The organism is Paraburkholderia sp. CNPSo 3274, assembly GCF_024206475.1.
Taxonomy (GTDB): Bacteria; Pseudomonadota; Gammaproteobacteria; order Burkholderiales; family Burkholderiaceae; genus Paraburkholderia.
This window is the reverse complement of the sequence record NZ_JAMBPR010000028.1, coordinates 57,672-100,526: the sequence shown is the minus strand read 5'-3', so window position 1 is coordinate 100,526 and position 42,855 is coordinate 57,672. Positions and strand designations below refer to the sequence as shown.

The 42,855-nt window shown below is 60.9% G+C and carries 39 protein-coding genes (1 of these 39 cut by a window edge); 28 read left to right on the top strand and 11 right to left on the bottom strand.

What is annotated here, in order from left to right; translation table 11 throughout:
* Nucleotides 1-135 precede the first annotated feature (135 nt).
* The 3 genes from M3I54_RS20340 to M3I54_RS20330 are packed head-to-tail and all read left to right on the top strand — an operon-like array spanning nt 136 to nt 4,033.
* Nucleotides 136-1,779, top strand: coding sequence for a fatty acid--CoA ligase (locus tag M3I54_RS20340; RefSeq protein WP_254339122.1), 1,644 nt, complete (start codon nt 136-138; stop codon nt 1,777-1,779).
* 36 nt (nt 1,780-1,815) lie between these two features.
* Nucleotides 1,816-2,280, top strand: coding sequence for a MaoC family dehydratase (locus M3I54_RS20335; protein ID WP_254339120.1), 465 nt, complete (start codon nt 1,816-1,818; stop codon nt 2,278-2,280).
* A 46-nt stretch (nt 2,281-2,326) separates the two neighbouring features.
* Nucleotides 2,327-4,033 (top strand): alpha/beta fold hydrolase, encoded by a 1,707-nt coding sequence (locus M3I54_RS20330; RefSeq protein ID WP_254339118.1) that lies wholly within the window; start codon nt 2,327-2,329, stop codon nt 4,031-4,033.
* A 67-nt stretch (nt 4,034-4,100) separates the two neighbouring features.
* On the opposite strand, the gene M3I54_RS20325 is transcribed toward M3I54_RS20330, so the two are convergent.
* Entirely contained in the window at nt 4,101-6,857 is a 2,757-nt protein-coding gene (locus tag M3I54_RS20325; RefSeq protein ID WP_254339116.1) for a LuxR C-terminal-related transcriptional regulator, read from the bottom strand.
* A 486-nt stretch (nt 6,858-7,343) separates the two neighbouring features.
* On the opposite strand from M3I54_RS20325, the gene M3I54_RS20320 reads away from it, so the two are divergent.
* The gene (locus M3I54_RS20320) at nt 7,344-7,868 is read left to right on the top strand and encodes a DsbA family protein (RefSeq protein WP_254339114.1); all 525 of its coding nucleotides are present in this window, start codon (nt 7,344-7,346) and stop codon (nt 7,866-7,868) included.
* A gap of 98 nt (nt 7,869-7,966) precedes the next feature.
* Here M3I54_RS20320 and M3I54_RS20315 read toward each other — a convergent pair whose 3' ends face one another.
* On the bottom strand, nt 7,967-10,579 hold the full coding sequence (locus tag M3I54_RS20315) for an MMPL family transporter (RefSeq protein WP_254339112.1): 2,613 nt from the start codon (nt 10,577-10,579) through the stop codon (nt 7,967-7,969).
* Between the two features lie 203 nt (nt 10,580-10,782).
* Here M3I54_RS20315 and M3I54_RS20310 point away from each other — a divergent pair, with 203 nt between their 5' ends.
* Complete coding sequence (locus tag M3I54_RS20310; RefSeq protein WP_254339110.1) at nt 10,783-11,208, top strand: OsmC family protein; 426 nt, start codon at nt 10,783-10,785, stop codon at nt 11,206-11,208.
* Between the two features lie 134 nt (nt 11,209-11,342).
* On the top strand, nt 11,343-11,756 hold the full coding sequence (locus M3I54_RS20305; RefSeq protein WP_254339108.1) for a GFA family protein: 414 nt from the start codon (nt 11,343-11,345) through the stop codon (nt 11,754-11,756).
* Between the two features lie 16 nt (nt 11,757-11,772).
* On the opposite strand, the gene M3I54_RS20300 is transcribed toward M3I54_RS20305, so the two are convergent.
* Nucleotides 11,773-12,312, bottom strand: coding sequence for a hypothetical protein (locus M3I54_RS20300; protein WP_254339107.1), 540 nt, complete (start codon nt 12,310-12,312; stop codon nt 11,773-11,775).
* Nucleotides 12,273-14,639: a winged helix-turn-helix domain-containing protein gene (locus tag M3I54_RS20295; protein ID WP_254339105.1), complete on the bottom strand. Its 2,367-nt coding sequence runs from the start codon at nt 14,637-14,639 to the stop codon at nt 12,273-12,275. Before M3I54_RS20295 ends, M3I54_RS20300 begins: the two co-directional genes overlap by 40 nt.
* Nucleotides 14,640-14,895: 256 nt before the next feature.
* On the opposite strand from M3I54_RS20295, the gene M3I54_RS20290 reads away from it, so the two are divergent.
* The 9 genes from M3I54_RS20290 to M3I54_RS20250 all read left to right on the top strand — a co-directional run bounded on the left by M3I54_RS20290 (nt 14,896) and on the right by M3I54_RS20250 (nt 23,341).
* Nucleotides 14,896-16,002: a DJ-1/PfpI family protein gene (locus M3I54_RS20290; protein ID WP_254339103.1), complete on the top strand. Its 1,107-nt coding sequence runs from the start codon at nt 14,896-14,898 to the stop codon at nt 16,000-16,002.
* Nucleotides 15,999-16,439, top strand: coding sequence for an ester cyclase (locus M3I54_RS20285; RefSeq protein WP_254339101.1), 441 nt, complete (start codon nt 15,999-16,001; stop codon nt 16,437-16,439). Before M3I54_RS20290 ends, M3I54_RS20285 begins: the two co-directional genes overlap by 4 nt.
* A 37-nt stretch (nt 16,440-16,476) precedes the next feature.
* Nucleotides 16,477-16,959, top strand: coding sequence for a nuclear transport factor 2 family protein (locus tag M3I54_RS20280; protein ID WP_254339098.1), 483 nt, complete (start codon nt 16,477-16,479; stop codon nt 16,957-16,959).
* 47 nt (nt 16,960-17,006) lie between these two features.
* Nucleotides 17,007-18,512, top strand: coding sequence for a toluene monooxygenase (locus tag M3I54_RS20275; RefSeq protein ID WP_254339096.1), 1,506 nt, complete (start codon nt 17,007-17,009; stop codon nt 18,510-18,512).
* Nucleotide 18,513: 1 nt separating this feature from the next.
* Entirely contained in the window at nt 18,514-18,786 is a 273-nt protein-coding gene (locus M3I54_RS20270) for a toluene-4-monooxygenase system B family protein (protein ID WP_254339094.1), read from the top strand.
* Between the two features lie 12 nt (nt 18,787-18,798).
* Nucleotides 18,799-19,086, top strand: a complete 288-nt coding sequence (locus M3I54_RS20265) for an MmoB/DmpM family protein (RefSeq protein WP_254339092.1) — start codon at nt 18,799-18,801, stop codon at nt 19,084-19,086.
* A 45-nt stretch (nt 19,087-19,131) separates the two neighbouring features.
* Nucleotides 19,132-21,159: an AraC family transcriptional regulator N-terminal domain-containing protein gene (locus M3I54_RS20260; RefSeq protein ID WP_254339091.1), complete on the top strand. Its 2,028-nt coding sequence runs from the start codon at nt 19,132-19,134 to the stop codon at nt 21,157-21,159.
* The gene (locus M3I54_RS20255; RefSeq protein ID WP_254339083.1) at nt 21,159-21,482 is read left to right on the top strand and encodes a Rieske 2Fe-2S domain-containing protein; all 324 of its coding nucleotides are present in this window, start codon (nt 21,159-21,161) and stop codon (nt 21,480-21,482) included. Before M3I54_RS20260 ends, M3I54_RS20255 begins: the two co-directional genes overlap by 1 nt.
* Nucleotides 21,483-21,793: 311 nt before the next feature.
* Nucleotides 21,794-23,341: a winged helix-turn-helix domain-containing protein gene (locus M3I54_RS20250; RefSeq protein ID WP_254339081.1), complete on the top strand. Its 1,548-nt coding sequence runs from the start codon at nt 21,794-21,796 to the stop codon at nt 23,339-23,341.
* Here the strand turns inward: M3I54_RS20250 and M3I54_RS20245 are convergent.
* A complete protein-coding gene (locus M3I54_RS20245) occupies nt 23,326-23,610 on the bottom strand; it encodes a hypothetical protein (RefSeq protein WP_254339079.1) in 285 nt (94 codons plus the stop codon). The two genes, M3I54_RS20250 and M3I54_RS20245, sit on opposite strands and share 16 nt — an antisense overlap.
* 53 nt (nt 23,611-23,663) lie before the next feature.
* Nucleotides 23,664-23,858 carry a hypothetical protein gene (locus M3I54_RS20240; protein WP_254339077.1) on the bottom strand — a complete coding sequence of 65 codons (195 nt, stop codon included), beginning with the start codon at nt 23,856-23,858 and terminating at the stop codon, nt 23,664-23,666.
* A 211-nt stretch (nt 23,859-24,069) separates the two neighbouring features.
* Between M3I54_RS20240 and M3I54_RS20235 the strand changes: the two genes are divergently transcribed.
* Nucleotides 24,070-24,864, top strand: a complete 795-nt coding sequence (locus tag M3I54_RS20235; protein ID WP_254339075.1) for an SDR family NAD(P)-dependent oxidoreductase — start codon at nt 24,070-24,072, stop codon at nt 24,862-24,864.
* Between the two features lie 26 nt (nt 24,865-24,890).
* Here the strand turns inward: M3I54_RS20235 and M3I54_RS20230 are convergent, their stop codons facing one another.
* The gene (locus M3I54_RS20230) at nt 24,891-25,364 is read right to left on the bottom strand and encodes a hypothetical protein (protein ID WP_254339073.1); all 474 of its coding nucleotides are present in this window, start codon (nt 25,362-25,364) and stop codon (nt 24,891-24,893) included.
* Between the two features lie 269 nt (nt 25,365-25,633).
* Between M3I54_RS20230 and M3I54_RS20225 the strand changes: the two genes are divergently transcribed.
* Nucleotides 25,634-26,854, top strand: a complete 1,221-nt coding sequence (locus tag M3I54_RS20225; protein WP_254339071.1) for an MFS transporter — start codon at nt 25,634-25,636, stop codon at nt 26,852-26,854.
* Nucleotides 26,855-26,884: 30 nt separating this feature from the next.
* Here M3I54_RS20225 and M3I54_RS20220 read toward each other — a convergent pair whose 3' ends face one another.
* Nucleotides 26,885-27,274 (bottom strand): response regulator transcription factor, encoded by a 390-nt coding sequence (locus M3I54_RS20220; RefSeq protein WP_254339069.1) that lies wholly within the window; start codon nt 27,272-27,274, stop codon nt 26,885-26,887.
* Nucleotides 27,275-27,519: 245 nt separating this feature from the next.
* Between M3I54_RS20220 and M3I54_RS20215 the strand changes: the two genes are divergently transcribed.
* From M3I54_RS20215 to M3I54_RS20200, 4 genes are all read left to right on the top strand, one after another.
* Nucleotides 27,520-28,200: a response regulator transcription factor gene (locus tag M3I54_RS20215; RefSeq protein WP_254339067.1), complete on the top strand. Its 681-nt coding sequence runs from the start codon at nt 27,520-27,522 to the stop codon at nt 28,198-28,200.
* 192 nt (nt 28,201-28,392) lie between these two features.
* Nucleotides 28,393-29,409 carry an aldo/keto reductase gene (locus M3I54_RS20210; RefSeq protein WP_254339132.1) on the top strand — a complete coding sequence of 339 codons (1,017 nt, stop codon included), beginning with the start codon at nt 28,393-28,395 and terminating at the stop codon, nt 29,407-29,409.
* Nucleotides 29,410-29,418: 9 nt separating this feature from the next.
* Nucleotides 29,419-29,838 carry an SRPBCC family protein gene (locus tag M3I54_RS20205; RefSeq protein ID WP_254339065.1) on the top strand — a complete coding sequence of 140 codons (420 nt, stop codon included), beginning with the start codon at nt 29,419-29,421 and terminating at the stop codon, nt 29,836-29,838.
* A 156-nt stretch (nt 29,839-29,994) separates the two neighbouring features.
* Complete coding sequence (locus M3I54_RS20200; protein WP_254339063.1) at nt 29,995-30,675, top strand: response regulator transcription factor; 681 nt, start codon at nt 29,995-29,997, stop codon at nt 30,673-30,675.
* Nucleotides 30,676-30,994: 319 nt separating this feature from the next.
* Here the strand turns inward: M3I54_RS20200 and M3I54_RS20195 are convergent, their stop codons facing one another.
* Nucleotides 30,995-31,345, bottom strand: a complete 351-nt coding sequence (locus M3I54_RS20195) for a BON domain-containing protein (protein ID WP_254339061.1) — start codon at nt 31,343-31,345, stop codon at nt 30,995-30,997.
* Between the two features lie 326 nt (nt 31,346-31,671).
* On the opposite strand from M3I54_RS20195, the gene M3I54_RS20190 reads away from it, so the two are divergent.
* Nucleotides 31,672-32,454, top strand: a complete 783-nt coding sequence (locus M3I54_RS20190) for an enoyl-CoA hydratase/isomerase family protein (RefSeq protein WP_254339059.1) — start codon at nt 31,672-31,674, stop codon at nt 32,452-32,454.
* 44 nt (nt 32,455-32,498) lie between these two features.
* Nucleotides 32,499-32,798 carry a putative quinol monooxygenase gene (locus M3I54_RS20185; protein WP_254339057.1) on the top strand — a complete coding sequence of 100 codons (300 nt, stop codon included), beginning with the start codon at nt 32,499-32,501 and terminating at the stop codon, nt 32,796-32,798.
* Nucleotides 32,799-32,813: 15 nt separating this feature from the next.
* Here the strand turns inward: M3I54_RS20185 and M3I54_RS20180 are convergent, their stop codons facing one another.
* A complete protein-coding gene (locus M3I54_RS20180) occupies nt 32,814-33,920 on the bottom strand; it encodes an NADH:flavin oxidoreductase/NADH oxidase (protein ID WP_254339055.1) in 1,107 nt (368 codons plus the stop codon).
* A gap of 554 nt (nt 33,921-34,474) precedes the next feature.
* Here M3I54_RS20180 and M3I54_RS20175 point away from each other — a divergent pair.
* From M3I54_RS20175 to M3I54_RS20155, 5 genes are all read left to right on the top strand, one after another.
* On the top strand, nt 34,475-35,380 hold the full coding sequence (locus tag M3I54_RS20175; RefSeq protein ID WP_254339053.1) for a LysR family transcriptional regulator: 906 nt from the start codon (nt 34,475-34,477) through the stop codon (nt 35,378-35,380).
* A 14-nt stretch (nt 35,381-35,394) separates the two neighbouring features.
* Nucleotides 35,395-36,858, top strand: coding sequence for a mechanosensitive ion channel family protein (locus M3I54_RS20170; protein WP_254339051.1), 1,464 nt, complete (start codon nt 35,395-35,397; stop codon nt 36,856-36,858).
* 135 nt (nt 36,859-36,993) lie between these two features.
* Nucleotides 36,994-37,413 (top strand): heme-binding protein, encoded by a 420-nt coding sequence (locus M3I54_RS20165; protein WP_254339049.1) that lies wholly within the window; start codon nt 36,994-36,996, stop codon nt 37,411-37,413.
* 25 nt (nt 37,414-37,438) lie between these two features.
* On the top strand, nt 37,439-39,160 hold the full coding sequence (locus M3I54_RS20160; RefSeq protein ID WP_309249625.1) for an FAD-dependent oxidoreductase: 1,722 nt from the start codon (nt 37,439-37,441) through the stop codon (nt 39,158-39,160).
* 48 nt (nt 39,161-39,208) lie between these two features.
* The gene (locus M3I54_RS20155) at nt 39,209-42,094 is read left to right on the top strand and encodes a winged helix-turn-helix domain-containing protein (protein WP_254339047.1); all 2,886 of its coding nucleotides are present in this window, start codon (nt 39,209-39,211) and stop codon (nt 42,092-42,094) included.
* A gap of 26 nt (nt 42,095-42,120) precedes the next feature.
* On the opposite strand, the gene M3I54_RS20150 is transcribed toward M3I54_RS20155, so the two are convergent.
* Nucleotides 42,121-42,855, bottom strand: partial view of a helix-turn-helix domain-containing protein gene (locus M3I54_RS20150; RefSeq protein WP_254339045.1) — the 3' portion only. 198 nt of this gene lie beyond the right edge of the window; 735 of the gene's 933 nt are visible here — the last part of the coding sequence; the start codon falls outside the window, past its right edge — the gene reads right to left on this strand; its stop codon occupies nt 42,121-42,123.

Sequence of the window (42,855 nt, the reverse complement as noted above, 5' to 3'; positions counted from 1 at the left end):
TCGCTCCCCCGTTCAGGGGATGTTCCGCCCCCTTGGCCGGGCCCAAGATGACGTCATTCGGGATGTCACTGTCCACCAGCAGTACGACGAATCTGTGCCAGCCCGCCATCCACTTTCAGACTCAAGGAGAGATTGATGCAGGACGACGTGCAGAATGCGGCGCCTTCGGCCCAAGCCTATCCGCTGTTGATCAAGCAACTGCTGCATACGCCATGCGTTCAGGCGCCGGACCAGGAGATCGTCTACCGCGGGCAGCTGCGGATGACGTATTCGAAGCTGCGCGAGCGCATCGCGCGCCTCGCCAATGGCCTGAAGGGGCTCGGCGTACAGCATGGCACCACGGTCGCGGTGATGGACTGGGACAGCCATCGCTATCTGGAGTGCTACTTTGCCGTGCCGATGATGGGCGCCGTGCTGCAGACGGTCAATGTGCGTCTTTCGCCAGACGAAATCGCGTACACGATCGACCATGCCGGCGCCGAGGTGCTGCTCGTGCACACCGATTTTCTGCCGGTCGTCGAATCGATCAAGGACAAGCTCAAGAACGTGCGCACCTTCGTCTATATCGATGAGCCGGACAGTGTCGCTGCAGCGCATTCCATCGACTTCGCGGCGCAATACGAAGCGATGCTGGCGCAGAGCGAAGCGCACTACGACTTTCCCGATTTTGACGAGAACACCCGCGCCACGACCTTCTACACGACGGGCACCACCGGCTTGCCGAAAGGCGTCTACTTTTCGCACCGTCAACTCGTGCTGCATACGCTCACGCTGATGGCGGCGTTGGCGAGTCCCGTTTCCGGGCAGCGCTTCCATCGCGGCGACGTGTACATGCCGCTCACGCCGATGTTCCATGTGCACGCATGGGGCATGCCCTACATCGCGACGGTCATGGGCGTGAAGCAGGTTTATCCAGGCCGCTATGTGCCGGACCGCCTGGTGCAACTGGTGCGCGACGAAGGCGTCACGTTCTCGCACTGCGTGAGCACGATTCTCCACATGCTGCTCAACAGCGCCGAGTCCGAGTCAGTCGACTTCAGCAAGTGGAAGATCGTGATTGGCGGCGGAGCGTTGCCGCAGGGCCTTGCACGCAGTGCGCTCGAACGCGGCATCGACATCTTCGCTGGCTACGGCATGTCCGAGACGGGCCCCGTGCTGAGTCTCGCACAAGTGCCAACGGGCGGCGAGCCGCTCGATCTCGACGAGCAGGTGCGCTTGCGCTGCAAGACGGGCTTCCCGGTTCCGCTCGTCGATCTGCGCATCGTCGACGAGCAGATGGACGACCTCCCACGCGATGGCAAGGCCAATGGCGAGATCGTTGTGCGCGCCCCCTGGCTCACGCAGGGCTACCTGAAGAATCCCGAGGCCTCGGAACAGCTCTGGGCGGGCGGCTATCTGCATACGCAGGACATTGCCAATATCGACCCGACCGGCAATCTGCAGATTACCGATCGCATCAAGGACGTGATCAAGTCGGGCGGCGAGTGGGTGTCGTCGCTCGAAATTGAAAGCCTGATTTCCCTGCATTCTGGCGCGGCCGAAGTGGCGGTCATCGGCATCAAGGACGAGAAGTGGGGCGAGCGCCCCGTGGCGCTCGTCGTGCTCAAGTCCGGCGCCAAAGCGAGTGAGGACGACATCAAGGAGCACGTCATGACGTTCGCCAGGTCAGGCCGGATCTCGAAGTACGCAGTGCCGCAGATCGTCAAGTTTGTCGATGCACTGAAAAAGACAAGCGTCGGGAAGATCGACAAGAAGTGGCTGCGCGAGCAGTTCGCCTGATCGGTCATTCACAAGGTTCAAAGAGGAGTACTCGCAATGAGCATCAAGGGATACAGCATCGCCACGATCGACGATTTTGTGGGCCGCGAGCTGGGCGTATCGGACTGGGTCGTCGTCGATCAGGCACGCATTGACGCATTCGCACACTGCACCGGCGACCGGCAATGGATCCACGTGGACGTCGAGCGCGCCAGACGCGAGAGCCCGTTTGGCGGCACGATCGCGCACGGCTATCTGACGCTTTCGCTGCTGGCCGCGCTCGCCATGGAGATCGGCCTGATTCCGGAGGACGCGTCGGCAGGCCTGAACTATGGGCTGGACAAGGTGCGCTTCATGACGCCGGTGAAGGCGGGCGCCCGGGTGCGCAACCGCGTGACCCTGGTGTCGGTGGAGAAGAAGGGCGGCGGGCGAATCATCGTCAAGACGATGAACGAACTGCAGATCGAAGGCGAAGAGAAGCCCGCGCTGGTCGCCGAGACCCTCGCGATGCTCGTGGCGTAATTCGGGCGTTCAAGGACGCGAAATGCGTCGTATAAGGAGCAGGAAAATGGCGGCAACGGCGAAAGACAATTCGCATAACGAACAGATTGACGATGTCTCGGCGTCTGCAACGGAAGGCATGCTCGGCCCAAATCCGTTTGTGGGACTGCGGCCATGCGATATCCTGGCCACCGCGCAGCAGATCGGCGCGCAGGCCGTGCGGCAGCCCGCGCTGCTGGTCGAACAGGAAGCGGCGCTCGTGCGTAATCTGCTGGCCGTGCTGGGCGGCAATGCGAAAAGCGCGCCGCCCGCAGGCGACAAACGTTTCGCAGACCCCGCGTGGCAGGACAACACGTGGTATCGCATGGCACTGCAGGGCTATCTGGCTTGGCGCGACGCGCTGAACGGTTTTGTCGACCGCTCGGCGCTGGATTCGAAGAGCAAGGAGCGCGCGCAATTCGTGATGTCGCTCTTCACCGATGCGCTTTCGCCCACGAACACGCTGCTCGGTAACCCTGCGGCGCTCAAGAAGGTCGTCGATTCGGGCGGCGCGAGCCTGATCGGCGGCCTCAAAAACGCCATGTTCGACATGCTGAAAAATCAGGGCATGCCCGCGCAAGTGGACAAGAGCGCCTTCGAAGTGGGCAAGAATCTCGGCACCTCGCCGGGCGCGGTGGTGTTTCGCAACGAGGTGCTGGAGCTGATTCAGTACAAGCCGGCCACGGAGCAGGTCTATGGCCGGCCGCAATTGATCGTGCCGCCGCAGATCAACAAGTTCTACGTGTTCGACCTCTCCGAAGGCAAGAGCATGGTCGACTACCTCGTGAAAAACGAGTTCCAGGTGTTCGCGGTGAGCTGGCGCAATCCCACGGCGGCACAAAGCCACTGGGACATGGATACCTACGTCTCTGCGTTGCTGGAGGCCATCGACGCGGTGCGCGACATCACCGGCAGCGACGACGTGAACCTGCACGGTGCATGCTCCGGCGCGATGACGATATCGGCACTGCTCGGACACCTGGCGAGCCGCGGCAAAAAGATGGTCAACGCCACCACGCTGATGGTTGCCGTGCTCGACAGCACCGCCGACTCGCAGCTTGGCCTCTTCTGCACGCCCGAAGCGATTGCGGCGGCCAAGCAGAACAGCCTCGCTCGCGGCGTGCTCGCGGGCGAAGAGATGGGGCGCGTGTTCGCGTGGATGCGGCCCAACGATCTGGTGTGGAATTACTGGGTCAACAATTACCTGCTGGGCAAGGCGCCGCCCGCGTTCGACATCCTCTACTGGAACAACGATACGACCCGCTTGCCCGCGCGCTTTCATGGCCAGCTGCTCGACATTTTCACGGGTAACCTGTTCAGCAAGCGCCACGCGCTCACGGTGCTCGACACGCCTATCGATCTCTCCGAGGTCACGTGCGACACCTACGTGGTGGCAGGCATGACGGATCACATCACGCCGTGGAAGGGTGTTTACAACACGGCGCGCACGTTCGGCGGCAAGACGCGCTTCGTGCTCAGCTCGAGCGGCCACATCCAGAGCCTGATCAATCCGCCGGGCAATCCGAAGGCAAAGTACTTCATGAACCCGGAGCTGCCTGCTGATGCGGACGCGTGGCTCGCCAGCGCCACGCCCGAAAAGGACTCGTGGTGGGGCAACTGGCGCGAGTGGCTTGCAGGCCGTTCGGGCGAGCGCCGCAGCGCGCCGGCTTCGCTCGGCAATGAGCGTCACGCTGCGCTTGCCGACGCACCGGGAACATACGTTATCGAAGCCTGATGCAGCTTGTTTTACCGAGTCGTTGTGACGCCGTTCATTGTTTTTTCAACGCAGTACGAATCACGATTCAGACGCTTCCCACCAGCCCCAACGATTGCGCCCGCGCCACCGCCTGCGCGCGCTTGTCCACCGCGAGCTTCACGAAGATGCTCTTCACGTGCGACTTGACGGTCTCCGGCGCGATGCCGAGCGTGCGTGCGATTTCCTTGTTCGACTGGCCGTGCGCGATCAGCCCGATGATGTCGCGCTCGCGCGCGCTGAGCGGCTCGCGCTCCGCGTTGCGCGCGCGGGTGTCGCCTGGCTGATACAGAGCGCGGCTACCGTCCAGCAGACGATCGACGTAGGCCAGCAGGGCCTTCGCTTGCGCCTCGCCACGCAGCGCTTCGCGCACGGCCTGTAGCAATGGTACGATCTGCGGCCCCTGATCGACGATGGACTGGTAGAGTCCCGCAGGCGCTGCGGCCATCAAGACTTCGCGAAAGATCTCGACGGCTCGCGCGCTTTCGCTTGCCGCCATCCAGGCGAGCGCGAGCACCGTGCGCAGGCGCAGCGCGAGATAGTGGCCATGCCGGCCCTGGATGGTTTGCAGCTCGGCATTCAGGGTGTCGGCGGCGTCCTGCGTGCGGCCCTGCGCCATCGCGAGATACGCGCGCGCGAGTCCACGGTATGTGCCGATCTCCGCGGCAGCGGACGTTGCGGCGGCGCGGGCCGAATCCGCAAGCCGATCAAGCTGTGCGACGCTGGCGGCGGCTTCCACGATGCGGCCCTCGGCGAGATTGAGCCGCGTGCGTTCGACGAGGGCGCCGGCGCTCAGGCGGTCCCATTTGCGCGCGTAGGCCAATGCCTGCGCCCGATCGATCAACGCATAGGCCTGCACAGTATCCGAACGCGCCCCGGCGGTGCGGATCAGCATCCGGTAGGCCATCAGTGCGCTGTCGAGCAACACGGCGGCGTCGATAACGGGCATCAGGTCGCTCACCAGCGCTTCGGCTTCATCCAGCCGCCCTTGCTCGTAGCGCAACTGCCCGATCATCGGCGCGACCTGCGCGACGGCGATGGATTTCGGGCCGGCGTGTTGCTCCGCGAGCCGCATGGATTCCTGGAAATAACGCTCGGCGAGCGGGAAGTGCAGTTGCTGCATCTCCACGTGGCCCAGCAGCGTGAGTCGGTAGACCGACGCGAACACATTGCGCGAGTCTTCCTCGATCGAATACGGAACCCACGGCACCGCGTAGAGCGCTTCCAGATTTCCCATTTTCCAGTGCGCGAAGCGCACGACGTTGGAGGCCACGTTGGTGGTCCAGATGTCGGTCGATGGCCGCTTGAGGCAGCTTTCCGCAAGCGCGAGGCAGGCGTGCGCGTCGTCCTGAAGGGCAGCCACGACAGAGCGGATTGCCTGGCATTCCCAATGAACAGGGTCGGGATCGGAGCTGGACGCGGCGGCATCCTGCTCGATCGTGTCGAGCATGGCGAGCGCTTCATCAAAGCGCATGGCGAGCGCCATTCCCCAGGCGATGGCGAGCGTGACCTTGATCTGTGAGCGCATCAGGTGCGCCGGGAACTGCCGCTGCCAGCCGAGCAGCGTGAGCAGGTCGCCTTTCGTGACCAGCGCCATTGCGCAGCGGCCGATAAGCGAGACCGCCTCTTCCGTATCTCCCGCAGCGATGGCATGTCTGACCGCGTCGGTCCACAGCGCCTCCTGCGCGTACCATTGGCATGCGCGGCGATGCAGGTCGGCGACCTCGTCGCGGTGCTGCGTTTGCAGGCGCCGGTGCAAGTATTCGCCCATCAGATGATGGAAGCGAAACCAGGTGCCGTCGAGATCCAGCGGTTCGAGCAGCAACTGGCGCGCGGCGATCGACTCCAGCATGGCCTGGCTCGTCCTGACGCCGGTGATCGCCTCGCACAGCGGCGCGCTCAGCCGCTCGAGTATCGAGGTGCGCAGCATGAACTCGACCATCCCGCCAGGCAGGCGCCTGACCATGTCCTCCAGATAGGCAGCAAATGGGTGCGACGCGCCCGAGGCCGGCGCGATCTCCGTATCCGGCTTGTGTGCGGCGCGCGCGAGCACCGACGCGGAAATGCGCAATGCGGCGGCCCATCCCTCCGTGCGGGTAAAGAGCGACTTGATGCTGGACGCATGCAGCTTGCCGGGCCACTCGTGCTCGACAAAGCTGCGCGTTTCGTCGAAGTCGAAGCGCAGCGTGGAGGCGTCGAGTTCCAGCAGGCTGTTGCGGGCTCGCAGGCGGCCGAGCGGCAACGGCGGGTCTGTGCGCGTGCAGATCACCACGTGCACGTGCGAAGGCGCGTTTTCGACCAGAAACGACACCGCGTCGTGGATGGCCGGCAGGCTGATCAGATGGAAGTCGTCGAGGAAGATGCACACCTCGTCGTCGACCTCGAAGAGCTCGTTGATGAGCGTCGAGACGATCGACTGCGCGGGCACGAGCGACGCCGCTGTCGTGAGCCCGATGGCCGACGCGCCGACGTTGTCGCTAGCCTGCTGCAGGGCCTGCGCGAGGTGATAGAGGAAGCGCGCGGGCTCGTCGTCTTCGCTGTCGAGCGACAGCCACGCTACCAGTATGCCTTTCATGCGCAAGCGCTCGAGCCAGGTCAGCGCAAGCGAGGTCTTGCCAAAGCCGGCTGGGGCCTTGATGACGGTGAGACGTTTGTTCTCGGCCTGCCCGGCGAGACAGACAAGGCGCGGACGGTCGATCAGGCCCGCGGGCAGCCGGGGCGGAAAGATCTTCGTCGCGAGCAAAACGGGAGGTCTGGCCGTGACCGCCCCTCCAGTCACCGCTCCTGACGCTTCGGTCACGTGCATGGGCTGCTCCGTGTCTGCGGGTTCGCCCCGGCTGCGTCCCCTTTTTTCGCGATCGGTCATCCCTGTATCGGGGATATTGGACCGCGCCAGCCTGAGAGACCATGGCATCTAACGAGCGGTCGGGAAAATGATAGCCCAACCGCTACGAAGCTGGCGCCGTTGAGTGCGGCGAATTACGTTGCAGTGCACAAGAACAAAGCGTGGGCAATCACGGAGAATAGTTCGTTATCCAGACCATTAGGATGATTTAAAGGAGAGGAGCAGGCAATGAAAGTCCTTGTGACAGTCAAACGCGTCGGAAGATTGAAGAGGCTCTAGCGATGGTCTCACTATACAAAGGTTTAGTCCGCGGCGTCTCGTGAGCGCTTCGATTACCCGATCAGATAGCTGTTCGGGTAATGTGAATCGACCTAAGCTACCTGAACGAGATGCCGCCAGGACATACTGGCGCGAAGCAGCCGATTGCAGCCTGCAACAGGACATTCCATGAGCAAACTTTCGCCATCCGTTGGACCGCTCGACCACTCGCACGGTGCGATCGATGCGCCCGTAACACTCGTCGAGTACGGTGATTTCGAATGCCCGTATTGCGGGGCAATGCACGGCGTCATCACGGCAGTACAGCACGTGATGGGAGAGAAATTGCGATTTGTCTTCCGGCACTTCCCATTGACCGAAATGCACGCCCACGCCCTCCATGCGGCGGAATTTTCGGAAGCCGCTGCTGCCCTCGGCAAGTTTTGGGATGCACACAATATGTTGTACGAGAATCAGCGCTCCTTGGGGGATCAGAACATCGCGCAGTACGCCGCCGAGCTGGGTCTCCCTCCTCACAGTTTGACCGCTGCGTTCAGTGGCCGTTACGACGAGCGCATCCAGAGCGACTTCGCGAGCGGGATACGCAGTGGAGTGCAGGGGACACCCACACTGTTTATCAATGGCCATCTCTACGGCGGAGAGCACAACGCCCAAAGCTTGCTCGAAGCTTTGCGGGATGCAGCGAAACGCTAGCGATCGTAGCGGTGTCCGGTTTCACACATTCCTCGCGAGTCGCTGCGTCGAGTCATATCGACGCCCGCCGCCGCCGCCACTTTTACAGAGGAGCGATATCAGTCAGCTGACGCCATCGTTTTGAACTGAGCGGCGCGAGGCCGTCCCATCAACACCGGCTGAAATACCACTGCGCCAATAAGCGTAGACACAAGCGACAGCGCGAGCAAAGCACCCAGACTCGATGTTCCGGGATGATGTGAAAACCACAGGCTTCCGAACGCTGCGCCCGTTGTCGCTGCGCTGAACACAACTGCATAAGTCAGACTGGATTCCAGCAGCCGTGTTGCGCCACCTCGCCAGGCTATCACATAGTAGATCTTGAACGCGACGCCAATGCCAAGCATGAGCGGCAACGCAATGAGGTTCGCGAAGTTCAGTTGCAGGCCCATGGCTACGGATAATTCGAGTGTCAAAAGCGCAGAAACGAGCAACGGCACAACGGTTCGAAGGATGTCGCCGACCCGGCGCAGCGCAATCCATAGGATGACGACGATCGCTACCAGTGCGTATGCGCTCGCCTGGAGGAATGCCTTGATGACGAGGTCAGCCGCGTACAAAATCGAGATCGGACCTCCGATCGCATTCGGCTCCGCAGCGCTCACGGCGTTAGCGAAGCGTCTCAGCATCGCGTCATCATTTGGGTCGATACCGCTTGGGACGTTCGGGGAAATTTCCACGACCGCCTTGCCGTCGGCGGCAACCCAATCTCTCGTTAGCCCGGTCGGCAAATTGGCGCGGGTTATCTCAGCAGGATCGAGAAGAGCGGTCAACTGCGCGAGTGCGATCTTTAACGGTGCCGTCATCGCATGGTCGGCGCGGTCGCGTGTCGTGCTCGAAGCGTCGGCGAGACGGGTCAGCACTTGCGAGAGTCGCTTCGCCTCTGCGGCGCCAGGCCCGGGATGATCCTCTGCCGCAAGCGACAATTGGTTCGCCGCCCGACGCAAAGCGTCGACGCGAACGGCGTCGCTTGCCGGCGGCGCGGGCGGCTGCGCCAGGACGGGCTCCAATACCCGGGCAGCGTTTGCGATTACGGTGAGTTTCTCTGGCTGGTCTGTCGGGATGAAAGTGGTTAGCGTGACCGTTCTGCCCACCTGCGGCAGCTTTGACAAGCGAGCGGCGATCTCATCGGCTTCGGTCAGGGAATTCGCCATGACGCGTACATTGTTAATGCCTATTTCGGGCGAGTCTTTCAGAGCGAGCAGTGTTGCCATCGATTCCGTGTGTGGATCCTTGAGATGCAATGGATTGAAATCGAAGCGCAGGTGCAGCAACAATGGTGACGCGCCGAGAATGGCAACTGCTGCCACCGCCAACATGGCTTTGCGATGCCTGTCGAGGAATTCGTCGACTCCTGCAAGCTGCCGGAAGCCCGGCGATGCTCTTTCCTCTCCTGGCTGTAGCACGCTGATGAGCGCGGGCAAGAGCGTCACGCTGGTGACATAGGCGACGATCATTCCTACTCCCGCGATCTTGCCCAGTTCCGACACTCCGCGATAAGCAGTCGGAATGAACGAAAAGAAGCTAATGGCCACTGCAATGGCGGCGAGGGTCAAGCGGCCGCCTAGCGTATTTGCCGTATTCATCAATGAGGCGAAGATACGATCGTCTTTGTAGCGCTCTTCCCGATACCGCACAGTGAACTGCACACCGAAGTCGACGCCCAAGCCGACGAAGAGCACCATGAATGCGACCGAGATCATGTTGAACGCGCCCACCATCACCAGACCCAGAGCTGCAGTGATAAGCAACCCGACGACGAGGCAGATGGACACGGCAAGTACCAGTTTGGCGGACCGAAGCGCAACCCAGAGAATGCCAAGTACGACGAGAAGTGTCACGGCGCCGTTGAATGCCGCACCGTCCTGAACCGATGCGAATTCGTCATCGGCGAGCGGTTGTTCGCCGGTAAGGCGCACGTGTGCGCCAAATCGCGTATCGAGATGCAGCGAGGTCGCCGTGTCGCGTATCAATGCCGTTGCGTCGCCGCCGGCCCTCAGCGATGCGTAATTCAGCACGGGCTGCACGAGTACGAATGCGCGCGCAGGTGACTTCGTATGGGGATCGGTCAACGAACGCCATGAGAAGGCGGCGGATTGGTTCACTAGCACGCGATCTATGACATCCGCGCTTTGATCGAGAAGGGGAGCCATCTGACTCAGCTTGATCCGACCGATTTGCAGCGGCAATAGCAAGGTCGTCGTCAACAAGTTGGAGAGACCGGTCAGACTTGGGTCATGGGCGAGCGCGTTGAGCAATGAGCGCGCTTGCGTCAACTGCGACGTCGTTGACTGTACGTCGCGCAAAGACAGAAAAAGCAACCCATTGTGTTCGAAGAATGGACCGGCACCCAGTTGCGTCACTGTAACGAACCGGTGCGTGTCCTTTCGCAGCGCATTGGCAAGCTCGCTGGCGGCGGTGTCGGCGAATTCCGGCGCATTCGATTCGACCACGACGAGAACGGAGCCCCCTCGTTGCGGAAAGGCGCGATCGAACGACCTGGACAAGGCGTCCCACCGCTTGTCGACAGTCAATAGCCGGTCCGTAGCAGTGTTGATCTTGAAGTGATGGGAGACGTAATAACCGCTCAGCAGCGCAAGGACGAGCGATAACGCGATCACGCTAATCCGGTGACGGATGGACCACGAAACGATACGGAAGACCGACGACATGATGGCGAAGGTTCAAGCGCGACGGATACCGCAGTGTAGCGTAGTTATCCAGAACGTGCCGGCTCGTAGTCGAGGCGGTGCTGAACCGACGATATCGCAATCGGATGGCTTGCGTACACGCACGAGTAGCGGCGCGGATCAGCCGAATTGAATTAACGTTAGCTGGCGAAATGGTTTCGAGTCCGACAAGACAGGAGGGCAGAATGAAGCGCAAGGCATCTGCGGTCTGGGAGGGGGGGCTGAGAGACGGAAATGGCTCGATATCCACGGATAGCGGCGTACTCAAGGACACACAGTATTCGTTCTCGACCCGCTTTGAAAACGGTATCGGCACCAATCCCGAAGAGCTGATCGCGGCAGCGCATGCCGGATGTTTTTCGATGGCGCTGTCGGCTGAACTGGGTAAAGCAAACGTCAAGCCAGAACGAATCTCCACGACAGCGACGGTCACGCTCGACATGATAAATGGCGGCTTTGCGGTGACCGCTTCGCACCTGGACGTGGTGGTGAAAATCCCCGGCGGAGACAAGGCAGTGTTCGACAAGGCCGCCGCAGATGCGAAAGCCGGTTGCCCAGTGTCGAAGGTCTTGAACGCGGCCATCACGATGGACGCGAAGCTCGAGCGTTGATCGGCTCCAGGCGGGTGTGCTTTGCACGTTTTCAGATTTCGTTTCCACGAATTCATTAGCGAAGAAATTCTCCGGATGAAATGTGCTGCTGCAGTATGAAATCTCTGTTTCCCTGACTGATGAGGTAACAGGCCATGCCGAAGAAATACGCAGGTCGATGTGCATGCGGAGCTGTCAAGTTCGAGTTCGATGCCGATCCCACGTTTATTGCTGATTGCTATTGCCTGGATTGCCAGAAGGCTAGTGGTGGGGTCATGGCGACGTTTTTCGGCATTCCCGCAGATGATTTCAAGCTGCTGACCGGACAACCGCGCTCGTTCTCCTACATAGCCGACTCCGGTAAGAGGATAGATCGCAATTTTTGTCCTGAGTGTGGATCTCGACTCTTTTCAAACAATTCAGGCGCGTTTCCGGATACGGTGTTCGTCATGATCGGCAGCCTGAACAATCCCGATGGGATTCAGCCGGTGCTGGAGATGTACACGAAGCGCCGGTACAAATGGCTCAACCATCTGGATGTTCCGCAATTCACGAATATGCCGACGTGACAAGCGGGGGCTCTTGTCAGTCGAATTTTCGGGACGCTATGCGAACACTGGCGAGCAACTCCCGCGATTCCTTTAAATCTACGATTTCGAATCCTTCGGTGAATTTGTCGTAGATCGGCGAAAGCACGGACTCCACCAGCGCGGTTTTGCCTTGCCTGAGCTTGAGGCGGGCGAGGCTCTTCGCCGCTCGTAGTTCCAGGAACAGCGCGCCTTGCTGCTGCGCGACTTCGATGGCGTGGAGATAAAGCGCTTCGGATACGCCGCGCGGATCGAGTTCGTCGGACGTGGCGAGTATTTCGCCCTTGATCCTTACCAACTCCGATATGCACCACAGTTCATCGTGCGCCTTTGACCACACCAATGCATCCTCGATCGCCGTTAGCGCTCGTACGTGATCTCCAAAGCGCAGAAGGCCCCGGGCATACATCCCCGCAAACATCGGATAACGCATTCCGATATGTTCGCGCTCGAGTTGCGCTAACGCTTCGGAGAGGATCGGGAGCCCGGCAGGGTTCTCTATCTCGACCAGAAGCGCGCCATGAAGACCACGCGCCATTGCGTCGAAGAGGGCCAGCCGTGCTTTGCTACGGTGTCTTGCAATGTGCTCAGGGCACCCTCAGCCGAGACGAGATCTCCTGCGTAGAGCGCGAGCGGAATGAACGCAAACACGAGAACGTACCCAATCGGCAAAGTATGGTCGCTTTCTTGTGCATCGATGAGAGCCCGGCGCGCCTCCTTGAGCGCTCGCTCTGGGCATCCCAGCGTCCACAAGACGCTGGCTATCAACGAACGGGTTCCCTCGCGTCCCTTTACGTGGTTGTCGGAGAGTTGAGATCGATGGTTGGGTGAGTCGTACCACTCGAGCACGCGCTCGAGCAACCGCCGAGCCTCGGCTTGCTTGCCCATGTGGTGCCACGCGAACGCTGTGAGCCGGTTGCCTTCCGACATCGCGGTCTCATTCTGTATCGTGAATGCAATGGAGCGGAACTTCTGCAGCCGTTCCTCAGCGGCGCGGTGTCTTCCTGAATACACCAGGCCACAACAGGCGGCGAATAATGAACGTAACTGGTATTCCTCATCGTCAAGCTGTTCCGCAATGGCCAGTGCAGCGGTGCATGCAGCGTCGACCTGCGAGACCATGCCGCGCGTATACAGTGCCGAGGCGGCAAGTGCCGTGTAGAGTTTCATCCGCTGCCTGTCGAGCGTGGGCGAGCGGGCATCCGCCCGATAAAGTGCGTGCTCGATGCGACTGCGGCATTCGTCTAGCGAGGAAAGTCGGATCCACGCAGGAATCGCGGCAACGGTGAGCGCAATGCCAAGCGATGTATCTCCCTGCGCAGAGAACGCCCAGTTCAGTGCGGCGCGAACGTCGTCGATCGTGGGTATGTGATTTGCCAGCCATCGTGTATCGGGCGGCCTGTTCCAGCAGTCTGTGACACGCGCGTACAAATCATGGAAATGCTCGGCGTGGCGACGGGAGACCATGTTCAGCTCATTCGCATCTGCAAGCTTACGTCGCGCGTAATCACGAGTCGTGTCGAGAAGACGATATCGCAACGCATCGTCGGCGACGTTTGCCGACAGCATCGACTTCGACACGAGGCTTGCAACCGCATCGATCACACTGGAGTAAGGCAGGTTTTCGTCGCCTGCAACAGCAGCCGCAGACCCGAGCGAAAAGACGCCTGGAAATATTCCCAATCTGCGCAGCACGAGCCGTTCGACCGCGGGCAACAACTGATGACTCCAGTCGAGTGTGGCCAGCAAAGTTCTCTGCCGCTCTGGAGCCGTGCGTCGCCCCTGCGCGAGCGCGGAAAAGCGGTCGTCGAGCAAGTTGAGCAATTCACGAACGCCGAAGGCATCCAGACGCGTTGCCGCAAGCTCGATTGCCAAGGCAATGCCGTCCAGGCGCCGGCAGATTTGCGTGACAACGGGCGCATCTTCGTCTGACGGCAGGAAGTCGCCGCGTGCGGCAATGGCTCGCTCGATAAAAAGCTCGACAGCGGGGTATTGAAGCGCGGCGTCGATCGTCAGGTGTGCCGAGTCGGGGGGACTTTCGAGCGGCTCGAGCCGGTACACGTATTCGCCAACTGCCTGCAGCGGCTCGCGGCTGGTCGCAAGAACATGGATTTGCGGGGCCGCCGCGATCATATGCTCGGCGATGATGGCTGCTGCCTCGACGATCTGTTCGCAGCTGTCGAGCACGATGAGCTGTGGACGATTCCGAAGCCGGAGGTAATTCGTCAGCGCTCGCAGGATGTCGTCCGAGTGAACGACCAGACCGATCGTGCTGGCGACGGCATGGGGCACGAAGCTCGGGTCGGACAGCCGGGAAAGGTTGACGAACCATACGTCGTGTTCGTCCAGCGCGACCATTTCGCGGGCAACCGCCAGCGCGACCGTTGTTTTGCCTATCCCTCCGGGGCCTGCCACCGTCAGAAGCCGCAAGCGCGAGAGCCGCCTCAGCAGGTCGTGGATCGTCTTCGCGCGTCCGATCGGGCGAACCCATGCGGCGGGAATGTTGTGCGAAACCTGGGGACGCGATTGCGGCGGTGTTACGGCGCCCGACATCGTTTCGCGTTCGACGGGCGCGACGAATTGATAGCCGCGGCCGACCACCGTCGCGATAAAACGCTGGCCCTGGGGCTCGTCTCCCAAGACTTTGCGCAAGGCCGCGATATTCACCTTGAGATTGCCTTCCTCCACGACATTTTTCGGCCAGACGCGAGCCATGAGCTCCTTTTTGCTGATGAGCTCCCCCCGACGTTCGACGAGCGCGGTCAGCAAGTCGAGCGCTCGACCGCCAATCAGCACGCGCGTGTCGCCATCGAGCAATGTCTTCTGTGACGGAATCAGGCGGAATGAACCGAACCGGTAAGCCACTCCAGTTTCGGCGGTTGGGTGTGCCTCATCGCTCAGCCCGTGGCTGATTGGCAATCTATGCATGATTGAGCCCCGAACTGGCATCAGGATCGTCGCCGGGAACCGCTTGCGCAGATGCCCGTGTTTGCAATTCCGCAGTCAACTCCCCTTGCGAGCGTCATTCCATAGCCTGGCGAAGGCCTCGCTCGCAAGTTTCGATTTTTCATACGTTTCGAGCAGGCGCGCCGCACGGTTTCGAGGCCCGGGCGTTGCAGGAATGGGCATTTGGCGCGCCGTATTGCAGGATATTTCCCCGGAGACTATAAATCAGTCGAGGAGGAGGCCCAATATGCGGCGCATCCTGATGATCGTTTCCAGCGCACGCGAGCTTCCGCTCGAGGGCGGCGACTCGTTGCTCACCGGCTACTGGGCCGATGAAGTCTACACGCCGCTTAGGCGTTTTCGCGCTGCCGGCGTGGACGTGCGAATTCACACGGTGGACGGGCGGCCCGGAATTGCGGACCCCTTCAGCCTGGAGCCCCGATTTCACTATCCCGACACGGACAGGGACTTTCTCGCCGCAATCGTAAGATCCTTCGCCGATGATCCGGAAGGGATTCGCTTTACGCTGCATCACTTTACGGAACTCGACTTGATCGCATCGCGTCGCGTGTACGAGGCATTGACGTTTGCGAATGTCGAGCACGGACTGGCCCGCGCCAATGTAGAAGCGGCGGCAAAGGAAAGCTGGAAACACGATATCGGCTTTCTCGAAGCGCTCGCTGCGCGGCCGAAAATCAGCGCGATCGTACCGCCCGCGCGGGCGCAAGTTCTGGCCGATTCAGTGAAGCACGATAGCGAACGTTTAGCGCAAACCTGCGCCCATTCGCTGGAAAATGATCGTGCGCTAAACGCGCCATACGACCTCCGCAGCTTGTCGGACGAGGAGATTCATTCGTTCGACGCAGTGTTCATTCCGGGCGGTCACGGCGCGATCGTCGATCTGCCGGACAACCGCGATGTCGAACGCGTGCTGCGCCTCGCGCATTCCCGGCGGCGCCTGATCGCTCTGCTCTGCCACGGACCCGCCGCGCTGCTTTCGGTTGGCAACGGTCCCGACGGCGGGTGGCTATTCGACGGATATCGGGTGGCGGCATTCAGCAATGAGGAAGAAGACCAGGCGATTGTCGGACTGCAGCGGCATCCGTGGTTTCTCGAAAGCGAGTTGAAGAATCGTGGCGTTGTCTATGATGAAGCGCCTCCGTGGGTGTCTCATGTGGTGGTAGACCGTCATTTGCTGACGGCGCAGAATCAGATGTCCGATGAAGCCTGTGCGGAAGCGGTGTTGCGCAAACTCGGTGCCCTGCAAGGGAGTGCGGCATGAACATTGCCCTCGAAGTCGCCCATGCATTCATTGGCTGTCTTGCTCGACATGATGTCGACGGCGCCCTCACATCCTGTTCCCCCCATTGCTCCATTCACATCGTTCCACTTGCGCTCGATGGCCCTATTCACGCCGAAGGGCGCAGATTCTTCGAGAACTGGTTTTCCGCGTTTCCAGACTTGACGTTGAGCACGCGGCGCATGTTCGCAACGCATGAAGATGTCGTGGCCGTGGAGACGACTTTCGATGGCACGCAGGCTGGCGAATTTCTAGGCGTGATCAATCAGGAAAAACATATCGATCTCGACGAAGTGTGGCTGCTGCATACACGTAGCGATCGCATCGAGGCGGTCAAGCTATTCTGGTGCCAAAACCAGCTATACCGGCGACTTGCCGTACGGCGTCTGGACCGCGTAACGATCACCACGTCATTCTGATTCGTCGCGCTTTGTCGAATCGGACAAGGAGACATCCATGCCTGAAGTCCCGGAACGTCGCGCGATTACCACCGGGCAGCGCGCTAACGGCGCGGTGCTCCGTTTTTTCGACGCATATCGACGCCAGGACGTCGAGGGCATGGTCGACGCGTGTGTGGACAACGCGAACTTTCGCTATGTGCCGGCCGAGGTCATGCGCAAGCAGCGCGTGATTCGTGGCGACGGTAAGGTGCGCGGAGTCGGGAAAACATGGTGGTCGTCGTTGATCGACGCCTTTCCCGACCTGACCAACGACGTGCAATGGATTGGCAACGACGACGAGGGCAACGTGGCGGTCGAGGTCACGATCTCCGGAACCCAGGCCAAGGCGTTCGGCACGCTCGCGAACAGCGGCATGCATTACGATCTGGCCCACCTCTTTCTCTTCCATGTCAATCGCGAAGGGCTGATCGACGACATCGTCGCCTATTGGGACACCGCGGACTGGTATCGACAACTCGGACGGCTCGAATGTGACTGATGCCCCGCGACAAGCAGGTTCAGCGAGGTAGGGCGCAGGAGATATTGATGACTTCACTCAGGCGTGAAGATTGGTACGACGTTTATCGCGACGTCGAATGGACGCTCTCGTACGTCGACCAGGATGCAGTTTTTCCCGAATGGTTGTCCGGCACCGGAAAGGTGCCGATCGACGCATGGAAGCAGTGGGACGAACCGTACAAGATCACCTATCCGGAATACGTTGCAACGCAGCGTGAGAAGGAAGCCTCGGCCTATGCCGTGAAGTCGGCATTGCGGCGGTCGTCGATCTTCGAGCAGCTCGACGAGGGCTGGAAGTCGGTTTCGAAGATTCACTACGGTGCGGTCTCGCTGATCGAATACCTGGCTGTGCTCGCGGAATTGCGTATGGCGCGCTTTGGTTTGGCTCCTGCGTGGCGGCAGATGGCGATGTTCGGTGCGCTCGATGAAATTCGTCACGCTCAGCTTGACTTGCTGTTCGCCCATGAATTCATCAGCAGGGACCAGCAATACGATTGGGCGCTCAAGGCCTATCACACCGACGAATGGGTGGCCGTAGCCGGGCGGGCTGCATTCGACGGCATGATGGTGAATCCGAGCGCGGTTGATATTGCCATTCAATTGCCGTTTACGTTCGAAACCGCATTTACCAACGTTCAGTTCATCGGGCTGGCGGCAGATGCGCTCAGTTCCGCCGACATCAATTTTGCAAACATGATTTCGTCCGTGCAGACGGACGAGGCGCGCCACGCGCAACAGGGCCATCCGACGATAGAAATACTGATGCGGCACGATCCAAAACGGGCGCAGTGGCTGATTGACAAGACGTTCTGGATCAGCGCGCGGCTTTTCGCGGTGATCAGCGGGATTTGCATGGATTACTACACGCCGCTCGAGCACCGGAAACTGTCATACAAAGAGTTCATGGAAGAGTGGGTCGTCGATCAGTACCAGCGCACCTTGCAGGAGTACGGTCTGAAGCGGCCCTGGTTCTGGCAGGAATTCATCGATGGACTCGACATCTGGCACCATTCGCTCCAGATGGGAATCTGGTTCTGGCGTCCCACAGTCTGGTGGAAGCCACAGGGCGGTGTGAGCGAAGACGAACGGGCCTGGCTGCGGGAAAAGTACCCGCGTTGGGAAAAGGAATTCGGCCCGGGCTGGGACACGATCATTGCGAACATCAATAGCGGGCAGGAAGAGAAAACGCTGCCAAAAACGCTTCCCTGGTTATGCAACTGCTGTCATCTGCCTATCGGGACCGCGGGCGCGCCCAATAACGACCGGTATCCGGTGCGCAGCTATCCGCTCGAACACAATGGCTACACCTACCATTTCTGCTCGAAACCGTGCCGGCAGATCTGGTGGGAAGACAAGGACACTATTCACCAGAAGACCGTGGTCGAACGGCTCCTGGGTGGAGAAGTGCAGCCGCAAACGCTCCAGGGCGTTCTCGACTACATGGGCCTCACGCCCGAGGTAATGGGGAAAGATGCAAAGAATTACGCGTGGGCGTACTCGTATCGTGACGATAAAACCGCGGAGCAGGCTTGATATGAATGCAACCCGAAATACGCAGCCCACTACCCTGGCGATCAACGCGCTGTTCATTGGCGATATCGTTACCCAGCTCGTTTTCGTGCGTGACACCGACACGATCGCGGAGGTCGCCGAGAAGGTCGCCGCACAATCGGTCGGTATCCGGGTTCCGCGAAGAGACGCGCCGATGGTTGTCTATTTCAACGGCGTCGCGTTGCCAATGAGCGAGACGGTCACAGGTGCCGGTATCGATGCACTGCAATGTCTGACTGTGCGCTACGCGGAGTGAGCGGAGCGGAACATGACGCGTTCAGCGAACCTCGTGGGACCCGTGCTGCGCATGGTCGATGACGTCGATGCCGTGGTGCGCGCAATCGTGGAGGACAACCCGAATCGGGAAATCGAACTGGTCGATCGCGGCGCGTACATACGGGTGCAGGCGGAAGGGTTTCTTCGCGTGAGCCGGGATTCGATCGAGCGGCAGGTCGGAAGGCCGTACCAGATGCGGGAACTGGAGCAGATGCTCGCTTCGTTTGCCGGGCGCATCGAGACGACGTCGGACGAGGTGACATGGCGGTACACGGTCTGATGTCGAAGGCGTAATGCATGGGCGCTGAACATAAGGACGCAGATAATGGACGACTCCGCCTCGAATGCTAAAGCGAGACCGTTGCACACATGGAGCGTGTTCGGCGAGATTCGCCGCATGCCAAGCGAATATGAAATCGTCACGCACGAAGTGAATTACACGCTGCGCAAGCGCCGTACGGCGGCCTTCGAGTTGAATCCAACAACGCCCGCCAACATGTGGTACTTGACGTATCGCGACAAGTCGCCGGTGCAGGTCGCAGAGTGGAACGAATTCCGCGACCCGGACGAAATGACGTACCGCAAGTACGTAACGACCCAGGACGAACAGGAAAGCGTCATGAAAGGTGTGCTCGACCAATACGAGCGCACTGCGCATGACAGTGACATCTCGGCCCGTTGGCTGGACACGCTGGCACGCGTGCTCATACCGACTCGCTATCCGGTTCACGGGTTGCAGATGACGCAAGCCTATCTGGGCACGATCGCGCCTTCGTCGTACATCACGAATTGCGCTGCGTTTGCGGCCGGCGACCTGTTGCGGCGTGGCTCGCTGATTGCGTACCGGACGCGCCAGTTGCAACTCGCCCGTCCCGACGTGCATGTACTGGTCGAAGCGCGGCGTATCTGGGAGGCAGATCTGGGTTGGCAGCCCGCGAGGAAAGCATTGGAGACCGCGCTGATAACCTACGATTGGGCCGAGTGCCTGACCGCGGTGAATCTCGTGTTGCGCCCGGCGCTCGACGAAGTTCTGCTTGCACAACTCGCGAACGTTGCTCGCAAGAATCGCGACGACTTGACCTGGCTACTGCTCACAAATCTGGCGATGGACTCTGCTCGCGCCGCTCGCTGGAGTTGCGCGCTTGCGCGCTTTGCGATCGCGCGCAACCCGGATAACGTCGGCAGTTTTGCGCGTTGGGTCAAAAAGTGGCGCGCCCGCGCCGAGGATGCCGCCGGCGGCCTCGCGACGTTGCTCACCAGCGTATCGTCGCCGGGGCAGGAAGAATTGAAGACGCTCGAGGCGGCACGCAATGCAATTGCCGCGTCCCTCGAAGCAGCCGGCATTTCCGCAGACCTGGATAAAACCGTTGTTGCAGCGAATCGCCCCACGAAATCGTCGGCCGCGCCGCAATACATGGCCCCGCTGCTCAGCGACCCGCTGATCGCATTGTTCGACAAATACGCCGTGGCGCCTGGCGCCAATCCGTGCCGATGGACCGGACTCACTTTCTACCGCTTCGAAAGCCCGGTGGCGCCGCACTGGGACCAAACGGCCTCGCTGGCATTCTGCATAGTCGTGCAGGGACGCAAACGCGTGACGATCAACGGACGCAAGTACTTCTTCGACCCCGCAAACTATTTTCTGATCAATCGAGCGACGCGCTTGCAGGCCGAGATTCTCGAAGGCTCTCCCGCGCAACCGTTTCTTTCGATGATCTTGCAGATTCCGGCGGCGGCAGTCGCCGAAGTGCTGATCGAAAGCCTGCCTGGGCTGCAGGCGCAGGCAGGCGCGGACGACGAGGAAGAAGAAGCCTATGTGTCGAAATTCGACGGCGACCTGCGCGACGCAGTCCTGCGCTTTCTGAAAACGCTCGACGACGATAGCGAACGCCGCCTGCTCGGACCGCTGTTTCTGCGGGAGATCGTGTTCCGGTTGCTGCGTCACGACCAGGCGCCACGCCTCGTTACCGCAGCGCTGTACGGGAAAACGTCGCGCAAGGTGTTCGCTGCGATTCGCTATATGCAGTCCGAATTCGACAAGTCGATCACTATCGACGATATCGCCCGCGCGGTGGGGGCGAGCACGTCGACGCTCGCGCATTCGTTCAAGGAGATCATCGGTGTCTCGCCGTATCATTTCCTCAAGCAGTTAAGGCTGGAGCGCGCACGCGTGTTGATGATTCGCGAGGGCTGGGGTGTGAGCGAAGCCGCTGCTCGCACGGGCTATGCGAGTCCGTCGCATTTCGTGAAGGCTTTTACCAGTTATTTTGGCGAGGCCCCGAGCCAATACGCGAATCAGTTTCGCGGCAAGCCGACGCTCAATGTGATGGAGACTACCGAAACGAGGACGTGATGACGGAGGACTTGTCGTGGATCGACGTCATGGACTCGAACGACCTCTGGATCGGCGAGATGGTCGCTGTGGAGTCCGTGTTCGGGCCGCTCCTGATGATCAATATCGACGGTGCGGTTCGCGCGTATGAGAACCGGTGCCCGCATATGGGCGCCCGGCTTAGCGACGGCGAATTCGCCAATGGCGTTATTGTGTGCCCGAATCACCGGTGGGAGTTTTGCGCACATAGCGGCCGCGGGATCAACCCCGCCGGCAAGCAATTGAACCCGCATCGGGTGCGGATCGTGGGCGGCCGCATCCTGGTCGCATCGGGCCAATCGTAAATTCTTCAGTTCAATTGCCCTAACGCAGCGGCGGCTTCTGCGCACCACGCCTTAGCCGTTCCTCCCGAATCCAGCGTTGTCCAGATAGGCCTTGATCGGCATCCAGCCGCCATGGCGTCGAATCCTGCGAGATTCGCGTCAATTCCTGCAAATGGATGCCCGCGCGCTGTACGCGCCAGCAACCCGCGCCTTCAATGAAGGATAAGCCAGTCCGGCCGCGAGACGTCATTGATCCGCTCCGCTGGCGCGTGCTTTTTTGCCAATCAGGAGGGCGTTATGCGATGCCGGTCAATCCCTCGCGGTGTGCAACCATGAAACCGCGCCCGCCCGCCTCAACCCCATCGCCGGGCGTCGCGGGGGCCTTCTCGTTCGGACCGTTTCGCTTGCTTCCCGGGCAGCAATTGCTGCTCGAAGATGGAGCGCCCGTGCATATCGGCAGCCGCGCGTTGCTTCTTCTCACAGCGCTTGTCGAGAATGCGGGCGAGTTGGTCAGCAAGAGCGACCTGATTGCGCGCGCATGGCCGGACGCCGTGGTCGACGAAGGCAATCTCAAGGTCCATATCGCAGCGCTTCGCAGGGCGCTTGGAGACGGCCTGCGCGGAAATCGGTATCTCGCCACGATCAGTGGGCGCGGTTACATCTTCGTGGCGCCGGTCGAGTACGTGGAGCAAAAGGTGTCGGCGCGGCGAAACGGAGCGGCTCAGGCTTCTTGCCGTCTTCCGGCGATGCCGACGAACACGATTGGCCGCGCAGATGCGATCGAGAGGCTTGGCGATGCCTTGTCGCGCCAACGCCTCGTGACGGTCGTCGGCCCCGGCGGCATCGGCAAGACGGCAGTGGCGCTGTGCACGGCGCAAGGCGCGCAGGACAACTATGCGCACGGCGTGAGCTTCGTCGATCTCGGGCCGGTAGCGGAACCGGGCGCCTTCTTTGCCGCCGTTGCCAGCGCGCTCGGTCTGATCATTCGCAGTGCAGATAAACGCTCGGCGATCATGGCGCATCTTCGCGAGCGGCAGATGCTGATCGTGCTCGATACCTGCGAACACGTGATCGACGAGGCTGCGTTGTTCGTGGAACAGGTGATGCGCGGCGCACCGAATGTCGTCATCATGGCGACAAGCCGTCAATCGCTTCGCGCCAGTGGCGAATATTTGCACCGGCTGCTGCCGTTGCCAAGTCCGCCGGACGCCGTCGGGCTCACGGCGTCGGAGGCGCTGACGTTCTCCGCTGTCCAGCTGTTCGCCGAACGCGCCGCTGCGGGCCAGCAGGGATTCGCGCTCAGCGACGAAAATGCGCCGATCGTTGGAGAAATCTGCCGGAATCTGGACGGCCTGCCTCTCGCGATCGAGCTGGTCGCGACGCGCTTCGATGCATTCGGTCTCCGCGGGTTGTCGTTGCTACTCGATGACAGCAGACGGCTATTGAATCAGGGCCGGCGTACGACGCTGTTGCGTCATCGGACGCTCGCAGCCGCGCTCGAATGGAGTTACGAGCTGTTGCCGAGAGTGGAGCGTACGATACTGCGACGCATTTCGTTGTTCGCCAGCCCGTTTACGCTCGAAGCTGCGAGCGCTCTCGCAGAAGATGGAGACATCACCGCGAGCGATGTCATTGGCGGCGTGGCCCAGCTCGTCGAAAAATCGCTTCTATCAGCCGACGTGAGCGGGTCGATCACACGATATCGTTTGCTCAATACCACGCGCGCCTATGCACTGCAGAAACTTGCTGACGGCGGTGAGTTGGAGTCGATTACACGGCGCTACGCGGAACGGCTTCCCGGTTTGTTCGCGCCGCCCGAGGCAAAAACCGACATGCAGCCACGCAAGAAGTCGCGCGCGAATGTTCAGCGAAAGCAATGAGTCGGGTTCGCGGGGGATTGCGCTGGCGAATCGCCGCTCTCTTGCGTCTGTGCCGCTTGCCGGGCTGCGAGCCGCGCCTCGGCCGCCTCGATGTTGAGGGGGAAGCGAAGATTCGACGCCTGGGTGGGCCAAAAGCCTTCGCTTTCCAGGTCATAGAGATGCTGCAGCACCTCGGCTCGCGTGCATGGTCCTGATGCCGCTTGTGCGAGGCAAACGGCGGGCGATAGTCCCAGCTCGACGACGATCATCGTGAGAATACGTAAATCCATATCGCTGAACCCGCCCTGTAGACGAAGCCGTCATACGGCAATGTCTGAAGCCGCTAACTTCCAGTGAAGAGATTGCAGTAGCTGTGCGGACCCACACATTCGCTGTTGCCTTGTGTATTCCCGTTCTGCATTTGTTGCATACCCGGAGACCCGCTTTGGGTTGAGTCATTTGTCGGCATGCTGGATTGCGCCTGAGAAAGCGCAGGCACCAGCACGGCAAAAAGAATGATTGCTTTCACGAGCTTCATGTTCGCCTCCTCGACTGGCTTGAATCACGGTGAGGTCATATTCGCACCGCCTGCCAATCGCGGCTTTTCAGAATGCGCTGGGAATTGCGGCTTTGCCCGAATCGGCGCGTACCCCTCTCTGACAAATCGAATGGCGCGTCTTAATATCGAGCACACGGTTCGCGTATGCAGTCAACGCGCGTATCGCGCCAATGTTTTCGTGGAGATCGAGATGAATATCGATTTGAGTGGAAAGAGAGCGGTGGTCAGTGGATCCAGCTCCGGCATCGGCCTCGCAATTGCAACGGGGCTCGCTTCATGTGGCGCACTGACGATCGTGAATGGACGCAAACAGGACGCAGTTGACAGCGCTATCGCGCGCATCAAGGCCAGCGTGCCTGACGCGAACGTGCGCGGAGTGGCGTGCGATCTCGGCACGCCTGAAGGCGTCACTGCGTTCGTCGAGGACGTGCCCGAAGCGGACATCCTCGTGAACAACCTTGGTTTCTTCGGGCCCGGCGATATCCTGAGCACGGCGGACGCGCAATGGGAGCGATACTTTCAGGTCAATGTGATGTCTGGCGTGCGCATGACGCGTGCCTATCTCGATGGCATGATGCGCCGGCACTGGGGGAGAATCGTGTTTATTTCCTCCGAATCGGGACTGGCGATTCCCCCCGATATGCTCGCATATGGCTTCACGAAAACAGCCCAATTGAGCATTTCACGCGGCGTCGCAAAGTTCGCCGCAAATAGCGGCGTGACCGTGAACGCGGTGTTGCCCGGGCCGACGCTCTCGGAAGGCGCGCTCGATATGGTCGCCGCGACCGCGAAAGCGCAAGGCAAGACGCCGGACCAGGTGCTCAACGAATTTGTCATCAGTACGCGCGGTTCGTCGATTATCCGGCGCGCCGCGACGACCGAAGAAGTGGCCAATATGGTGATTTACGTCTGCTCGCAGCAGGCTTCGGCCACGACGGGTGCCGCACTGAAAGTGGAGGGCGGCATCGTCGATTCGATAGCTTGACGTACTGCCATGAGCGATAGCCGGGTCTACCTCATCCGCCAGGGTGGCTCGGCTTCTTCAACCATGCTGTCAGGACCGAAGTAGTCGAACGCGAGCGAGGCCAGCGCCGCCGTCTTGAGGACGGTTTCAACCAGCGAGAGGCAAAAGAACCACGGCGAGAGCGAATACATGCGCGGCAGCGCCATGGAGATGACGATGATACTCACGGCACAGCAGAACGAAAACACGGCGAGCGCGAGATGCGCGCGGCGCAGTGTCCAGATCACGATGACGGTGAGGATCACCTTGGCGACGAGCACAGCCACGACGGGAAGGATTTCCGTCTCGCCTGCGAGTTCCCAGCGGGTTTCGAAAAGCGCCCACAGCCAGACCATGACAATCGACGCCTTTGACATCGTTCCAAGCGCAACTCGCGCCGGCACGGCGGTTTCGCTCGTATCAATGTCGGCAAAGGAGTGCGGGAATTCCGCCTGTGCAAAGTAACTGTCTTCGGCTTTCATGACAACCTCAACGACTTCGGGTAGAACACGATCGACAACGCGAAACCAGTATGGCGGCGGTGCGGCAAGTGTTCTTTCTCGATGAACGCGCAAATTGCGCAGAAAAACGGGCGACGCGCGGCCCGGAAGGGGACGCGGAGCCCAACGCAGCGGAGCTACCTTTTTTAACCGAAATTTACTGTCATTTCACCGGCGCGGTTTCTAAGCTTTTGAGGAACTGCGGCGCGGCGATAGAGGCCGCATGCCTGTGATCGGCCGTGGGATTTGCCATGCATGAAAAAGCGTACGCGGCGGAGTGCGAAGCCGTTGAAATCCATTGCACGAAGGAGTCGGAGGCAGAGAAGCGTGGCCGCACGTTGTTCGCGCTTGCGCTCGGGAGCTTTTGCATTGGCACCTCAGAGTTCGCGAGCATGGGCATACTGCAACTCTTCGCGTCCGACCTCGATATTGGAATTCCGCGCGCAACACATGCAGTCACGGCCTATGCGTTTGGCGTGGTCATTGGCGCACCGGTGTTGACGTTGGCGGCGGCAAGGCTGAACCGGCGCACGCTCTTGTTGATCCTGATGGCGGTGTTCGCCGCGGGCAATTTGCTTTCTGCCGCGGCGACCCAGATCGGCATGCTCGCAGTCGCGCGGTTCATCAGCGGTTTGCCACAAGGCGCGTATTTCGGCGCCGGCGCGTTTGTGGCGTCTTATATCGTTGGGCCCGGCGCGTCGGGCAAGGCGTTTGCATTCGTGATGACCGGGCTTACGATAGCGACGATTTTCGGCGCGCCGCTCGCGACATTCCTCGGGCAGACACTCGGCTGGCGCGAAACTTATATTGCCGTAGGCGCGCTGGCGCTGCTGGCGCTTGCCGCGTTGTGGGCCTGGGTGCCGGTGAACGAGGCGTTGAACGGCGGCCCGTTGAAGCAGGAACTCGGCGCGCTGCGCAAGCCGTCGGTCTGGGTCATGATGAGCGTCGCCGCGTTGGGCGTCGGCAGTATTTTCGCGGTCTACACGTTTATTGGCCCCTTCGTTACCGACGTTGCCGGGCTGAACGCGTCGGCGATTCCGGTTGCGCTGGCGCTCTTCGGTGTCGGCATGACGCTCGGCAATGCCGCAGGAGGACACGTTGCCGACAAGCACGACGCATTGGGGCTGTTATTGGGCTTCGGTTCCGCGCTCGCCGTATTGGTGCTGCTAGCGCTGTTCGGCCACTCGGTGTGGGTGTTGATGCTGTCGCTGTTTGGTGTCGGCGCGACCATGATGGGCGCCATTCCGACCATTCAGGTTCGTCTCACGCGGCTCGCGCCTGAAGCATCGACGCTGATGGGGGCAATGAATCTCGCGTCGCTGAACGTCGCGAATGCGCTTGGTGCCTGGGCCGGGGCGCTAGCGATCGGAGCCGGCTGGGGCCTGCTGTCCGCGGTTTGGGCGGGGTTTGCGTTGACGCTCGCGGGCTTGCTGGTTTTTGCTGTCACGTTTCGCGCTCGCAACCTGGGTTGAACGAAGGTGAACTAAAGAAGGCGCGGCGCTTCAATCTGCGCGCGGAGACCTCGCTTTATCAAGCGCACATTTGACGTTGCTTGCGACGATATTGAAATCCGTGGGTTTGGTGAGATAGGCCAGCGCGCCCTTGGCGAGGACGACCGCTTCGTCGCGTGCGGTGGGATAGCCCGTGAGGAAGATAGTCGGAGGGGCGTAGCCGTTGGCCAGCAGGCATGCATGCATTTCGATGCCCGACATGCCCGGCATGGTGACGTCGCTGATGAGGCAGTGTGTTTGTCCAACGGCGCCCGAATCCAGAAATGCGGCCGCAGATTCGAATGTCAGGACTTCCCAACCCATCGACCGGATGGCGCTGGCCGTTGCCATCCGCATGGATTCGTCGTCTTCGACTATTGAAACAAGGGCGACAGGAGTCACGGTGTGCCCCCAAATGGGAAACAGAAGATCTGCCTCGCAGACTAGTCCGACAAACGACTTTCGATAACCATACGTTCGTATAATGTCGACTGTCTTCGGGCAAGTTTGTGGCTTTGGCGCGCTGCTACAATGGAATCGGGGTAGAGTCGTCAGTCCTTAATCGTTTTCTTACGAATGCAGCGTGTGGCGAGCGGTGCAAGCGCCTGCCGTGACACGCGAGCGCCGTGACGCCTGAGGAAAGCCGGATGACTATCATGGCCAGGTCGACCACAGCGGATACCAGCGGCACGCCAGGGCCGTCGGTTGTCTACGTGATCGACGACGACGAGGAAATGAGACTCGCGCTAGGCGGCCTGCTTCGCTCGGTTGGACATCGCGTAGAGCTTTTCGATTCGCCGCACGCGTTCGTGAATTTTGCGCGCGATGAGGTTCCGAGCTGCCTCATTCTCGATGTGAGGCTGAAGGGAGAAAACGGGCTCGCGTTCCAGCGGTCGATAGCGAAAATCGCGCCGCATATTCCCATCCTTTTCATTTCCGGTTATGCCGACGTCGAGATGTCGGTCAAGGCGATGAAAGCAGGAGCGGTGGACTTCTTCACGAAGCCGTTTCGTGAGCAGGACATGCTCGACGCGGTGGCGCAAGCGCTCACGCGCGACGCGGCACGCCTCTCTTCGGATTCAGCCCTGGCCGAACTGCGCCAACGTTTCGAAGCGCTGACGCCGAAAGAGCACGAAGTGCTGGAGTTCGTGCTGGCCGGTCTGCTGAACAAGCAAATCGCCGAGGAAATGCATGTCAGCGAGATCACGGTGAAATTGCATCGCGGACAGGTCATGCGCAAGATGGGCATTCATTCGGTGGTCGATCTTGTCCGCCAGGCGCAAATGCTGGGTGTGGTGCCTCGCACGCCAACACGCCGCCGCTCATAGCGCACGATCGGCTTGCCCATTGCGCCGACTCACGCGCACGCGAGTCATGAATTTTCGGCCTTAAACCAAAGTATTAGGCAGCAGCGCTTTCCACGTCACGGCGCAGCCGGTCGTATGGCTGGTATTGCGGGCGATGCGGCGGTATCGTTCGGTCAACTACAAGGGAGACTCATACCAGACTGGGAGTCAGACATGAGTATTCGAAGCAGTTTGTTGAACGGTCCGCTGGGATTTGGCGCCGCCCCGCTCGGAAACATGTTCCGCAATATTCCCGAGGAAGAAGCGCTGGAAACGGTCGAGTCGGCGTGGCAGCAAGGTGTACGCTATTTTGATACCGCGCCGTTTTACGGCGCGGGGCTCTCCGAGTTGCGCATCGGCAAAGCGCTGTCGAAACACAAACGCGACGACTATATTCTCAGCACCAAAGTCGGCCGCCTGATTCTCGATGAAGTTGAAACCGGTAAGCGGGATTTTGGCGAAAAGGGCGGACTGTTCGAGTTCGCGCTGCCGAATAAAATTCTCTACGACTACTCCGAGCGCGGCACCATGCAATCGCTTGAAGACAGCATGAAACGGCTTCAGGTCGATCGCATCGATTTCGTTTGGGTCCACGACATCGCACAGGACTTTCATGGCGACGCGTGGCTCAAGGAATTCGAAATCGCTCGTACCGGTGCATTTCGCGCTTTGTCGAAGCTGCTCGACGAGGGCGTCATCAAAGGCTGGGGCCTCGGTGTGAATCGCGTCGAACCGATCGAGCTGACGCTCGGGCTCGCGGATGCGAAGCCCAATGGCATGCTGGTAGCGGGGCGCTATACGCTTCTGGATCACGAAGTCGCGCTGCAGCGGTTGATGCCCGCTGCGCTCGAGAAAGGGGTCGATATTGTTGTTGGCGGCCCATATAGCTCGGGCGTGCTGGCCGGCGGCGCGCATTTCGAATATCAGAAGGCTTCGCCGGAAATCCTCGCAAAGGTAGCGCGAATCCAGGCGCTCGCGGAGCGCTACGCGATTCCGGTCAAGGCGGCGGCCTTGCAGTTCGTGCTCGCGCATCCAGCCACGGCCGCGGTCATACCGGGCGCGAGCAGGCCCGAGCGTATCGCGGAAGACGTCGCCGCGCTGAAGGTGCCGATTCCCGATGACTTCTGGCGCGAAATGCGGGAGCAGGGCTTGGTATCGCCGCTGGCGCCGTTACCCATCGACAGCAAGTAGGGGGAGATCATGGCTGAAGCTTTCGCAGCGCTCGACGTCACGTTGCCGGCGGCAAAGGTCTGGCAGTTGATAGGCGGGTTCGGTTCCTTACCTGACTGGTTGCCCTATATTCCGAAGAGCGAATTGACCGATGGCGGCCGTGTGCGTCATCTCTCCAATCCAGACGGTGATCCGATTGTCGAGCGCATGCTTTCGTACAGCGAAGCTTCGCGCAGCTACAGCTATGCAATCCTGAAAGCGCCCTTTCCTGTGACCGATTATGTTTCGACGTTGAGCGTGGTAGACAAGGGCGCAACGGCGTGCCGCGTCGAGTGGTCGGGCAAGTTTGTGCCGGTTGGCGTGACGGAGCAGGAAGCGTCGCGCCTTTTCGCGCAAATCTATGAAGACGGACTTGACGCGCTCAAAGCGCAGTTGGCAAAGAAGACATGATTGCGGCACGTATGGTCTAAATAACTATCATCATACCGATGCGCCGTATTCCAGGTCGTTTGGCGCCTCGCTGATTTGACCGCGCTAATGGGTTTGCATGGCGGTGGCGATAACGCCGGTATATATTAGCTCTGTCGAATCCTTTGGGGCACTTCAGTGAGCGATAAGCATGCTGTCACCCACAGCGGTGAGGCGCCAACTGTCTTCCTGGTCGACGACGACGACGATGTCAGGGAGTCGCTAGAGCAACTGCTAAGGTCGGTGGGAATGAAAGCAAGCGCGTTCTCACGCGGCGAGGCATTGATCGATGCGTTCGAAAGCGGCGCCATTCGCAGTCCCGCGTGTATCGTGCTGGATGTCCGCCTGCGCGGCGCGAGCGGACTGATGGTGCAGCAGGCACTTTCGCAGCGCGGCATTGCGCATCCCGTCATTTTCATCACCGGTCATGGCGACATCGTGATGACGGTGAAAGCAATGAAGGCGGGCGCGGTTAATTTCCTGACTAAACCCTTTCGCGACCAGGATCTGCTCGAAGCGATAGCGGAGGCCGTCGACCTCGATCGGCGACGGATCGAGGATGTCGCGGCGGCACAGGACATCAAAAGCCGCTGGCTCGAATTGACGCCGCGTCAGAGGCAGGTCATGCATTGCGTTGCATGTGGCGCATCGAATCGCGAGATCGCCGACGAGTTGGGCATCACTGAAATCACGGTGAAGATCTATCGCGGCGAGGGAATGCGACGCCTCGGAACAAAAACCCTCAGCGAGTTCCTCTCCAAGGCCGAGATGCTGGGAATCATCGACGGGACGTCGCACGACCTGCTCGGCGCTAATTGACGGATGTGGCCGGGGCGCTGGGTGCCGGATCGCTTTCCGGTTGCCCGACGGAGTCTGTCGCCTTGTCGTCCTTGCGGGGCGCGCTATCGCTTTGTGTCTGCCGGGCATGCCGCCAATGCGGCGTGTAGCTGCTCACATCGGGCCGATAAAACGGCGCTGGACCGTATCCACTTGCGAAAGCGGGTGCGGCGCTAACCGATAGCGTCACGAGAGAAGCCGATATAACGAACGCGATTTTCATGATGCAATTCCGAAAGGCGCCGCGTCGTGCGAACCGGGCGGCGCATACAGCCGTCGCCCAGCCCCCGTACGATGCACATCAGTGACCGGCTTCGCGCATGCGCACGTTGTTGGTCACATTCGATACGCCGGCAACACCAGCGGCGGCAGTGCCGGCGAGCTGAATCTGGTCCTCGTCCGGTACCGTTCCGTCGAGCGTGATCTTTCCGCTGCGCGCGACGACGGTGATGCCGCCCGCGTCGAGATCCTTGGTCTTCGTGAGCGTGCGCCTCACCTGGGTTTCGAGTTGGCGATTCTGGGCCCGAATGGTTTTTTTGCTAACCGTTGTCGATGTGGGTGCCGACGCGTCGGTTTGAGCCAATGACGGGGCGATAGCAAGAGCGGAAGTGACCGTCAAAGCCACGATGGGCAAAAGCTTGCGTAAGAACATCGCTGTGCTCCTTGGAAGAAGGAGGGGTCACGCCTCGTGAGAATGGCGTCTGAATGTCGCCCTCCAGGAGCATTTTCAGCTGCTTCGTTTCCCGAAGTCTTTCCCAATCGCACCGCATTTTAAGCGGCGTATCACTTTCGATCGCACCGGCGCCAGCCGAGCGCGATACTACGACGCTTTACCACTTTTAACTTCCTGTCCCGGTGCGCGGGTGGCATATTGGGCTCAACACCCGGCCCTCAGTTGATCATTCGGCTTGCCCCATCCATTCGCGATGGATGCAGTCTATTCAAAATATTCGACATGCAGACGCGAGAGGCAGATTCATGATCCAGATCGTTCACCCGGCGCAAACCTTGCTCAGCAAGCTCGATGGTTTTCTCCTGGAATTCACGGAATCGAATGCTCGTGCCGATATTGTGTTGCACCGGCCGCCGCTCAATATCGTGAACCTGGAACAGCGCGAACAATTGCGAGTGGTTTTCGAGGCGCTGGACGAAGACCCCCGTGTTCGCGTGATCGTGCTTCGCTCGGCGGGCGAGCATTTTTCGGGGGGCGGTGATCTCAGCGGACTCGCCGAAGCCTCTGCGGAGCGCATTTCGCGGCTGGCGTGGAGCGTATCTGCGCCCGCGCGCTGCGGCAAGCCCGTGATCGCCGCGAATCGCGGCTACTGCTTTGGGGTGGGATTCGAGCTGTCGCTGGCCTGCGATTTTCGTCTTGCAACGGAAACGACGCTCTATGCGTTGTCGGAACAGCGGCTTGGCGAGTTGCCGGGATCGGGAGGCTCGGCGCGGCTTCAGAAGATGGTGGGAACGAGCCGTACCAAGGATATCGTGATGCGTTCGCGCCAGATTCCCGGACCGCAGGCTTATGACTGGGGCATTGCGACCGAGTTCGTGCCCGATAGCGATCTGGAGAGCGCAACCGACGAGATGGTGTCCGAATTGCTCGCGTGCTCGCCGTCGGCGCAGCGCGCGGCGAAGCGCCTTCTGAACGCCATCGACGCCACGTCGCTATCGATGGGGATCGTGCTGGATGGCCATCTCAACGGAAGGCTGCACGATCCTGGCGAGTACCGGGAAAGAATGGAAGCGTTCGGCGAGAAATGATGGCCGGTTGCAGCATTTGCTCAGTGATTTTCGAGGTCTAGTTTATGAATATCAGCGTTTTCGCGAGCATCGTCCCCAAGCCGGAGCATGTTAAGGACGTGGAGGAAGAATTGCTCAGGATGGTGAGCGCGTCGCGCAACGAGCCCGGCAATTTGCGCTACGACCTCTATCGTATTTCGGAAGGGCCAACGAGCTTCCATTTATTCGAGACCTACGATGGTCCTGCCGCAATGGATGCGCACAGGGCGAGCGCGCACTATCAGAACTATCGCGCCAAGGTCGTGAACTGGCTGCTTTCGGCACCCGACGTCAAGGTGCTGACCGCGCTCGAAGCCGCCAGTTAGCGATATTCTCTGCGCTCACTCGCTTTCAAAGAGGTCTCTGAAGCGGCGAGGCTGCGAGCGCAAATAGGGCTTCGGCGCGCGCACATGCGCACCGAGGTCCGCTGCGGCGTGCCAGGGCCAGCGCGGGTCGTAGAGTATCGCTCGGGCCAGCGCGATGAAATCGGCGTCTCCCGTCGACACGATGGCGTCGGCTTGCTCGAAGCCCGTGATTAATCCAACCGCGACCACCGGCATCGAAACGGTTTCTTTGACGGCACGCGCGAGCGGCACCTGGTAATTGGGCCCCACTGGAATCTTTTGGTCGGGGTGCAAGCCGCCGCTCGTAACGTGGACGGCGTCACACCCGCGCGCTTCGAGCGCCGCGGCAAATGAGATGGTCTGCTCGATATCCCAGCCGCCTTCAACCCAATCGGTGCCCGATACGCGCACAGTGACCGGCTTGTTGCGGGGAAAGGCTTCGCGGACCTCGTCGAAGACTTCGAGCGGAAATCGCATGCGGTTTTCGAGCGAGCCGCCGTATTCGTCGCTGCGCCGATTGGAGAGCGGCGAAAGAAATTGATGCAGAAGATAGCCGTGGCCGATATGCAGCTGAATCAGGTCGATGCCGATGCGATGTGCGCGATGCGTCGCGGCGACAAAGGCGTTACGCACACGGCGAAGCCCTTCATGATCGAGTTCGACAGGCGGAACGTAGTTCTCTGCATACGCCACGGGCGAGGGCGCTTCGGTTTGCCAGCCGAGTGCGCGGTCGGGCGGAAATTGACCGGGCTTTTTCCATGGCACCTCCGTTGAGGCTTTACGCCCGGCATGACTCAGTTGAATGCCGACAGGGACATCCGAGCAGTGACGGACCGCCTCCAGCGTGCGCCGCATCGCGGCTTCCGTCTGGTCGTCGTAGAGCCCCACGTCTGCGTAGGTGATACGGCCTTCGGGCACAACGGCCGTCGCTTCGATGGTGAGCAGCGCCGCGCCGGAGATGGCCAGGTGGCCCAGATGCACGACATGCCAGTCGTTCATGCACCCGTGCTTTGCGGAGTACTGGCACATCGGCGCGATGATGATGCGGTTTGCCAACTCGAGATTGCCAACTCTCAGCGGCATAAACAAGGAAGGTTTCGCCAAGATGGCCTCCATACGCGTAGACGTGAATCAGGCAGGGACCAGGATAATGCGGCGCATGGCAGTCGCATAGCCCTACGATGGGTTCGATGCGCGCGGGCAAACCGTATAAGGCTTATACCAAGGTTTAGGATGTTGCCGGATTCGCGATTTTCGAGGCTGGGGCGACGTTGGTTGTTTCGTTCGCCGCTCACGACCACGCTTACCATACGAACGTATAGTGCCTGCACGCAGGGCGGCGATTGACGTATGCCATGGTAGCGTGGACTTGCCTGCAGCGGACGAGTACTCTGAAATCGTCGTGGAGAGCGCCGACATGTGGCTCACGCGGCGGGTCTTCTGGAGTCAGTGAACATGTATCAGTCTGAGCAAGTGACTTTACACAACTGGATCATCGTTTGCAGCGATGCGTATATGGAATTTACCTTCGTCCCGTGGCTCGGTAGAAATGTCTACCGGCGCACCGTCGACTACCGGGACGTCTGTCTGCAATAGCCGACGTATTCACCGTGTGAAAAAGGTTGGACAGGTCATGGCGCAGCCTGCATGTCATTGCAATGAAAGCCACCTCTGAGGATCTCACCATCTTCGTCAGCGTTGTCGAATCGGGTTCGATTACAGCGGCGTCGCAAAGCCTTGGCCTTGCCCCCTCGGCGGTCAGCCGGTCGCTGTCGAAGCTCGAAGAGAAGGTCGGCGCGACCCTGCTCAACCGCACGACGCGTCGCATGCATCTCACCGAGGAAGGCGCGTTCTACCTCGGCCATGCAAGGGAAATTCTGCACCGCATGGAAGATCTCGAAGAGCGTCTCACATGGCGCCTGCAAGCGCCGGTGGGAAGGTTGCGCATCAATGCTGCGTCCGCTTTCATGCTGCATGCGATCGTGCCGCACGTCGGGGAATTCCGCCGCATTTATCCCGACATCGAACTCCAACTCAATACGAGCGAATTCAATATCGACTTGTTGGCCGAGAGCACCGATATCGCGATTCGCGTTGGCGCTTTGAGCGATTCGACGCTGCGCGCGCGGCCGTTGGGCGGGGTGCAAATGCAGGTGGTGGCTAGCCCCGAATACATCGTTCGCCACGGCAACCCAGCGAGTGTTGAGGGCCTGGCTGGTCACTTGCTGATCGGCTTCACGGAACGCGAGCGCCGCTACGTCTGGCCCATGCGCAACGCCGAAGGGAAATGCCTTCAGGTGCGTCCTGCCTTGAGTGCATCGAGCGGCGAGACGATACGCCAACTGGCGCTAGCGGGGCAGGGTATCGCCTGTCTTGCCAACTTCATGACCGCGCAGGATATCGCTGCTGGCCGCCTCGTGAAACTGACGTTCGATGCCCTGAACAATGAACTGCAACCGGTGCACGCGGTGTTCTACCGCAATTTGACGCTTTCCATCCGCATTCAGTGCTTTCTCGACTTCATTCAGTCACGCTTGAAAAACACGCTCGTTGCGCTCGACTGACCCCTGGAGCCCGTGTGGACAATCCGCTGATCTTCGGCTTTGCGCTGGTGGCCATCGACGTCGCGGTGTGGCGCAGCGCCGTGCCGCGCAACGAAGTGGCGAGACTGCTCACGCGGCTGTGCATCTACGGGGCGTTGAGCGCGCTGCTGTTCAATTCGGGGCTGAGTCCTTTCTCCGAGCCGCCGCTCGAAGGCTCGCGCGCGCTGCATGTGGCTGGCGCAGTGCTCGAGATCATCTGGTGGCTGACCGGCGCACGCCTTTTGAGCATCGTGCTCGATACCCTGTTCCTGCCGAAGACGTGGCGCCGTCAACGGCTTTTCGAAGACATATTCGGCGCGGTTGCCTTTCTTGCCGCCGTGGTCGCCTCGCTGGCTTTCGTTCTCGAACTGCCGGTGCGTGGTCTCGTTGCCACGTCTGGCGCGCTCGCGATCGTTGTGGGCCTCGCGATCCAGAGTACGCTCAGCGACGTCTTTGCGGGCATCGTGATCAATACCACCGAGCCATACGAAGTCGGCAACTGGGTTTCCATTGACGGCGTCGAAGGCAAGGTGCTGGAGATGAACTGGCGCGCGACGCATCTGCTGACCGGGCAGGGCGACGTCATCATCGTGCCGAACGCGGTGGCCGCGAAGGCGAAGATCACCAACAGCAGCCGCCCCGCCGCGCTGCACGGTCTGACCATCACGCTCGAAATCACCCCCGAGGCGCGACCCGGTGTCGTGCTCGATGCGCTTCGTCTCGCGCTCGAGGGCGTGCGCGCGGTGCTCGCCGACCCCGCGCCGTCCGTGCTCGTGAAGGGGGCGAGCGTCCAGTCGCTCTCGTACGAAGTGACCGCCTTTGTCGACGACATGGGCAAGAAAGCCGCGGTGGCCAACGAGCTTTACGATCTTTGCTATCGCCACCTCGCAGCGGCGGGGGTCGATCTCAGAGGCCCTGGCGATCCCCGCCCGCACGACCCGGTTGCGGCCTCAGGCGATGGGCGCATCGCCGTACTGCGCCGCGCTCAACTATTCGCCGCGTTGCCACTCGACGAACTCGCGCGACTCGCACAAGGGCTGTCCTGCCACGCATACGAAGCCGGCGAGGTTCTGATCACATCGGGCAGCGTGTCCGACGCGCTCACGATCATCGATTCCGGGGTGCTCTCCGCGGTTGCCAGCAAGGGCGCTGAACAGATCGAGGTTGCGCGGTTCGGGCCGGGCGAAACGTGCGGCGAGGATGGCTTGCTTGCGGGCTTGCCGGCACGCGTGACGGTCACGGCCCTCACGAATGGCGTGATCTATCGCGCGAATAAGGACGCGCTGACACCCGTCTTCAAGAACTACCCGCATATCGTCCAGTCGATGTGCGGACTGCTTTCACGTCGTCAACAGTCGCTCGACAAGCTGGGTACATCAAAGCCTGCCGCCCAGTCGGAAGAGTCGTTCCTCCAGTGGTTGATCGACAGAGTCCGCGAATTGCATGATCTGACGTTTTGAGTCGCGCGAAGCGGCATCGACGTTTCCCGTTGCAAGGTTTTTTTGCGAACTTGCATGGGGTTCGGCGTGAAATAGCCTGTTTGATTATCGTTAGCAGAGCGGCACATGACACGGTACGGATAGCCGAGGGGTGACATGCCACGATCCTACGATAGTCTCACGCTGGAAGATGCGAAGAAGATGGTTTGCGCGGCGGAGGCGCGAGCCTCGAGCCTCGGCATTGCGTACAACATCGCGGTGGTCGACGCGGGTGGACATCTGATCGCGTTTCTTCGCCAGGACGGTGCGCTGATCGGCAGCATCGATCTTGCGATCGACAAGGCGGCGACCGCCCGAATCTTCGACACGGCGACCTCCCATCTGGCGACGCTCGCTCAGTCGGGAAAGCCGCTCTACGGCATACAGGAGTCCAACGCTGGAAAGGTGGTGATCTTTGGCGGTGGTATTCCGGTCGTTTTCAAAGGGAGCGTCATTGGCGCGGTGGGCACGAGTGCGGGAACCGTCGAGCAGGACATCGAGGTTGCCGAGGCGGCGCTCGCCGCGCTCGAATTCTGAAGGCTAATGTCGAAAAGAGGCATCCATGGAAAACGACCGACCGGAAATGACCCGTTGGACTGAACCGGATGCGCCGATATCGGTGCTTTCGAGCCCGCAGGAACAGATGTTTCCGCTGCTGCCGGAGCGCGAAATCGAAAGGGCACGCGCGTTCGGAACGGTGATGAAGTGGCAAGCCGGCGAACTGATGTTCTCGATGGGACACACCGCGCCCGGCCTCGTCGTCATGCTCGAAGGGCATGTGCGCGTGATCCGGCGCGATGCAATGGGGCGCGTCCATCGCACCTTCGAGTATCGTGCGCGGCAGTTCATGGGAGAGATCGCCCAATTGTTCGACCACCCGTGCCTTGGCGACGGCGTCGTCATCGAAGACACGACCGCCATCGTGATTCAATCCGCGGACCTACGCAGGCTGCTGGTCATGGAGGCAGAATTGGGCGAGAAGATCATGCGCGCGCTGATTCTGAGGCGCGTCGGCTTGATCGAGCGCGGCAGCGGCCCCGTGCTGATCGGTGATTCGACCGACGCCCGCCTGATCGCGCTACAGGATCTGCTCAGACGAAATTCGTATCCGTATTCTCTGATCGACGCGCGCGAAGATCCCGAAACGGTGGCGCTGCTGCAACGCCTCTCGGCAACCGAGGCCGATTTCCCGGTCGTCGTCTGTCCGGACGGGACGGTGCTGCGCGCACCGGATGAGAACGAGCTTGCAACGCGTCTTGGCTGGTTGCCCGATTTCGACCCCGCGCATGTCTACGATGTGCTGATCGTCGGCGCCGGGCCCGCCGGGCTTGCGGCGGCAGTGTACGCGGCTTCCGAAGGTTTGTCGGTGGCGATGTTCGACAGCTGGGGCCCCGGAGGGCAGGCCGGCACGAGCGCCCGGATCGAAAACTATCTGGGCTTTCCGGCCGGTATTTCCGGAGAAGCATTGACCGGCCGGGCCTTCATGCAGGCACAGAAGTTCGGGGTCCATATTTCGATTCCGACGCGCGTCAATTCGCTTTGTTGCGATTGCGTCCCGCTCGCGGTGGAGCTCGATGGTGGCAAGCGAATTGATTCGCATACCATAGTGATTGCCTGCGGAGCAGTCTACGCAAGACCGGACATAGAAGGTCTCGGGCGCTTGACTGGCCGGGGCGTGTTCTTTGGATCGTCGCCGGTCGAGGCGAAATTGTGCGAGGGGCTGGAGGTCGTGGTCGTGGGCGGCGGTAACTCTTCCGGACAAGGCGTGGTGTACCTTGCGTCTTATGCGCGCCACGTGCACCTCATCGTGCGTGATCACAGTCTCGCGGAGCATATGTCGCAGTACTTGATCGACCGGATAGCCCGCCTACCCAACGTGACGCTCTATACGGACACGCAAGTGACGTTACTCACCGAAGAAGACGGCGGGCTCGCCGGGGTCAGGTGCGAAGGCGTTCAGGGTGAACTTTCGTTCAGCGTTCGGCATCTCTTTCTCTTTACCGGCGCACAGCCGAATACCCAATGGCTTGACGAGTGCAGCATCAAGACCGACGCCAAAGGCTTCGTATTGACGGGAACAGAGGCGCATGGCGCGCGCGACGAAGGCGGCCACACATTGGAGACGAGCGTAAGCGGCGTGTTTGCGATCGGCGACGTGCGCGCGGGATCGATCAAGCGCGTGTCTGCCGCGGTTGGCGAGGGAGCGGGGGTGGTGTCGCAAATCCACAGCGTCCTTCCCGATCGGCAATTGCGGGCGCAGGAGGCGGTCCGGCGGCCAGGGTGACCATGCTGGTATATTGGCGGGTCTCAGCCAGATATCAGGTGAAGCGTGGTGGCCAGTTATCCGGATGCCGCAGGCGAAGCCTTTCTATTCGGCTCTTTTGAGCTCATACCCGCGCAGCGGATGCTGTTCAATGGCGGCTGTGCGGTGCGTGTGGGCAACCGCGCGCTGGAGATCCTCGTTGCGCTCGTGGAGCGTTGCGGCGAACTCGTCACGAAGCAGGAATTGATCGCGCGGGCCTGGCCGAACACTGTGGTCGAGGAAAGCAACCTCAAGGTGCAAATCGCCGCGTTGCGAAAGGCCCTTGGAGAAGGTCCGCACGATCAGCATTATCTGGCCACGGTGGTGGGCCGCGGCTATCGCTTCGTCGCACCGGTAAAACGGGTATTGCCGGCGCGGGATGAGACGCATGGCGGCGAATGGCCTCGCAGCAGCAACAATATCCCACTGGCGCTGGTGCGGCCACTCGGGCGCGCAGCCGACATTCAATCGTTGCTTAAACCACTGCTTAACTCGCGGCTCGTGACAGTTGCGGGCCCGGGCGGAATCGGCAAGACGACGGTGGCGCTGGCCGTCGCGCGGCAAATGTTCGAAGCAGGCGAGCACGAGGTCTGGTTCGTCGATCTCTCCACGATTGCCGACGCGCATCTCGTGCCCAATGTCGTCGCGGCGGCGCTGGGGCTGGCCGTGCATTCGAACGATGTCGCCTCGGCGCTGGCGAGCTATTTCGCGCTGCGCGAGCGCCCGCAACTCGTCGTGTTCGACAGTTGCGAGCACGTTATCGAAGCCGCCTGCGCCATCGTTGAGCGTATCGTTTGCGCCTCGCCGCGGGTGCTGGTGCTCGCCACCAGCCGCGAGCCTCTGGCGGCTGCCGGCGAGCACGTGTATCGCCTTGAGCCGCTAGCCAGCCCACTGGCCACTGAGGGGCTGACCGCAGACGTTGCGCTGCGCTATCCGGCGGTGCAACTGTTCATGGAGCGTGCGAGCGCGAGGCGCGGAGACTTCGAGCTCAACGACGACGATGCGCCCGTGGTCGCCGAGATTTGCCGGCGGCTCGACGGTATTGCGCTGGCGATCGAACTCGCGGCCACGCGTCTCGATGCATTCGGCCTGCGCGAACTGCTGGGCCTGCTCAGCGACCGCTTTTTCGCGCTCGGGCAGGGACGGCGCACGGCCCCCGAGCGGCACCGGACACTGGCGGCGATGCTGGACTGGAGTCATCAATTGCTGCCCGAGGTCGAGCGGGTCGTCTTGCGCCGCGTGGGGATGTTCGCGGGCAGCTTCGTGCTGCGCTCGGCCGAAGCGGTGGCGACCGGAGGCGGTATTTCCAGCCGCAACGCGATCGACGCGATGGCGAGCCTCGTGGCGAAGTCGATGGTTGCGGCGGACGTGCGTGGCGAAACAGTGCACTACCGGCTGCTCGACTCGACGCGCGACTATGCGCGCCGCAAGCTTGCCGATGCGGGCGAACTGGACACAGTCGCGCGCCGTCACGCCGGACATTTCCTCGACATGTACGCACGCGCCGAGGATCAGTGGAGCACGCCGCCGGAGCGCCGCTGGGCGCAGGAGCATTTGCGTGCGATCGACGACGTGCGCGCGGCGCTCGACTGGGCGTTTGCGGCGCGCGCAGAGGCAGAGCTTGGCGTGGCGCTCACGGTAGCGGCCATTCCGGCGTGGCTGCGCTTGTCGTCGCTCGAGGAGTGCCGCAACCGCGTTCAGCAAGCGTTGTCGAGCATCGACGGCGGCTCGCCCGCATTCGACCGGTACCGCATGAAGCTTCATGCCGCGCTGGCCGCAGCGGCCATGTACACGTGCGGCATGATTCCCGAGGTCGACGTTGCATGGAGAATGGCATTGGCCATTGCGAAAGCGCTCGACGACAAGGAATATCAGTTACGCGCATTATTTGCCGGCTGTTGCGCGCTGGTTTATGAAGGCAAGAACCGCGCAGCCGACGAACTGCTCGAAAATTTCCACTCTGTGGCGGAGGCATCGGGCAACGCCGTCGCGCTTTCGGATGGCGACAGGCTCACCGCGTTCACGTGGCATCACATGGGCAAGCAGGCTGAAACGCGCGAACATCTCGAGCGTGTGCTCAGCCGCCACCTCGCGCCGCTTCAGCGGCCGCAACTCTCGCCGATTCACGTCGACTGGCGTAACGGCTCCAGAACCATCCTGTCGAACGTGTTGTGGCTTCAAGGCTTGGCCGATCAGGCGCTGCGAACGGAACACGAAGCAAGAAGCGACGCGCTGGCCAGCGGCCATTCGTTGACGCTCGGCTATGTGCTCGCGCTTGCATCGGTGCCGATCGCACTACAGGTGGGTGATCTGGTCGCGGCGCAAGCTCATCTCAAGCTTTTGCAGGACCATCTGGCAAAGCACGGGCTCGTCATTTTCGAAGCGATGGCATGTTGCCTGCACGGCGCCGTGCTGATCGAGTGCGGCGAGCCGTCCGGCCTCCCGATACTGCGCGCCGGGCTGGAGCAGTTCAAGCGCGAGCATATCGGTCTGCGCTATGCGATGTACGCGGGAATCTACGCACGCGGGCTGCGAGCGTTTGGGCGCAATGAGGAGGCGCACACGGCAGTCGATGAAGCACTGAGCTGGGCGAACGCGCACGACGAGTTGTGGTGCATGCCGGAACTGTTGCGCATCAAGGGTGAAATACTCGAAGAGACCGACGCACTCGATATGCTGGGCATGTCGGAAAGCCTTTATCAGCAGGCAATTGAACTGTCCTGTCAGCAAGGCGCACCGTCCTGGGCGCTGCGCGCGGCGACGAGCCTCGCTCGACTGAGTCACAGGCTTGGCAAGACGAATCACGCACAAACCGTGCTGGTTTCAGTCTATGAGCAATTCACCGAAGGTTTCGAGACGGCGGACCTCAAGGCGGCGAAAGCGAAGCTCGATGGCCTGCGCAGAACGCGCGTGTAGCGCTTCTGCGTGACGAGCGTGGCCCCTCACGCGACGTTTGCAAGGTTATGCGCTCCCAGCCGCACGGTTGCCCCGTGCTTGCCGCGCCAGCGATGCGGCGTATCGTCAACGTGGCGTCGAAACACGGTCGTGAAGTGCGCTTGCGTACGGAAACCCACGCTAAAGGCAATATCGGCAACGGTCGACTTCGTGGTGGCGAGCAGCGTTTGGGCGTGCTCGATGCGTCTGCGAAGAATGAACGTATGTGGCGAGGTGCCCGTTGCGGCGCGAAAGCGCGCCGCAAAGTGCATGGGCGACAGACCGACCGCCGCGCCCAGTTCGGCCGACGTCATGCTCTGATCGATACGCTGATCGATGAAGTCGATTGCCATCTTCACGCGCCACGCCTCGAGCGGCGAGACAGTGGGCGCGCGAGCCGGTTTGATCGTGGCGCGCAGCACCATGATTTCGAGCAGGCGCGCGAGAATGGATAACGTGATGCCGTCCGCGTAAATCGTGCTCGTGGAGGATTTGCCGTGAATCGCGCGCAAAAGCGTGCCGGTCAGCTTGAATACCAGCGGGTCGCGAAGATGTTGCGGCTCCGACAAAATGGAATCGATATCCGCTATGTCGTCGTTGTCGAGCCATTCGGTGAGCCAGTATGGGGGCACATGGACATGCAGGAAGTCGCTCGGCGTGGCGAAACGCGCATCGATCCGGGAGCCGGCGGGTATCACGAGCGCCGCGCCTCGATCGACGACGCCGTCATGAAATGATACGCC

Coding starts and splice junctions, on each gene's coding strand:
- M3I54_RS20260 (WP_254339091.1), top strand. CDS start 19,132: ATGGACGACTCCGCCTCGAATGCTAAAGCGAGACCGTTGCACACATGG.
- M3I54_RS20190 (WP_254339059.1), top strand. CDS start 31,672: ATGATCCAGATCGTTCACCCGGCGCAAACCTTGCTCAGCAAGCTCGAT.
- M3I54_RS20290 (WP_254339103.1), top strand. CDS start 14,896: ATGGGCATTTGGCGCGCCGTATTGCAGGATATTTCCCCGGAGACTATA.
- M3I54_RS20195 (WP_254339061.1), bottom strand. CDS start 31,345: ATGTTCTTACGCAAGCTTTTGCCCATCGTGGCTTTGACGGTCACTTCC.
- M3I54_RS20240 (WP_254339077.1), bottom strand. CDS start 23,858: ATGAAGCTCGTGAAAGCAATCATTCTTTTTGCCGTGCTGGTGCCTGCG.
- M3I54_RS20285 (WP_254339101.1), top strand. CDS start 15,999: ATGAACATTGCCCTCGAAGTCGCCCATGCATTCATTGGCTGTCTTGCT.
- M3I54_RS20160 (WP_309249625.1), top strand. CDS start 37,439: ATGGAAAACGACCGACCGGAAATGACCCGTTGGACTGAACCGGATGCG.
- M3I54_RS20330 (WP_254339118.1), top strand. CDS start 2,327: ATGGCGGCAACGGCGAAAGACAATTCGCATAACGAACAGATTGACGAT.
- M3I54_RS20320 (WP_254339114.1), top strand. CDS start 7,344: ATGAGCAAACTTTCGCCATCCGTTGGACCGCTCGACCACTCGCACGGT.
- M3I54_RS20235 (WP_254339075.1), top strand. CDS start 24,070: ATGAATATCGATTTGAGTGGAAAGAGAGCGGTGGTCAGTGGATCCAGC.
- M3I54_RS20300 (WP_254339107.1), bottom strand. CDS start 12,312: ATGGCGCGTGGTCTTCATGGCGCGCTTCTGGTCGAGATAGAGAACCCT.
- M3I54_RS20270 (WP_254339094.1), top strand. CDS start 18,514: ATGAATGCAACCCGAAATACGCAGCCCACTACCCTGGCGATCAACGCG.
- M3I54_RS20265 (WP_254339092.1), top strand. CDS start 18,799: ATGACGCGTTCAGCGAACCTCGTGGGACCCGTGCTGCGCATGGTCGAT.
- M3I54_RS20310 (WP_254339110.1), top strand. CDS start 10,783: ATGAAGCGCAAGGCATCTGCGGTCTGGGAGGGGGGGCTGAGAGACGGA.
- M3I54_RS20185 (WP_254339057.1), top strand. CDS start 32,499: ATGAATATCAGCGTTTTCGCGAGCATCGTCCCCAAGCCGGAGCATGTT.
- M3I54_RS20315 (WP_254339112.1), bottom strand. CDS start 10,579: ATGTCGTCGGTCTTCCGTATCGTTTCGTGGTCCATCCGTCACCGGATT.
- M3I54_RS20305 (WP_254339108.1), top strand. CDS start 11,343: ATGCCGAAGAAATACGCAGGTCGATGTGCATGCGGAGCTGTCAAGTTC.
- M3I54_RS20335 (WP_254339120.1), top strand. CDS start 1,816: ATGAGCATCAAGGGATACAGCATCGCCACGATCGACGATTTTGTGGGC.
- M3I54_RS20175 (WP_254339053.1), top strand. CDS start 34,475: ATGAAAGCCACCTCTGAGGATCTCACCATCTTCGTCAGCGTTGTCGAA.
- M3I54_RS20275 (WP_254339096.1), top strand. CDS start 17,007: ATGACTTCACTCAGGCGTGAAGATTGGTACGACGTTTATCGCGACGTC.
- M3I54_RS20245 (WP_254339079.1), bottom strand. CDS start 23,610: ATGGATTTACGTATTCTCACGATGATCGTCGTCGAGCTGGGACTATCG.
- M3I54_RS20205 (WP_254339065.1), top strand. CDS start 29,419: ATGGCTGAAGCTTTCGCAGCGCTCGACGTCACGTTGCCGGCGGCAAAG.
- M3I54_RS20340 (WP_254339122.1), top strand. CDS start 136: ATGCAGGACGACGTGCAGAATGCGGCGCCTTCGGCCCAAGCCTATCCG.
- M3I54_RS20210 (WP_254339132.1), top strand. CDS start 28,393: ATGAGTATTCGAAGCAGTTTGTTGAACGGTCCGCTGGGATTTGGCGCC.
- M3I54_RS20230 (WP_254339073.1), bottom strand. CDS start 25,364: ATGAAAGCCGAAGACAGTTACTTTGCACAGGCGGAATTCCCGCACTCC.
- M3I54_RS20325 (WP_254339116.1), bottom strand. CDS start 6,857: ATGCACGTGACCGAAGCGTCAGGAGCGGTGACTGGAGGGGCGGTCACG.
- M3I54_RS20255 (WP_254339083.1), top strand. CDS start 21,159: ATGACGGAGGACTTGTCGTGGATCGACGTCATGGACTCGAACGACCTC.
- M3I54_RS20215 (WP_254339067.1), top strand. CDS start 27,520: ATGACTATCATGGCCAGGTCGACCACAGCGGATACCAGCGGCACGCCA.
- M3I54_RS20250 (WP_254339081.1), top strand. CDS start 21,794: ATGAAACCGCGCCCGCCCGCCTCAACCCCATCGCCGGGCGTCGCGGGG.
- M3I54_RS20225 (WP_254339071.1), top strand. CDS start 25,634: ATGCATGAAAAAGCGTACGCGGCGGAGTGCGAAGCCGTTGAAATCCAT.
- M3I54_RS20280 (WP_254339098.1), top strand. CDS start 16,477: ATGCCTGAAGTCCCGGAACGTCGCGCGATTACCACCGGGCAGCGCGCT.
- M3I54_RS20165 (WP_254339049.1), top strand. CDS start 36,994: ATGCCACGATCCTACGATAGTCTCACGCTGGAAGATGCGAAGAAGATG.